General features: G+C 41.3%; 58 protein-coding genes and 1 other annotated feature (2 of these 59 running past the window's edge). Of the genes, 23 read left to right on the top strand and 35 right to left on the bottom strand.

From position 1 onward, the window contains the following. From ytfJ to sppA, 4 genes are all read right to left on the bottom strand, one after another. Positions 1–360: the 5' portion of a GerW family sporulation protein gene (gene ytfJ, locus NSQ17_RS13790; protein ID WP_007501733.1), read on the bottom strand. The gene continues 93 nt to the left of window position 1, outside the view; the window shows 360 of its 453 coding nt (coding positions 1–360); it begins with the start codon at positions 358–360; its stop codon lies beyond the left edge, outside the window. Positions 361–374: 14 nt separating this feature from the next. Next, the gene (locus NSQ17_RS13795; protein WP_034647385.1) at positions 375–1,082 is read right to left on the bottom strand and encodes a DUF2953 domain-containing protein; all 708 of its coding nucleotides are present in this window, start codon (positions 1,080–1,082) and stop codon (positions 375–377) included. Positions 1,083–1,183: 101 nt separating this feature from the next. After that, positions 1,184–1,708 carry an RDD family protein gene (locus NSQ17_RS13800; RefSeq protein ID WP_138278862.1) on the bottom strand — a complete coding sequence of 175 codons (525 nt, stop codon included), beginning with the start codon at positions 1,706–1,708 and terminating at the stop codon, positions 1,184–1,186. Between the two features lie 14 nt (positions 1,709–1,722). Then, entirely contained in the window at positions 1,723–2,724 is a 1,002-nt protein-coding gene (gene sppA / locus NSQ17_RS13805) for a signal peptide peptidase SppA (RefSeq protein ID WP_024718673.1), read from the bottom strand. A gap of 448 nt (positions 2,725–3,172) precedes the next feature. Here sppA and NSQ17_RS13810 point away from each other — a divergent pair, with 448 nt between their 5' ends. The 10 genes from NSQ17_RS13810 to NSQ17_RS13855 all read left to right on the top strand — a co-directional run bounded on the left by NSQ17_RS13810 (position 3,173) and on the right by NSQ17_RS13855 (position 14,485). Further along, on the top strand, positions 3,173–3,976 hold the full coding sequence (locus NSQ17_RS13810) for an NAD kinase (RefSeq protein WP_008343132.1): 804 nt from the start codon (positions 3,173–3,175) through the stop codon (positions 3,974–3,976). A 265-nt stretch (positions 3,977–4,241) separates the two neighbouring features. Continuing rightward, complete coding sequence (locus NSQ17_RS13815; RefSeq protein ID WP_342467526.1) at positions 4,242–5,684, top strand: DEAD/DEAH box helicase; 1,443 nt, start codon at positions 4,242–4,244, stop codon at positions 5,682–5,684. A gap of 189 nt (positions 5,685–5,873) precedes the next feature. Further along, a complete protein-coding gene (locus tag NSQ17_RS13820; RefSeq protein WP_024718675.1) occupies positions 5,874–6,929 on the top strand; it encodes a fatty acid desaturase in 1,056 nt (351 codons plus the stop codon). A gap of 115 nt (positions 6,930–7,044) precedes the next feature. Next, positions 7,045–8,181 (top strand): sensor histidine kinase, encoded by a 1,137-nt coding sequence (locus NSQ17_RS13825; protein ID WP_024718676.1) that lies wholly within the window; start codon positions 7,045–7,047, stop codon positions 8,179–8,181. Further along, entirely contained in the window at positions 8,178–8,777 is a 600-nt protein-coding gene (locus NSQ17_RS13830) for a response regulator transcription factor (protein WP_007501749.1), read from the top strand. The genes NSQ17_RS13825 and NSQ17_RS13830 overlap by 4 nt, the downstream gene beginning before the upstream one ends. Before the next feature lie 190 nt (positions 8,778–8,967). Beyond that, entirely contained in the window at positions 8,968–9,888 is a 921-nt protein-coding gene (locus tag NSQ17_RS13835) for an iron-hydroxamate ABC transporter substrate-binding protein (RefSeq protein ID WP_025207786.1), read from the top strand. Between the two features lie 109 nt (positions 9,889–9,997). Continuing rightward, complete coding sequence (locus tag NSQ17_RS13840; protein ID WP_024718678.1) at positions 9,998–10,687, top strand: response regulator transcription factor; 690 nt, start codon at positions 9,998–10,000, stop codon at positions 10,685–10,687. Further along, positions 10,687–11,691, top strand: coding sequence for a sensor histidine kinase (locus tag NSQ17_RS13845; RefSeq protein ID WP_058337290.1), 1,005 nt, complete (start codon positions 10,687–10,689; stop codon positions 11,689–11,691). The genes NSQ17_RS13840 and NSQ17_RS13845 overlap by 1 nt, the downstream gene beginning before the upstream one ends. 105 nt (positions 11,692–11,796) lie before the next feature. Further along, complete coding sequence (locus NSQ17_RS13850; RefSeq protein ID WP_058337289.1) at positions 11,797–12,558, top strand: ABC transporter ATP-binding protein; 762 nt, start codon at positions 11,797–11,799, stop codon at positions 12,556–12,558. Beyond that, positions 12,548–14,485, top strand: a complete 1,938-nt coding sequence (locus NSQ17_RS13855; RefSeq protein WP_342467527.1) for an ABC transporter permease — start codon at positions 12,548–12,550, stop codon at positions 14,483–14,485. Before NSQ17_RS13850 ends, NSQ17_RS13855 begins: the two co-directional genes overlap by 11 nt. Before the next feature lie 40 nt (positions 14,486–14,525). On the opposite strand, the gene NSQ17_RS13860 is transcribed toward NSQ17_RS13855, so the two are convergent. Further along, the gene (locus NSQ17_RS13860; RefSeq protein ID WP_342467528.1) at positions 14,526–15,875 is read right to left on the bottom strand and encodes an amidohydrolase family protein; all 1,350 of its coding nucleotides are present in this window, start codon (positions 15,873–15,875) and stop codon (positions 14,526–14,528) included. A gap of 105 nt (positions 15,876–15,980) precedes the next feature. Further along, positions 15,981–16,568 carry an NAD(P)H-dependent oxidoreductase gene (locus tag NSQ17_RS13865; protein ID WP_017358293.1) on the bottom strand — a complete coding sequence of 196 codons (588 nt, stop codon included), beginning with the start codon at positions 16,566–16,568 and terminating at the stop codon, positions 15,981–15,983. A gap of 116 nt (positions 16,569–16,684) precedes the next feature. On the opposite strand from NSQ17_RS13865, the gene NSQ17_RS13870 reads away from it, so the two are divergent. Then, a complete protein-coding gene (locus NSQ17_RS13870) occupies positions 16,685–17,119 on the top strand; it encodes a MarR family transcriptional regulator (protein WP_342467529.1) in 435 nt (144 codons plus the stop codon). A gap of 52 nt (positions 17,120–17,171) precedes the next feature. Here the strand turns inward: NSQ17_RS13870 and NSQ17_RS13875 are convergent, their stop codons facing one another. From NSQ17_RS13875 to NSQ17_RS13905, 7 genes are all read right to left on the bottom strand, one after another. Next, positions 17,172–17,348, bottom strand: a complete 177-nt coding sequence (locus NSQ17_RS13875) for a hypothetical protein (protein WP_008356320.1) — start codon at positions 17,346–17,348, stop codon at positions 17,172–17,174. A gap of 15 nt (positions 17,349–17,363) precedes the next feature. Next, a complete protein-coding gene (locus tag NSQ17_RS13880; RefSeq protein WP_342467530.1) occupies positions 17,364–18,116 on the bottom strand; it encodes a hypothetical protein in 753 nt (250 codons plus the stop codon). Positions 18,117–18,402: 286 nt separating this feature from the next. Further along, on the bottom strand, positions 18,403–19,017 hold the full coding sequence (locus NSQ17_RS13885) for a LysE/ArgO family amino acid transporter (protein WP_217967913.1): 615 nt from the start codon (positions 19,015–19,017) through the stop codon (positions 18,403–18,405). Positions 19,018–19,152: 135 nt separating this feature from the next. Next, entirely contained in the window at positions 19,153–20,733 is a 1,581-nt protein-coding gene (locus NSQ17_RS13890) for an acyl--CoA ligase (RefSeq protein WP_330546981.1), read from the bottom strand. Between the two features lie 221 nt (positions 20,734–20,954). Continuing rightward, on the bottom strand, positions 20,955–21,167 hold the full coding sequence (locus NSQ17_RS13895) for an alpha/beta-type small acid-soluble spore protein (RefSeq protein WP_003216385.1): 213 nt from the start codon (positions 21,165–21,167) through the stop codon (positions 20,955–20,957). Between the two features lie 89 nt (positions 21,168–21,256). Continuing rightward, positions 21,257–22,462: a tRNA uracil 4-sulfurtransferase ThiI gene (gene thiI / locus NSQ17_RS13900; RefSeq protein ID WP_342467531.1), complete on the bottom strand. Its 1,206-nt coding sequence runs from the start codon at positions 22,460–22,462 to the stop codon at positions 21,257–21,259. Positions 22,463–22,466: 4 nt separating this feature from the next. Then, entirely contained in the window at positions 22,467–23,609 is a 1,143-nt protein-coding gene (locus tag NSQ17_RS13905; protein ID WP_217967910.1) for a cysteine desulfurase family protein, read from the bottom strand. Between the two features lie 202 nt (positions 23,610–23,811). On the opposite strand from NSQ17_RS13905, the gene brnQ (NSQ17_RS13910) reads away from it, so the two are divergent. Both brnQ (NSQ17_RS13910) and brnQ (NSQ17_RS13915) read left to right on the top strand, forming a co-directional pair. Next, positions 23,812–25,155 (top strand): branched-chain amino acid transport system II carrier protein, encoded by a 1,344-nt coding sequence (gene brnQ / locus NSQ17_RS13910; RefSeq protein ID WP_338704009.1) that lies wholly within the window; start codon positions 23,812–23,814, stop codon positions 25,153–25,155. Positions 25,156–25,369: 214 nt separating this feature from the next. Next, complete coding sequence (gene brnQ, locus NSQ17_RS13915; protein WP_024718689.1) at positions 25,370–26,713, top strand: branched-chain amino acid transport system II carrier protein; 1,344 nt, start codon at positions 25,370–25,372, stop codon at positions 26,711–26,713. 40 nt (positions 26,714–26,753) lie between these two features. Here brnQ (NSQ17_RS13915) and ezrA read toward each other — a convergent pair whose 3' ends face one another. Beyond that, a complete protein-coding gene (ezrA, locus tag NSQ17_RS13920; RefSeq protein WP_342467532.1) occupies positions 26,754–28,457 on the bottom strand; it encodes a septation ring formation regulator EzrA in 1,704 nt (567 codons plus the stop codon). A gap of 336 nt (positions 28,458–28,793) precedes the next feature. On the opposite strand from ezrA, the gene hisJ reads away from it, so the two are divergent. After that, positions 28,794–29,609, top strand: coding sequence for a histidinol-phosphatase HisJ (gene hisJ / locus NSQ17_RS13925; RefSeq protein ID WP_342467533.1), 816 nt, complete (start codon positions 28,794–28,796; stop codon positions 29,607–29,609). Here the strand turns inward: hisJ and refZ are convergent. Further along, the gene (gene refZ / locus NSQ17_RS13930; protein WP_008343081.1) at positions 29,579–30,244 is read right to left on the bottom strand and encodes a forespore capture DNA-binding protein RefZ; all 666 of its coding nucleotides are present in this window, start codon (positions 30,242–30,244) and stop codon (positions 29,579–29,581) included. The genes hisJ and refZ overlap by 31 nt on opposite strands. Positions 30,245–30,370: 126 nt before the next feature. On the opposite strand from refZ, the gene NSQ17_RS13935 reads away from it, so the two are divergent. Continuing rightward, positions 30,371–30,871, top strand: coding sequence for a GAF domain-containing protein (locus NSQ17_RS13935; RefSeq protein ID WP_041092574.1), 501 nt, complete (start codon positions 30,371–30,373; stop codon positions 30,869–30,871). A gap of 310 nt (positions 30,872–31,181) precedes the next feature. Beyond that, the gene (rpsD, locus tag NSQ17_RS13940) at positions 31,182–31,784 is read left to right on the top strand and encodes a 30S ribosomal protein S4 (RefSeq protein WP_007501777.1); all 603 of its coding nucleotides are present in this window, start codon (positions 31,182–31,184) and stop codon (positions 31,782–31,784) included. Positions 31,785–32,086: 302 nt separating this feature from the next. Here the strand turns inward: rpsD and NSQ17_RS13945 are convergent, their stop codons facing one another. Further along, positions 32,087–32,173, bottom strand: coding sequence for a putative holin-like toxin (locus NSQ17_RS13945; RefSeq protein ID WP_017358303.1), 87 nt, complete (start codon positions 32,171–32,173; stop codon positions 32,087–32,089). A 267-nt stretch (positions 32,174–32,440) separates the two neighbouring features. Here NSQ17_RS13945 and NSQ17_RS13950 point away from each other — a divergent pair, with 267 nt between their 5' ends. Further along, a complete protein-coding gene (locus NSQ17_RS13950) occupies positions 32,441–33,004 on the top strand; it encodes a hypothetical protein (RefSeq protein WP_058337279.1) in 564 nt (187 codons plus the stop codon). Positions 33,005–33,012: 8 nt separating this feature from the next. Here NSQ17_RS13950 and NSQ17_RS13955 read toward each other — a convergent pair whose 3' ends face one another. From NSQ17_RS13955 to NSQ17_RS13965, 3 genes are all read right to left on the bottom strand, one after another. Beyond that, the gene (locus NSQ17_RS13955) at positions 33,013–33,612 is read right to left on the bottom strand and encodes a cysteine hydrolase family protein (RefSeq protein ID WP_342467534.1); all 600 of its coding nucleotides are present in this window, start codon (positions 33,610–33,612) and stop codon (positions 33,013–33,015) included. Positions 33,613–33,661: 49 nt separating this feature from the next. Beyond that, on the bottom strand, positions 33,662–33,874 hold the full coding sequence (locus NSQ17_RS13960) for a hypothetical protein (protein ID WP_039170275.1): 213 nt from the start codon (positions 33,872–33,874) through the stop codon (positions 33,662–33,664). A 95-nt stretch (positions 33,875–33,969) separates the two neighbouring features. Next, complete coding sequence (locus tag NSQ17_RS13965) at positions 33,970–34,617, bottom strand: triacylglycerol lipase (RefSeq protein ID WP_072367428.1); 648 nt, start codon at positions 34,615–34,617, stop codon at positions 33,970–33,972. Positions 34,618–34,819: 202 nt separating this feature from the next. Between NSQ17_RS13965 and NSQ17_RS13970 the strand changes: the two genes are divergently transcribed. After that, on the top strand, positions 34,820–35,161 hold the full coding sequence (locus NSQ17_RS13970; protein WP_039170277.1) for an antibiotic biosynthesis monooxygenase: 342 nt from the start codon (positions 34,820–34,822) through the stop codon (positions 35,159–35,161). A gap of 124 nt (positions 35,162–35,285) precedes the next feature. Here NSQ17_RS13970 and tyrS read toward each other — a convergent pair whose 3' ends face one another. Continuing rightward, positions 35,286–36,554 (bottom strand): tyrosine--tRNA ligase, encoded by a 1,269-nt coding sequence (gene tyrS, locus NSQ17_RS13975; protein ID WP_047945278.1) that lies wholly within the window; start codon positions 36,552–36,554, stop codon positions 35,286–35,288. Between the two features lie 53 nt (positions 36,555–36,607). Further along, positions 36,608–36,845 (bottom strand) — a binding site (T-box leader). 59 nt (positions 36,846–36,904) lie between these two features. Beyond that, positions 36,905–38,629, bottom strand: coding sequence for an acetate--CoA ligase (acsA, locus tag NSQ17_RS13980; protein ID WP_058337274.1), 1,725 nt, complete (start codon positions 38,627–38,629; stop codon positions 36,905–36,907). A gap of 155 nt (positions 38,630–38,784) precedes the next feature. On the opposite strand from acsA, the gene NSQ17_RS13985 reads away from it, so the two are divergent. From NSQ17_RS13985 to NSQ17_RS13995, 3 genes are read left to right on the top strand one after another with little or no spacing between them, the layout of a single operon-like run. Next, positions 38,785–39,417 carry a GNAT family N-acetyltransferase gene (locus NSQ17_RS13985; RefSeq protein WP_047945276.1) on the top strand — a complete coding sequence of 211 codons (633 nt, stop codon included), beginning with the start codon at positions 38,785–38,787 and terminating at the stop codon, positions 39,415–39,417. Between the two features lie 38 nt (positions 39,418–39,455). After that, a complete protein-coding gene (locus NSQ17_RS13990) occupies positions 39,456–40,097 on the top strand; it encodes a CBS and ACT domain-containing protein (protein WP_041092583.1) in 642 nt (213 codons plus the stop codon). Then, entirely contained in the window at positions 40,094–41,254 is a 1,161-nt protein-coding gene (locus NSQ17_RS13995; protein ID WP_045034170.1) for an acetoin utilization protein AcuC, read from the top strand. The genes NSQ17_RS13990 and NSQ17_RS13995 overlap by 4 nt, the downstream gene beginning before the upstream one ends. A 43-nt stretch (positions 41,255–41,297) precedes the next feature. Here NSQ17_RS13995 and ccpA read toward each other — a convergent pair whose 3' ends face one another. From ccpA to NSQ17_RS14050, 11 genes are all read right to left on the bottom strand, one after another. Then, on the bottom strand, positions 41,298–42,299 hold the full coding sequence (gene ccpA / locus NSQ17_RS14000) for a catabolite control protein A (RefSeq protein ID WP_035702055.1): 1,002 nt from the start codon (positions 42,297–42,299) through the stop codon (positions 41,298–41,300). 450 nt (positions 42,300–42,749) lie between these two features. Continuing rightward, positions 42,750–43,826: a bifunctional 3-deoxy-7-phosphoheptulonate synthase/chorismate mutase gene (locus tag NSQ17_RS14005; protein ID WP_017358315.1), complete on the bottom strand. Its 1,077-nt coding sequence runs from the start codon at positions 43,824–43,826 to the stop codon at positions 42,750–42,752. A 413-nt stretch (positions 43,827–44,239) separates the two neighbouring features. Then, positions 44,240–44,563, bottom strand: a complete 324-nt coding sequence (gene ytxJ, locus NSQ17_RS14010) for a bacillithiol system redox-active protein YtxJ (RefSeq protein WP_041507651.1) — start codon at positions 44,561–44,563, stop codon at positions 44,240–44,242. Between the two features lie 30 nt (positions 44,564–44,593). Then, the gene (locus tag NSQ17_RS14015; protein ID WP_007501807.1) at positions 44,594–45,064 is read right to left on the bottom strand and encodes a YtxH domain-containing protein; all 471 of its coding nucleotides are present in this window, start codon (positions 45,062–45,064) and stop codon (positions 44,594–44,596) included. 29 nt (positions 45,065–45,093) lie between these two features. After that, positions 45,094–45,510 (bottom strand): DUF948 domain-containing protein, encoded by a 417-nt coding sequence (locus NSQ17_RS14020; protein WP_017367864.1) that lies wholly within the window; start codon positions 45,508–45,510, stop codon positions 45,094–45,096. Positions 45,511–45,733: 223 nt separating this feature from the next. Beyond that, positions 45,734–47,032: a UDP-N-acetylmuramate--L-alanine ligase gene (gene murC, locus NSQ17_RS14025; protein ID WP_008343047.1), complete on the bottom strand. Its 1,299-nt coding sequence runs from the start codon at positions 47,030–47,032 to the stop codon at positions 45,734–45,736. A 302-nt stretch (positions 47,033–47,334) separates the two neighbouring features. Next, positions 47,335–50,085: a DNA translocase FtsK gene (locus NSQ17_RS14030; protein ID WP_342468105.1), complete on the bottom strand. Its 2,751-nt coding sequence runs from the start codon at positions 50,083–50,085 to the stop codon at positions 47,335–47,337. Positions 50,086–50,284: 199 nt separating this feature from the next. Then, positions 50,285–50,890 (bottom strand): YtpR family tRNA-binding protein, encoded by a 606-nt coding sequence (ytpR, locus tag NSQ17_RS14035; protein ID WP_007501813.1) that lies wholly within the window; start codon positions 50,888–50,890, stop codon positions 50,285–50,287. Between the two features lie 16 nt (positions 50,891–50,906). After that, positions 50,907–51,719 (bottom strand): DUF1444 domain-containing protein, encoded by an 813-nt coding sequence (locus NSQ17_RS14040; RefSeq protein WP_096881746.1) that lies wholly within the window; start codon positions 51,717–51,719, stop codon positions 50,907–50,909. A gap of 18 nt (positions 51,720–51,737) precedes the next feature. Beyond that, complete coding sequence (locus tag NSQ17_RS14045; RefSeq protein WP_003217665.1) at positions 51,738–52,058, bottom strand: thioredoxin family protein; 321 nt, start codon at positions 52,056–52,058, stop codon at positions 51,738–51,740. Beyond that, positions 52,045–53,073 (bottom strand): PTS sugar transporter subunit IIC, encoded by a 1,029-nt coding sequence (locus NSQ17_RS14050; RefSeq protein WP_019743715.1) that lies wholly within the window; start codon positions 53,071–53,073, stop codon positions 52,045–52,047. Before NSQ17_RS14050 ends, NSQ17_RS14045 begins: the two co-directional genes overlap by 14 nt. 200 nt (positions 53,074–53,273) lie before the next feature. On the opposite strand from NSQ17_RS14050, the gene NSQ17_RS14055 reads away from it, so the two are divergent. Beyond that, complete coding sequence (locus NSQ17_RS14055; protein WP_007501817.1) at positions 53,274–53,720, top strand: YtoQ family protein; 447 nt, start codon at positions 53,274–53,276, stop codon at positions 53,718–53,720. A 207-nt stretch (positions 53,721–53,927) separates the two neighbouring features. Here NSQ17_RS14055 and NSQ17_RS14060 read toward each other — a convergent pair whose 3' ends face one another. Beyond that, positions 53,928–55,001, bottom strand: a complete 1,074-nt coding sequence (locus NSQ17_RS14060) for a M42 family metallopeptidase (protein WP_017358321.1) — start codon at positions 54,999–55,001, stop codon at positions 53,928–53,930. Positions 55,002–55,200: 199 nt separating this feature from the next. On the opposite strand from NSQ17_RS14060, the gene NSQ17_RS14065 reads away from it, so the two are divergent. Next, a complete protein-coding gene (locus NSQ17_RS14065; protein ID WP_003217759.1) occupies positions 55,201–55,515 on the top strand; it encodes a PepSY domain-containing protein in 315 nt (104 codons plus the stop codon). Positions 55,516–55,555: 40 nt separating this feature from the next. Here NSQ17_RS14065 and NSQ17_RS14070 read toward each other — a convergent pair whose 3' ends face one another. Further along, complete coding sequence (locus NSQ17_RS14070; RefSeq protein WP_008343042.1) at positions 55,556–57,253, bottom strand: NAD-dependent malic enzyme; 1,698 nt, start codon at positions 57,251–57,253, stop codon at positions 55,556–55,558. 73 nt (positions 57,254–57,326) lie between these two features. Then, on the bottom strand, positions 57,327–57,671 hold the 3' portion of the coding sequence (locus tag NSQ17_RS14075) for an MBL fold metallo-hydrolase (RefSeq protein WP_024719284.1). It continues 504 nt past the right edge of the window; the window shows 345 of its 849 coding nt (coding positions 505–849); the start codon falls outside the window, past its right edge; its stop codon occupies positions 57,327–57,329.

Below are 57,671 nucleotides of genomic sequence, written 5' to 3' on the forward strand. Positions count from 1 at the left end.
AGCAGAATCCAATATTTTATCGAGCAGATGTGTGTGTTCATCCAAATGAAGCATTCGTACGCCATTTGTTCCCACAATTAAAAAGGCGATTGGTGTAATCGATACTCCCCCACCGCTTCCGCCTCCAAATGGGAGTCTCGGTTCTTTTCGTTCTTGTTCATCAGACCGTTTTTCTTTCTTTTGGTTACCGTTGAATTCACTGCCGCCGGCTGCAAATCCAAAACCAACCTTTGACACAGTGAGAATGACACTGCCGTCAGGGGTTTCGACTGGATCGCCGATGATCGTGTTCACATCAATCATTTCTTTTAAGTTTTCCATCGCTGTCTTCATCAGACCTTGGATTGGATGATCTGCCATTTTCGGGTTCCTCCTTAAACAGATGATTCATTCTTCGTTGCTTGAAGAGAGGCATTCTTTCTCGCCTTTCTCCCTTTTAACCAATGGACAAGTAATCGAATGGCTGCAAGCATAGCATGTCCAATCCGAAAATAAGCTATACATGCAAAGTGTGTCTGTGATACTTTGTGCTGAAAAGCGGGAATCACTTCATAGACGGGTTTGTGCTTAAAGGTGAGGTGCTCCTGCATAAAGGCAAGAAGTGCTCCTTTGACTGACCACACACCACCGGCTGCTACACCTGTTAAAGCTGCGTCATGAAAACCAATCCATGTGGACCAGTGAAATGAGACGATTTTTATATGAATGAAAAACGTTCGCATGATCCGGTTTAGATCGACAATTTCTTTTGTAATACGCTCCATTTGATGAAGGATTTCCTTTACATCACGTTTTCCCACTTTTTTATGCATGGTTTCTTTTTCTTGATTAGGCGTTTTGGTGCTGGCCATTTTCTTTTCACGAATATCAATCGTTTGATCTTCCGTATTCACTTTCACCATCGGAATGTCTTTCTTCAGTCTGACGATTCCATATAAGGTGATGATCTTCACCGCAATATGGTCATTGTCATTTGCATGTGAATAGTCCAGTGAAATGGTCACTTTCATAAAGATCAATAAGATCACAAGGAACAAAAAAGCTGCGATCCAAACGTACAGCACTGTGCTCACTTCCTCCATAACAAATGATGCTTCCTCTACGATTATGGCTCTCCTTCTGGATTTTATACCCAATCACCAAAAAAAAGAGTTTGACCGGTACCCGGCCAAACTCTCTTTGATTATGCGTTTGCTTCTGTTTTTTCATATAAATGTTCATGAACAACCACCGTATCTGCAAAGTAGTCATGAACCCCTTGCTTTTTCGGCGTGAACCCAACCACAGCATAGAGAACAAAAAGCGTATTAATATATCGCCCCACAATTTCTCTAAAGAAAATGACATCCCATGGCAGCTTCTTCTCCGGCTGAAGTGAGACGACTTTGATTCCAAACACCATCTTTCCAAGTGTTTGTTGGAAAATCTTCGTCATGATCGCAAAATAAAGCAGAAAGACAATTGTGGTTGTGACGGAAAATGGGGAAAACCAGCCTCCACCTTTTGACCAGCCAAAGAGACTAAAGATTGGAGAAACCGTCAAATGGTTAACACCCCATACGACGAGCCAATCTAGGATAAATGCCCAAAATCTAATCCAGAAACCTGCAAAAGCCTGCGCTTCAATTGAAGTGCGCTTCGCAAGAGTCGGCCTTGATTCTCCCTCTTGGCTGCGACTTTCCGTTACTTCATCGAATGTAGAATCCATCTATGATCCCTCCTTTATTTTGAATAGAGATACATCGGTTTAGACCCATTTGAGCCAGCCAGTGTTTCTTTTAAGTTCAGAAAATCAATTTCGCTTTTAAAGAGCTTGCTTGCACTCATATTGAAGAGAGAGTTCCAGCCGAAGCTTTGAGAATAGCTGATCACTGTCGCTCCTTTTAACCCTTTTTCATTTTTCTTCATTGCTTTTAGAGCATCTTCATAGTACCCAAGCTCATCCACTAATCCGTTCGATTTCGCCTGTGTTCCGTCATAGATTCGGCCGTCAGCAATTTTCTTGACGTCCTGCTTAGACATGCCACGTCCTTCTGAGATGACTTTCACAAAGCCTTCATAAGAGTTGTCAACCATGCTTTGCATGATATCTCGCTCATCTTTTGTCATATCACGATTTGGGGACATGATGTCTTTGAATTTTCCACTTTTAATGGTTTCATATTTGATACCTAAATTATCTGCCAGCTTTGCATAATTCAAACTTTGCATGATGACCCCGAGTGACCCTGTTAACGTTTCAGGTGAAGCAAAGATTTTTTTCGCTGGAGTGGATACATAATAACCGCCAGAAGCCGCCATTGAACCCATAGAAACATAAATTGGCTTCTTCGCTTTCTTTACTTCTTCTAATTTTTTATGTATTTCAGCACTTTCATAGACACCGCCGCCAGGAGAGTTGACGCGCAGCAAGACACCTTTCACAGACGCATCGTCTTTTGCTTTATCTAATTCTTTTAAGAACGCACGATGATCATATGCTTCCCCGCCTAGAAGGCTGGATGCACCGCCGTTATCTTGAATCGTGCCATTAATCTCAAGTACAGCAATTTTACTCGCACCGCTGCCATCTTCTAGTACCTTTTCTTCGATTTCGTCCCCGAATTGATAGCTCATCTTATTATCATTGAAGCTTTCATACAAGGCCGTCGTGATACTAATCACAATCGAAAAGCCGAAAACACCAAGTGCAATGATTAAGGCTACCCATCTTTTCGCATTCATTTCTTTCTCCTCCTTTTTGTCTCACTTCGTTCATACGAATACACACATGAAATGTTTCACAGGAACTGTGGTTTTTTTACATTTCATTTCAACATATGATAGCATCGATGTGAAATGACGATCAACTTTACATCTTCTATCATTTGCTCTTCATGACGAAAAATTGGTTATTTTATCCTCTTCCTACATCTAAAAGATCAGATCATCTCCACAACGAAACGCCCAGACCTCTCTATCCTCCAAAATGAGCTATTAAATTATGCTCAAAGTCAGCATTGTCTAATCACTTACAATGACTCATTTCTCAAATGGAAGCCTCTATCATGATGAAGCGTCTTTCTAATATTTTTACTTTCATATGAAAAAAGTGTAAAATGTGAACAAGGGTTTTCTATGTAAGCCCTTTACTACTCGAAATCTATTTTTGACAACAAAGGGGAGAACGTCAATGACAGACAATCGTCGCAATGTATTTTTCTTTTACAAAAAAGATCATGAATTGGATGGACACATTTCTTCTCTGGAGAAGCTCGCTACCGATCAAGGCTTTCACGTCGTAAAGCGTGCAGAAGATGCCCATATCATTGCCTCAATTGGTGGAGATGGTACATTTCTTCAAGCGGTTCGCAAAACGAACTTCCGGGATGACTGCTTGTATGTAGGGGTATCAAAAACAGAGAATTCGCACCTATACTGCGATTTTTCGTTAGAACATTTTGATAAAATGATTGATGCCATGAACACTGAACAGATTGAAGTGAGAAAATATCCGATCATCGATGTAAGCGTTGACAGTACAAACCAGTTCCATTGCTTAAACGAACTGTCGATCCGCTCAAGCATCATTAAAACATTTGTCATCGATGTGTATATAGATGATTTCCATTTTGAAACATTTAGAGGCGACGGGATGATTATTTCCACTCCAACCGGTTCAACGGCCTACAATAAATCTGTCAACGGCGCCGTGGTGGATCCGATGCTTCCGTGTATGCAAGTAACCGAGCTGGCATCGCTGAATAACAACTCATACCGTACACTTGGAGCTCCTTTCATTTTAAGCAGTGACCGCAAGCTGACACTAAAGGTTGTTCAGGACGGTAACGACCATCCGATTATCGGTCTTGATAACGAAGCGCTAGGTACAAAACATGTCAAACAAATTGATATTGGCCTTTCTGGTAAAGTGATCAAAACGGTCAAATTAAAAGATAACTCCTATTGGGAAAAAGTAAAACGCAGATTCCTTTAATCAAAAAGCTCCTTTAAGGGGCTTTTATTTTCTTTTCAGCGTGATAGAAAACCTTTGAAGTCTAGGAAGAGTGAGCACCGGAACGGAGCGAATTTGACATTCGTGAGTACCGGAGCGCAAATCTGACACCGAATGCGAGGGTTTGTCTACACGCTGAAAGCTCCTTTACGGGGCTTTTTTTCATGCCTTTTCATTCAAGGTCATGGTGTCTTTGAAAAGATATGGTATGATGTCACAAGTATACATGTACGAAAAGGAGAACACGATGCCATTACAACATTTTGATCAATATCCATTAAGCGATGAATTGAAACAAGCGCTAGAAGCGCTTCATTTCCATACACCTACACCCGTCCAGCACGAGACATTATCCGTTGCTTTTTCAAAGCAGGACCTCATTGTCAAATCTCAGACAGGCAGTGGCAAAACAGCAGCCTACGGTCTGCCAATTTGTGAAATGGTAGATTGGGCTGAGAATAAACCTCAAGCCCTCATCCTCGTCCCAACAAGAGAACTTGCCATGCAGGTCAAACAGGATCTGACCAGCCTCGGACGATTTAAACGAATTAAAGCGGCCGCCATTTATGGAAAAGCTCCATTTCAAGCACAAAAAATAGAGCTTGCACAAAAGAACCACATTGTGTGCGGAACGCCAGGACGAATATTGGATCACCTTGAAAAAGGGACACTTTCTTTAGACAATCTGTCATTTTTCGTGTTAGATGAAGCAGACGAAATGCTGAACATGGGATTTATTGATCAAGTCTCTTCTATTATTCAGCATCTGCCGCCAAAGCGGATGTCGATGTTATTTTCAGCGACGATGTCTGATGAAATGAAGGATTTGAGTGAGCAGTTTTTACAATCGCCAAAAGTGATAGAGATTGCTCGGGAGGAAACGACGAAGCAGCAAATCACCCACACGTTGATTGAAACCGAGGAAGAAGGCAAGTTTTCATTACTTCAACGAACGATTGTCATTGAAAATCCAGATAGCTGTATCATTTTTTGCAATACGCAGGAGCGAGTGAATGAGCTGACGATGAAGCTAGATGAGTGGGATGTTCCTTGTGATAAGATTCATGGCGGGATGAGGCAGGAAGACCGCTTTGCTGTAATGGATGAATTCAAAAACGGAGAATTCCGTTATTTGATCGCAACAGATATTGCAGCCCGAGGAATTGATGTCAGTGATATGACACATGTCATTCATTACGACTTGCCCTATGAAAAAGAACGCTATATTCATCGGACCGGAAGAACTGGCAGAGCGGGTAAAAGCGGGAAAACGATTGCGTTTATGACAAGGCACGGGCAGCAGCTCATTGAAGAATTAAAAGAGGAAGCTGGCATTCATTTTCAGACTCAGCCTTATCCTACAAAAGAAGACGCAGAACAGCATGTAGAAAGCTTTGAAGAAAAGATTGAAACGCCGATTCAAAAGGAAAATAAACAAGCTGGCGTTGAAAAGGATATTATGAAGCTTTATTTTAACGGCGGGAAGAAAAAGAAACTCCGGGCAGTTGATTTCGTTGGAACGATCGCCAAAATAGACGGTGTTGCGTTTGATGACATTGGGATTATTACCATTCAGGAAACGAAAACATATGTAGATATTTTAAATGGCAAAGGCCCTCTTGTGCTAAAAGCCATGCGCCACACAACCATTAAAGGCAAGCAGTTAAAAGTACATGAAGCACGTGCATAAAAAGTGAAGGCATAGCGCCTTTACTTTTTTTATTTAAAATAAAATAAGCTTACAACCCTTGAACCATCAGCCTTTCCTGCGTCCAACATGACAAATGTCATATTGAATACATGATGGGTGCTACTATGAGCATGACACCTTTCCTTCTATACTTTGAAGTAGAAAGAAACGGAAAGGACTTGAACGTTCATGACGACTTCAACAAACACACAGCAGCAAGCCACTTTAAGAAAACAAGTTGGCCAATTCTCTGGTGCTAATTCGAAAAAAAGTATCATTCAACTCTTTAATACATTCATTCCATTTTTGGGGCTTTGGTTTCTTGCCTATTATAGCCTGAACATCTCCTACCTTTTAACCCTCTTCTTTGCGGTGATTGCAGCTGGTTTTTTAGTACGTGTCTTTATTATTTTTCACGACTGCTGCCATCAATCCTTTTTTAAACAGAAGCCGCTGAATCACCTGTTCGGTTTTGTAACGGGCGTACTCACCCTTTTCCCTTATCTTCAATGGCAAAGAGATCATTCAATTCACCATGCCACAAGCAGTAATCTAGACAAACGAGGTACTGGCGACATTTGGCTCCTGACAGTCAAAGAATATCAAGAAGCATCAGCTTGGACGAAGTTTCGCTACAGATTTTACCGTAATCCTTTTGTGATGTTTATTTTAGGACCGATCTTTGTTTTTCTCTTAAAAAACCGTTTCAACGTCAAAAATGCTCGTAAAAAAGAGCGCTGGAACACGTATTTCACAAACGTGAGCATCATTGCACTAGCAGCTGCAACGTGTCTTCTTTTTGGCTGGCAGGAGTTCCTGCTTGTCCAAGGTCCAATCTTCCTGATCTCAGGATCAATCGGCGTATGGCTGTTTTATGTGCAGCATACATTTGAAGATTCTTACTTTGAAGCAGATGAACATTGGAATTATGTGCAGGCGGCAGTAGAAGGCAGTTCTTTTTACAAATTACCAAAGCTTCTTCAATGGTTAACAGGCAATATCGGCTATCACCATGTTCATCATTTAAGTCCGAGGGTACCGAATTATCACTTGGAGCATGCACATGATCATAGTGAGCCGCTTCAAAATGTTCCAACCATCACTTTAAAAACAAGTATCGAATCAATGAAATTTAGACTTTGGGATGAAGAAACGAAAGCATTCGTTACCTTTAAAGAAGCACGGCAATCTAAGAAGATGCCCGCACCTGTCATTAAAGGAGACATTCTGAAGAAAAATGCATAATTGGTGCAAGCTCTTTCTTACTCTAGAAGGAGCTTGTTGCCATTTACAGGATGCAACCGTAAGTTGAATTTGATAAAGTAAGGAAAAGAACGAAAACGGAAAAGGTGGCACACGGATGAAAAAACAGTTTAAAATTCAAAAATTGCATGGGATTTCCCCCTATATATGGGCCATTTTTTTCATCCTGCCCTTCTATTTTATCTTAAAGACGCCTACGACTTTAGGTATTGTCATTGGCATTATTTTGAACGTGGTTTTTTTCGGAGTGTATCGTTTTGCCTTTGTCGCAAAAGGCTGGTCTTTATATGTCTTCGGTCTTTTATTGATTGCGATTTCTACAGGCTATGTGATGCTCTACAGCTATATTTATTTCGCTTTTTGCATCGCCTATTTCAATGGGCACATTAAAAGAAAAGTCCCTTTTTATATCTTATACTATATTCATCTAGGGAGCGCCGCCGTAGCAGTGAACTTTAGCTTGATTTTAAAAAAGGGATGGTTTCTCACACAAATTCCTTTTGTTGTGATCACACTTATTAGCGCCATTCTCCTCCCTCTCAGCATTCGAAGCCGAAAAGAACGTGAACGCCTTGAAGAGAAATTAGAAAATGCCAATGAACGGATCGCCGATCTTGTCAAACTTGAAGAAAGGCAGCGCATTGCTCGTGACCTGCATGATACACTTGGACAAAAACTCTCTCTTATTGGTTTAAAGAGTGACCTTGCCCGTAAGCTCGTGTATAAAGATCCTGAACAGGCTCGTGCCGAACTAAAGAGTGTTCAGCAGACAGCTAGAACGTCTCTTAATGAAGTGCGAAAAATTGTTTCTTCCATGAAAGGTATTCGGATCAAAGATGAAATATTGAACATCAAGCAAATCCTTGAAGCCGCCGATATTGACATGATTTATGATGAAAAGGAAGCGCCGAAACACATCTCTCTTCTGAACGAAAACATTGTGAGCATGTGCATCAAAGAAGCCGTAACGAATGTTGTCAAACATAGCGACGCCACTGTCTGTCAAATCACCATTCATCAAAAGTCAAAGGAAGTTGTCATTACAGTTGAGGATAACGGCACATTTAAAGGCGGTGATCCATCCTCTCAAACAAAGGGACATGGCCTTTTAGGGATTAGAGAAAGATTGGAATTTGCAAATGGACGCCTGCACATTGAAACAAAAGACGGGACGAAGCTGATCATGAGTATTCCAAATGATTCAGCAGCGAAAGATAAGGAGGAAATAAAATGATTAACATCTTTATCGCAGAGGATCAGCAAATGCTGCTTGGTGCTCTTGGGTCGCTTCTTGATTTAGAAGACGATATGACGGTTGTTGGAAAAGGCACAAACGGCCAGGACGCCATTGATTTTGCTCAAAAACATCCGGTCGACATTTGTTTAATGGATATCGAAATGCCAGGAAAATCTGGGCTAGATGCCGCTGAAGAACTCAAAAAGTCTGATGTGAAGATCATCATTTTAACAACCTTTGCCCGTTCTGGCTATTTTCAAAGAGCGCTGAAAGCTGGCGTTAGCGGCTACATGCTGAAAGACAGCCCAAGCGAGGATTTGGCAAGTGCCATCCGCAGTGTGATGAAAGGGAAAAAGGTGTACGCCCCTGAATTAATGGAAGACTTGTATAGCGACGAAAATCCTTTAACTGAACGAGAAAAGTCGGTTCTAGAACTCGTCGCAGACGGAAAAAACACAAAAGAAATCGCCAAGGAACTCAGCATAAAAAGCGGCACTGTCCGAAACTACATATCCGTTATTTTAGATAAACTAGAAGTCAAAAACCGAATTGAAGCCATCACTCGTTCCAAAGAAAAAGGCTGGTTTAAATAAGAAAAAAGATCAGGTCATACACTGCCTTGATCTTTTTTTCTTTTTATCAGAATTCCTCTATCCACTGCTAAAATATCATTGACAACAAACCTCACTTCTATGGTATGATATCTGAGTGATAATAATTATCATTATCACTCATACAACCAAATACACGGCTGATGTGCCGATTTCAAAGGAGTTTACATTCATGAAGAAAATATTGTTCCCTCTGATGCTCATCTTCGTACTTGCGTTGAGCGCATGTGGCAATAGCAGCAACTCTTCCTCAAATAAAGGAAAGCAATCAACATCATCGGACACGATTACATATCAATCTGAAAATGGACCTGTGAAGCTGCCAGCAAATCCAAAACGTGTTGTTGTTCTCGCCTCTTATACAGGAAATGTCTTGTCACTTGGTGTGAACCTTGTGGGCGTTGACTCTTGGTCAAAAAAGAATCCACGTTTCAAAAAGAAATTAAAAAATGTGGAAGAAGTATCCGATGAAAATGTAGAAAAAATCATGAAGCTAAAGCCTGATGTCATCATCGGTTTAAGCGGTGCAAAAAATGTAGAAAAACTGAAAAAAATCGCCCCTACCGTTTTATTCACGTATAACAAAGTCGATTACCTTCAGCAGCATATTGAAATTGGAAAAGTCTTAAACAAAGAAAAAGAAGCAAAAGCATGGGTCAAGGATTTCAAACAGCGTGCAGCTGAAGCTGGCAAAGAAATCAAAGCAAAAATTGGTGAAGATGCAACCGTATCTGTCTTTGAAAGCGGCACAAAAGATCTTTACGTCTTTGGAGATGCGTGGGGTCGCGGAACAGAAATCCTCTACCAAGCAATGAAACTAAAAATGCCGGAAAAAGTAAAAGAAAAAGCATTAAAAGCTGGCTATTATGCGGTATCACAAGAGGTCATCCCTGAATTTGCCGGAGACTATATGATCATTAGCAAAAACAGCGAGATGGACAATTCCTATCAAAACAGTGAAATCTATAAGTCCATTCCTGCTGTGAAAAAACATCGTGTGTATGAAGCAAATGCGGAAGAGTTTTACTTTAATGACCCACTCACACTTGAATATCAATTATCATTCTTTAAAAAGCACTTTTTAGGTAAATAAACCGAAGCAAGGGATCTCTTCCCTTGCTTTTTTGCTGTCTGCTTCTAGCGGGAGTGCCTGTTTTCCGCTACAATGATGTACAAGTAATTCAAAAAGTGTGGTGCTCGTTTTGTTTAAAATTTTGCTGATTGAGGATGATACAACCCTCTTCCAAGAAATCAAAGAACGTTTAGTCAACTGGTCTTATGATGTGTATGGGATCAACAATTTTCAACAGGTCATGCAGGAGTTCACTTCCATCCAGCCTGATTTAGTCATTATTGATATTCAACTGCCAAAGTACGACGGATTTCATTGGTGCCGGATGATTCGGCATCATTCTAATGTGCCCATCATCTTTCTTTCCTCTCGTGATCATCCTGCTGATATGGTCATGTCGATGCAGCTTGGAGCTGATGATTTTGTACAAAAGCCCTTTCACTTTGACGTTCTCATCGCCAAAGTAAGTGCTGTTCTTCGCCGTGTTCATGATTATAATGCCGAACCTGCCAACTTAAAAGTTTGGTGCGGCGCTACCCTTGACCTCGAAAATAATACAGTGACAAATGAAAAAGGTGAGATTGAATTAACAAAAAATGAGTTTTTTATTCTCAAAGAATTAATTCAGCATAAAAACCATATCGTCAAAAGGGAATCTCTCATCCAAGCTTTATGGGACGATGAACGATTCGTGAGTGACAATACACTCACTGTAAACGTCAACCGCCTTAGAAAAAAACTAGACGAAATCTCCCTTGGCGCCTTCATTGAAACAAAGGTGGGTCAAGGTTATCTTGCAAAAGAAAAGGATGATCAATGATGCTGCAAGCATTTCTAAAAGAACGACGAAGCTGGATCTTGTTCTTTCTTAGTTTGCAGCTTCTCATTCTCTTTGTTGCATATTTGGATACAACGATTCCGCTCGCTTCTCTTTTTTATATCGTGCTTTTGTCTACATTACTCTTCATTGTTTTTCTTTTTTTTCGTTATCGGAAAGAAACTGCTTATTACATGCAACTGAAAGAATGGGATGAAAACATAGACCATCAAATACGTCTCAAACCCTCTTCCCCCTTTGAACAAATTGTACAGGAGGCAACGTCAGAGCAAATCGACCGATACCGCCAGATGACGGCTAAGCAAAAGACTGCGCTGGAAGAAGAAAAAGATGAACTGCTCTCATGGATACACGAGGTGAAAACGCCGCTCACGGCGATGCACTTAATGATTGACCGCATAACAGAACAGCCGCTCAAATCAAATATGACATATGAATGGCTTAGAATACATTTACTCCTTGATGCACAGCTGCATCAAAGCAGGATCCAACATATTGAAAATGATTTATTTATTGAAAAACTGGATCTCCAAAACATGCTAACGAAAGAAATCAAAGCGCTCCAATCGTGGTGTATGCAAAAAGGAATTGGCTTTGACCTTTTATTAGAAGAGCGAGACGTATTAAGTGATACAAAATGGTTATCCTTTATGATCAGACAAGTGCTGACAAACGCCGTCAAGTACAGCCAATCATCTGACATTATCATCGAAAGCAAACAAATGAACGAACAAGTGGTGCTCACCATCACAGATCAAGGCAGAGGAATTGACCCAAGAGACGTGTCCCGTATTTTTGAAAAAGGCTTTACCTCCACAAGACATCACAATGACACGGCCTCCACAGGCATGGGGCTCTATTTAACAAAAAAGGGAGCTGACGCTCTTCATATCACAATCGAGGTCAACTCCACATTAGATCAAGGGACAACTTTCACCTTTATCTTTCCGAAAAAGAATGATTTTGTGCATATTGCGAGCATGTGACAACAATGTCACATGCTCGTCTGTTTTGTTCGCCAAATCGCAGGAAGTCTGATCGGCTTCTTTTTATACTAGAGATATCAATTAAATAAAAAAGGGGTTCGACAGATGAACATTTTAGAAGCTCGCAAGTTATATAAAAGCTATGGAAATAAATTCAATAAACAAGAGGTGCTGAAAGGCATTGATTTGACGATAGAAGCTGGAGAATTTGTCAGCATCATGGGGCCATCAGGCTCGGGGAAAACGACCCTTTTGAACGTATTGTCATCGATTGATCATGTGTCCAGCGGATCGATTCGGATCGCAGATGCAGAAATGACGCAAATGAAAGATCAGCAGCTCGCTGAATTTAGAAAGAAACAGCTTGGCTTTGTTTTTCAGGATTATAACTTACTTGATACACTCACAGTTAAAGAGAACATCCTCTTGCCATTATCCATCTCCAAAACGCCTAAAAAAGAAGCTTTTGAACGCTTTCAACAGCTTGCAGAGGATATGGGGATTTATGAACTAAGAGACAAATATCCAAATGAACTGTCTGGGGGACAAAAGCAACGGACATCTGCGGTACGTGCCTTTATTCACGAACCAAGCCTCATTTTTGCTGATGAACCAACTGGAGCACTTGATTCCAAATCTGCGTCTGACTTACTGAACAAGCTGCAAGAATTCAATCACAAGCGCAAAGCAACCATTGTCATGGTGACGCATGACCCTGTTGCAGCCAGTTATTCAAGACGAGTGATTTTTATCAAAGATGGACAGATCTATACACAATTGAATAAAGGCACATTAGAGAGAAAGATGTTTTTCGAGGATATTATGAAAACGCAAGGTGTTTTAGGCGGTGTGAAGCATGAACATTAATCAGCTCGTCTTCCGCAATCTGAAGAAAAACTTAAAAAATTACTATTTATACGTGTTTGCACTTGTATTTAGTGTGGCGCTCTATTTTTCCTTTGTCACCTTGCAGTATTCACCAGCACTTGATGATGTGAAAGGGTCTATTAAAGGCGGTGCGTCCATTAAAGCCGCTTCTATTCTGCTGATCGCCATCGTCGGCATCTTCCTTTTATATGCAAATAGCATTTTCATCAAACGTAGAGGAAAAGAAATCGGTCTCTTGCAGCTCATTGGAATGACGAAACAAAAAATTGCCAAGCTGCTCAATGCAGAAAATTTTATCCTCTATATGATTTCGATGGCTATTGGAATATTGGCCGGATTTATCGGTTCAAAGCTGATGCTGATGGTTCTATTTAAAGTGACAGGTGTTCATGCAATTGCCAATCTTCATTTTTCTGGCACGGCTCTTTTGCAAACAATCATCGTGTTTCTCTTGATTTATGTTGTCATCATGCTAAGAAATAGACATTTTATTCAGAAGCAAACGATCTTAGCTTTGTTTAGAACAACCTCTTCTACAGAGCAGCGTATTAAAAAAATCTCTGTCTTTGAAATCATCATCGGGGTTCTAGGCATTGCCTTTATCAGCTCAGGCTATTACATTTCTTCTCAGCTTTTTAGTGGCTCATACACATCGATGTTTTCGTTATCTTTAGCCATGATCTATATTTTAGGTTCTGTCATTATTGGTACTTTCCTTTTCTATAAAGGCTCTGTTTCATTCATTGCCAATATCGTACGAAAAAGAAAAAATGGCTACCTTGCCATTCATGAAGTCTTGTCTTTATCGTCGATCATGTTCCGTTTAAAATCAAATGCATTGCTGTTAACGATTATTACTACCGTATCTGCACTTGCCATCGGTTTGTTATCACTCAGCTATATTTCCTACTACTCAGCAGAAAAAACAGCTGAACAGCAAATTCCAGCACATTTTGTCATGGGATCAGAGAAAGATGCTGGCACATTCACTCGCGCACTTTCTGATCAGCATATTGCCTATGAGAAAAAGCAGTTCGAGGTCATTCAAGCCGATTTTGATGCAAATCAAATCATCGATACGAAGTTAAGCAGTGTGAATAAAGCTCCAGGAGTCTTAACACTACCTGTGATCAGCGAGAAAAACGTACCAAATATTCATGTAGAGAACAACGAAGTCATGTTAAGTGGCTACAATGATTTATTGAAAAAATTCATGCCGATTAAAAGCTCTGGTGATGTGAAACTTTTAATAAAAAAACCAATTGATTTAAAAGTAATTGATATGAAAAAGGATCATTTAATCTCTTACCAGTTTACTTTTGGCGGCCTACCTGTTGCTGTCGTCAGTCAAAACGTCTTTGAGCAGCTTGATCAAAACAAAGACCCTAAGCTGCAGCGTGAGAATAACCAATATATTGCGATCAATATAAAAGATGAAGGAAAAGTTGAACAAGCCAATGACGTCTTTATGTCTGTGAAATTGAGTGATGAAAGCATGTCTAGATTTGCTACCACTCAGCAGCAAAAACAAACCATCGGACTGATGATGTTTGTAGTCGGATTTTTAGGCCTCAGCTTCCTTGTGACATCAGGCTGTATTTTATACTTCAAACAGATGAATGAGAGCGAAGAGGAACAAAGCTCATACACGATTCTGCGTAAGCTTGGTTTTACGGAGACAGATCTCTTAAAAGGCATTCGGCTCAAACAGCTTTTCAACTTTGGCATTCCGCTTCTCGTCGGGCTCTTGCACAGCTACTTTGCTGTACAATCTGGCTGGTTTTTATTTGGCAGCGAACTGTGGACACCTATGCTGATTGTCATGGCGATTTATACCGTTTTATACTCCGTCTTCGGATTCCTATCTGTCCAATATTATAAAAAAGTCATTAAAGAATCGTTGTAAAGTATTCCCCATAGGCAGTGGCCTATGGGGATATTGCACGTCATTTTGTTGATTCAAACTGATGCGATAAAATATGATCTCTTGCCGCATAAGCTTTTTGTTTGATCTCTTCTAAGTTCACTCCAACTAGCTTCCCATTTTTTTTCACTGCTTTTCCAGCCACATAGACAGAGTCAACATTTGAAGGGTGTGCCGTTTGCACAACTGCCCCAGCTGGATCTGTCATCGGAAGAAGATTCATGCTTGTCCGATCGATCAAGATAAAATCAGCTTCTTTTCCAGGTGTGAGTGAGCCGATTTTGTCATCAAGCTTCAAGGCACGAGCCCCGTTTATAGTGGCTGCTTCAAGCATTTGCTGTGCAGACAATCCAAGTTCAGGCCCTGGCATCGTCCCTTCCATCAATAAAGATTGATTTTGAATCGCCCGCTCCGCCTGTAGTCCGAATTTCATTTGAGTAAATAAATCTCCGCCTGTCGCTGTCACCACATCTACACCAAGCGTTGGCAGAACGCCATTTTCAATGGCGAGCCCTGTGACAGGATATCCGTGTCCCATCATCATTTCAATCTCAGGTGTAATAGAGATGGAGCTTCCGCTGTCAGCTAACATCTTCATTTGATCTGCATCAATTGCATTGATATGCACCATATTCAAATCAGGCCCGAGCAGCCCTGCTTGATGAAGCCGCTCAATCGATCGATCCGCCGCTCCCCAATTTCCAAAGCCAATGTGCATACTGCATAATGCATCTAGTGATCTCGCTGTTTCAATTTCAAAGACGGTCGTCTCCCATGAAGAAAATTCAGGTCCACGAATGGCAAGTCCCATCGTCAACAGCTGATCCGATGATTGAAAATGTTTTTGTTTCACGCGGGCTGCGTCTTCCATATTCGTGAGCGTACTCTCTCTGTCCCAATACGCTGCATCTCCAGAGGTACCAAAACCAAAGACCGCTCGAATACCCGCATCTTTTAAACCTCCAATGAGTTCTTCTGTATGATCCATAGAATTGATCATCGTCCAGTCGAAAAACGTGGTTACTCCTGCATCTAATGCCTCTAATGCGCCTAAATAATTAGCAATTCGATCATCTGATGGACGTCTCATCGCCCCATAGTTGCCATAATAAATTTTGCTCAAATACGTTTGCAAAGACCAATCTGTTCCGATTCCCCGTATAACAGACTGCCACACATGACGATGGGTATCCACAAGCCCTGGCATGATGACCATGTCAGACGCATCCACAACATCAGCACCGCTTACTTCAATCGAAGGTCCGACTTCTAAAATATGTGCCCCTTCAATTAATAGATCTCCCTTCTCCAGAAAACCTAAAGATGGATCAAGTGTGATAAGAGCCGCATCTTTAAACAATGTTTTCTTCATCCATATCCCCCTTTTCAAATAAAGAGAATGAGTCACTCACTCTCTCTGTCATTTTAAGACATAACAGGTTCAAATTAGAAGAAAAGTGACTCAAGGAATGTGGTTTTATGAGCTGATATTCCGAAAATAGTTGTATATCCGTTTTAATTTCACGTCATGCTTCCCTTTCGGACTTTCCATCATGCCAAATTCAAAGAACTTCACCGGTTTAATCCCGACATATTGTAAAAGAGCTCGTTTCATTAACACCTTGTGGGCATTTTGCAAAAAGAAGAAAGGGTAGTGGGTCGGTCCTTGCATTGTCGATACACATACAGCCCTCTTTCCTTTTAACAAGCCTTCTGGAAGCAGCCCGCCTGTTTGACGGTAAGCAAAATTCGCTGCAAACATGCGATCAATAAAACCAAGCAGCATGGCTGGCGGCCGCCCCCACCAAATCGGATAAACAAACACGATGTTGTCTGCCCATTTGATTTTCTCTTGATATTCTTGAATCTCAGGGTCCTTATGCATATCACGTCTTTTTTTCTCTTCATTAAAAATAAGTACAGGATCAAATTTGTCTTGGTATAAATCTATGATTCTCACTTCTTGAACGTTTGGATTTTCTTCACTGCCCTTTAGGATTTCTTTAAAAAAAGCACCATTTAAACTATTGTGATGGGGGTGAGTATAAATAATGAGTACATTCATGGCTTGTCTCCTTTAGTTATCATTTGATAATAAAAAGCATACACCCCTCTTTTTTAGTTGTCAAATGATAATTGTTTTTTGATAACAAATTTGGTATGGTACGTAGGAGGTGAAAAATGATGAAAAACCCACATTTTTTCAAAGAGTTTGTCACATTTGCTTCTACTTTTTCTGAGCTGAAACATGCTATGATGAGCAAGATCAAACCATCTGATCTAACCACTCTACAATATTTGATTCTAGAGCAGTTAGCCGTCAGTGATCCGCTAACACCTAGTGAAATCGCCGATTGTCAGCACATGTCTCTTCCGAATGTCAGCAGAGAATTGAAAAAGCTTCACGAAAAACAATTCATTGATAGACAAGCAGATAAAGATGACAAGCGAAAACATGTCATTATGCTGTCTAAAAAAGGCCGTGCGTGTATGGACAAAGCATTTCAACAAATTGAATCCATGCTCATGGACAGCCTTTCTTCCTCTGACCAAAATCAAATGGATGATATCGTACAAGCTCTTCGTCTATTAAATCAAACCATCTTCAAAAAATGATCGAATGAAAAAAGCATGAGCGTATCGCTCATGCAAATGATTTTTGAACACATTAGTAAAGAGATGCTAAAAGATACGTGATGAAACCTACTATTGGAATAATCGGGATCATCAGCTTCAATGTTTTATTCGTATTCTTATATAAATTCCACAACAAGACTGGTACACCAAACGTCAATGTATCAAAGACAGCAAGCACTGCCCCTTTACGCTGTTCTTTATGAGCCATTTGAAAACCTCCAATTCACCAAACTTTTTTCACACAATAACCTGCTATCCCAGCCGATATTCCTGCATTAATGACTGTACATGCTATACAACCAACAGGTCCTGTTAAACAAACATAATAACAAGCCCCAAGAACCATTGAACGAAGCGGAAGAGATTCATTCGGGCCACTTTTCTTTTTTAAACAACTCCAAAATTTGTTCCAATTAAAGCTCGTTTGAATTTCCGAATCTTCAGCATTCATAATTTTTCTATTTAATTCCATCATATCTTTTTTCGCATCGTTTTCACCATAGGTAAAAGATCCTTTTAAAAACTCCCCATTTGGATTGATATGAAACTCATTCTTCAACTTTCCATTTTGAATGAAATATGAGTGTAAATTACCTTGCTCATCGTATTCCGCAAGTTGAATATAATGGGACTTTATCTGACTTAGTGAAATTGAAATAAATGATGCTGTGCTTACTAGCTGATTATCTGCTTTCTTCTTTGTTAGATAAAAATAAACAACATTCGCTTTAGCATCATTCAAATGAACTGCTACACTTTCTCCATTTAATTGATACCCTTTTTTGTAGGCTATTTCTTTTGCCTGTAAAAATTGAAAGCTCTTTTTTGTTTTTTTTATGAGCCTTTCAGCCACTTTATTGTTTTGTATCTTTTCAAAAGGCATATCCTCTTCTATGCTAACAGCTTTCCCCACAGGATATTGTCCGCATAGAAGTGAAATGAATAATAAAACAACAAGCATCTTCCTTACTTTCATTATGTAGCCTCCTTTAATAAATCCCATAAAAATTATACCTTTTTATGGAAAATGGCATAAGAGGCTTATTTACCAAAAAAAACCACTATAAATAATGTAGCATATCTCCTACTTGATATCATTTCCTTCAGGTAATTGAATCGTCAGTATGTCTGAGATAAATGAACGGGGTGTAACTGATGCTTGCCCCGAGACAGTAGACAACAAAAAAGCGCCGGATGTTTTCCATCCAACGCTTCTTCAAATGACATGTTCAACATCACGTCTCTTTTGCTCTATGTATCCTTTATCCAATAAGCTGATAGGCGATATATAATGCAACCAGCCAGATCATGACCGCAGAGGCTTTATTGATCCGGTTCATCCACTTGCCGTTTGTATCTAGCTTTCCTAACATTTTCCCGAGAAGGGCAAGACCCATAAACCATAACCACGAGACAATGATACAGGCTGCGGTAAATGCCACCTTTTCCGCCCCATGATATTGAAGAGAGTTCGTTCCTATCACTCCTATTGTATCGAGAATCGCGTGAGGATTTAAAAGTGAAACGGAACAGGCAAATATGATTTGTTTTTTCACAGGCATCAGGTCCATCTTTTCTTGATTACCTGTTGCGGAGCTCGTGTTCCAAACTGACCACCCCATATAAAGTAAAAAGAAAAATCCAATGATAAAAAGACCCATTTGCAAGATAGGAATGGTGAGTACAACAACCGAAACCCCAATGACAGCTAAAGTAATTAAAAGTGTGTCGCAGAGAGCAGCTGTAATGACCACAGGCAGTACGCGATATAATCGCGGCTGAAGGGCTCCTTGCTGAAATACAAATACATTTTGTGCGCCCAAAGGTAAAATAAGGCCAAAGGCAAGCACAATCCCATGAATTATCGCAATCGACATTTTCAGAACATTCTCCTTTTTCAAGTCATCCTTACACATTTTAACATAAAACATCATCAACGAATTTTACATATTTGATTTGTCCAATAAAAAAGCGCTGGATGATTTTCCATCCGACGCTTATTGTTTCTCCTGTTATGATGATTTTCGTGCAAGCTCTCTTTCTCTCAGCTCGACACGTCGAATTTTCGCTGACGGAGTTTTTGGTAGCTCGTCAATGAATTCGATTTCTCTTGGATATTTGTACGGTGCTGTTGTATTTTTCACGTGTGTTTGCAGTTCTTTAATCAGCTCATCGCTTTGTGCAGATGCATCACGCAAGACGACGTATGCTTTCACGATTGATCCTCTGATTTCATCTGGACTTGCCACAACCGCACATTCTTTCACTGCTGGGTGTTTAATCAGTGCATCTTCGACTTCAAATGGACCAATTGTATAACCTGAGCTGACAATGATGTCATCCCTGCGGCTTTCAAACCAAAAATACCCGTCTTCATCTTTTTTCGCACGGTCACCGGTAATAAAATAATCCCCACGGCGCTGCGCCTTTGTACGCTCTGCATCTTTGTAGTATTCCTTGAATAAAGCCGGCGTTTCAAGATGAACGGCAATGTCACCTATTTCTCCTGGAGCACAGATCTGGCCATTCTCATCAATGATCTCTACTTCATTGCCAGGTGTTGGTTTGCCCATGCTGCCTGGCTTGATGTCCATTCCTTTCAGCACCCCGACTAGCAGCGTGCTTTCTGTTTGCCCGTAACCATCTCGTACTTCGATATCGAAATGTTTTTTGAACGTATCGATGACTTCACGGTTGAGCGGCTCTCCCGCAGAAACAGCACTATGCAATGTTGGTAGCTCGTACTGACTGAGGTCATCCACTTTTGCCATAAATCGATATTCTGTTGGTGTACAGCATAGAACATTGATTTCATTTTTTTGAAGCAGCTCTAAGTACGTATTCGGATTAAATTTCCCTCCATAAACAAAACCTTCTGCTCCGCTTCCTAAAACAGATAAGAGAGGACTCCACACCCATTTTTGCCAGCCTGGTCCTGCTGTTGCCCATACTTTATCCCCTTCATTAATGGAGAGCCATGCTTTGGCCGCAGTACGTAAATGTGCATACGCCCAGCCATGTGTATGAACAACCCCTTTTGGGTTACCTGTTGTGCCTGATGTATAAGAGAGAAACGCCATGTCCGTACTTGTTGTGTCTGCCAATTTCAACTCGCTTGACTGCTCTTCCTTTTGCGCAACAATGTTTGTCCAGCCATGATCATTCTCACCAATCGAGAATGTTTTGAAATCTTTTGGCTGGTTGGTTCCTTCAAACGATTGAATAAATGATGCGTAAACAATCGCTCCTTTTGCTTCTGCATGTTCAATTCGGTAATCTATATCTTTAGCGCGAAGCATTTCTGAACAAGGAATCACAACCATTCCTGTTTTTAAAATGGCTAAATAAATGCTGTATGCCTCTAGCATACGAGGCACCATCACAATGATTTTATCGCCTTTTTTAAAGCCTGCATTTAATAGAACATGACCAATTTTATTCGCCTCTTCCACTAATGCTGCATATGTCACATGTGCTTCATGGCCATTTCCGTCCTGCCAGTGCAGGGCGATTTTCTCCTGGTCATGACTGAACGCTTCAATCTCACTGACTAAGTTATATTGTTCTGGTGCAATTAAGTCTTCTCTTTTCATGGTACAGCTCCTTTTAGCCTCTTTCTATGAAACGAATCATGTTTCAATTTACCTATTCTAACACTCATAACTGAAAAATGCTTGAATTAGGACCTACTCCTAGTATTATGCCATAATTTTTTCATTTCGTCTTCTTTTTTAAAAATATTCTAACAATTTATGTACAAAAAAAAGAGCGGGAATGAACCCGCTCATAAGCCATAGCTTTTTAATTGTGTGTCTTAGAAAGATCCGCCACCCATATGTTGTTGAGCGTAAGATACAAGACGCTTAGTGATTTCTCCACCAACTGATCCGTTAGCGCGAGCTGTTGTTTCTGGTCCAAGGTTTACGCCAAATTCTGAAGCGATTTCGTACTTCATTTGGTCGATCGCTTGTGCAGCGCCTGGAACGACTAATTGATTAGAACTGCTTTGTCTGTTTTGTTGAGCCATGTGTTCTCACCTCCTTGTGAATATAGAATGTGTAGAAACACATGACTTCATGCGATTGATTTTATGGTAATTATTATGAAATTTTTTATTTAGAATAAATCAGCGAATTTGTCAGCTGCTTTCTTTTCATTTGTGACAACGATTGTTTCGATCTGCTCCACTGCCTCATCAAGCATTGGCTCGAATTCAGCAAAGCTTTCGTAGCGTTCTACTTTTTCAAGCTTTGGTTTTGTTTTTGGAGATGGCGGCGTAAAGATCGTGCAGCAATCCTCAAATGGCTGAATGCTTGTCTCATATGTGCCAATTCGTCTCGCTTCTTCGATAATGTCATTCTTATCCACGGCAATCAGCGGGCGAATGATCGGTGTGTTTGTGACATGATTAATGGCATACATGCTTTCAAGTGTCTGACTTGCCACTTGACCAAGGCTTTCACCTGTAATAATGGCAAGCGCATCACGCTTGGCTCTTATTTTATCTGCAATTTTGAGCATCATTCTTCTCGTTGAAGTCATCGTATAGTTTTCTGGTACTTGTTTTTGAATGAGCTCTTGGATTTTCGTAAAAGGAACGATGTGAAGCTTGACTTCGCCTCCATAGGCAGCTAAGCATTCTGCTAGATCAATGACCTTTTGCTTGGCACGTTCACTTGTATAAGGTGGGCTAAAGAAATGAACAGCTTCAATTTGAATGCCTCGTTTCATTGCCTGATAGCCGGCCACTGGGCTGTCAAAACCGCCAGAGAGCATCAGCATCGCTCTTCCACTTGAACCAACTGGCAGTCCGCCTGCACCTTTTACATCTTTAAATGTAATGTACGTCGCGTGTTCTCTTATTTCAATTCGCAAGTGAACATCTGGCTGTTTCACATTAACGGTTAAGTTGTCTGTATTCCTTAAAACATGTCCACCAATTTCTCGGTTCATTTCATTTGAATCAAGCTCAAATTGTTTATAAGAGCGTTTCGTTGAGACCTTAAATGTATTTCCTTGTTCATACACTTCCTGAACCGCTGAGAGTGCCGCTTCTTTGATGGCATCAAGATTTGTCTCACATTTTACAGCCAGGCTAAAGCTTTGAATGCCAAATACACCTTTAAGCTGTTCTGAAATCGGTTCAGGGTCTTCTCCGTTTAGCATGATCGTAATGCGGTCTCTGTCAGATGCATACTTTAATGCTTCAAAGTCTTTCAATACAAACCGGATATGCTGTCTTAGTTTTTCGATAAATTTCTTTCTATTTTTCCCTTTTGTTGAAATCTCACCAAAACGGACTAAAATATGGTCATACTTCATGTTGTTATCTCATTCCTTTTAATTTTTTCACACTTTGTGCGATCGATGTGATGATTTGTGGCGCTAGCTCTGGTCCTTGTCCATATGTCAAACTGATTCTCATGCTGCTTTTGGCTGCTTCTTCTGATTTTCCCATCGCCAGCAGGACACGGCTTGGTTCCTTTTTCTTAGCAGAACAAGCAGACGTTGTCGAAACGTAAATGCCTTCTTTTTCGAGCATATGCAGAAGGACTTCGATTTGAATACCTGGCACTGAAAAATTCACAATGTGCGGTGCGCTATGCGTCAGCGGTGTGTTTATGTCGACGCCTTCTATCTTTCCAAGCTGCTGCTCTAGCTCCGTTTTTAAGGCGATCATCTCATCATGATGCTTGTTTAAATATTCAAATGATTGCTTTATGGCTTTTGCTAAACTGACAGCTCCAGCAGGGTTCTCAGTCCCTGAGCGAAGGCCTAGTTCCTGCTCTCCTCCTGTGATAAAAGGGGCAAGCACTACACCTTTCTTTAAAAAGAGCGCTCCTGTGCCTTTTAAGCCATGAATTTTGTGACCAGACATCGTTAAAAGATCAATATCCATCTCTTTAGGCAGCGGAACCTTGCCAATTCCTTGTACGCCGTCGACATGAAAAATCGCCTCTTTGGCATACTTCCGAATGATGCTGGCCGCTTCCTCTATCGGCTGAATCGCGCCTGTTTCATTGTTTACATGCATGAGACTGACAAGCACTGTATCAGGGCGAAGCACTTCTTTTAAATGCGTCATATCTGCACGGCCATGCTCATTTACTTGAATATAGGAAATATCAAAGCCAAATAATGTTTTCAGCTGTTCAAACGATTCGATGACAGATGGATGCTCAATCGCTGTTGTGACAATATGTCTGCCTCGATTCATCTTGGCAAGAGCAGCCCCTTTGATGGCAATGTTATTTGCTTCTGTTGCACCTGAAGTAAAAATAATCTCATATTGTGTAAAACCTGTATAGTGAAGGATTTGTTTTCGCGTTTCACTTAATAGACGACTCGCATCAATTCCAAGTTGATGCAGCGAAGACGGATTCCCAAAAAAACGCTCACTCACTTGCTGATGTACTTGTAAAACCTCTGGATAAGGCTTTGTTGTAGCACTATTATCAAGATAAATCATATCTTAAACTCCTTACAAAAAAACTTAAAAAATAAATGCATTTATATGTTACCATAATGAAGTCAGACAGAGAATTTTCTGAAAATGGCAGTTGACAACTTTTTATTTTCACTATATCATCCATAGTGCAATTGTCATATAAACACCTAAATTGTCAGAATATTTAAATTTGACACAATACACTGATTGAGGAGGGACTATTTTGAATAATAGTTTAAGTATAAAAGAGACATTGGCTATTGGACTAATGCTTTTTGCATTATTCTTTGGTGCAGGAAATATGATTTTCCCGCCTGTTCTTGGACAATATGCTGGTGAAAACGTATGGCTTGCCATCGGCGGATTCCTACTTACAGGCGTAGGTCTTCCACTATTAGGGGTTATTGCTGTCGCCCTTACAGGTACCGGCGCCAAAGGTCTTGCCGATAAAGCACACCCTAAATTCGGGACTATCTTTACCGTTATTCTGTATTTATCCATTGGACCATTTTTCGCCATTCCGCGAACTGGTACGGTTTCGTATGAGATTGGATTAGCTCCATTTCTCTCAGGTGCCCAAGCCACTTCATGGGTACCACTATTCATCTTTACCGTAGTGTTTTTCACTATTTCATACTTGCTTGCGTTAAATCCTTCAAAGCTGGTTGATCGTATTGGTAAAATTTTGACACCGATCTTATTAACTGTTATTGCTATTATTGTCATTAAAGCCATTGCTACGCCAATGGGAATGATCGGTGCTCCAGATAAAACATATGAGGCAAACCCGCTTTTCACTGGATTTTTAGAAGGCTATAAAACAATGGATGCACTGGCTTCTATCGTATTTGGAATCGTCGTGGTGACAGCTGTTAAGGACAGAGGCATCACAGAGCGAAAATCTCTTGCAGCAGCTTGTATTAAGGCAGGACTCGTAGCAGCTGTTGGACTGGCACTCGTGTACATTTCACTTGCTTATGTGGGTGCTTCAAGTCCCGATGCCACGGGAATGGTTGGAGCAAATGATGGCGGCAAACTGCTTTCACTTTCTGCCAACTTTTTATTCGGTTCTGCTGGTAACATTGTTCTTGGCGCAGCCATTTTATTCGCTTGTTTAACGACTAGTGTTGGACTTATTTCATCTTGTGGAGAATACTTTTCAAAGCTCTTCCCAGCACTTTCTTATCGTACTGTCGTTCTAATTGTTTCTTTATTTAGCACATTCGTTGCAAACCTCGGACTGGCACAAATCATTTCTCTGTCGGTGCCTGTACTCGTAGCAATCTATCCATTGGCCATTGTCATTATTTTATTATCGTTCCTTGACCGCTGGATTAACGGCAGAAGAATCATTTATATCACTTCTCTCATCTTTACTGGTTTCTTTGCCATCATTGATGGATTATTAGCTGCCGAAGTGAATCTAGGCGGATTGCCTGGCATCTTGAAATCAATTGTTCCGTTTTACGATTTAGGCATTGGCTGGATCATACCAGCTATTATCGGTGCTTTGATTGGTGTACTTATTTCCATGTTTACCAGCCCACCAAAGCAACTTGCCTCATAATCATCACAAGCCAAAACATCCCCTTCCAAAGAAGAAGGGGATGTTTTTTTATTGTTCTTCATATACTAAAATAGAAAAATTCATGACTTTTGTACGAAAACACATGTTGACATCAGGCGTACATCCTTTATAATTAGTGATTGTTAATGATGAACGGTTACCTAGCAACTAATTAACAGAATATTTCAACATAATAATGGAGGCTTTAAATGCAATGAAGGCAACTTTGTCGACGAAAGATACGGTTATCATAGGTTTTATGCTGTTTGCTCTATTCTTCGGCGCCGGTAATATGATTTATCCACCAGAGCTTGGGCAATATGCAGGGCAAAATGTGTGGAAAGCAATGGGCGGATTTTTATTAACAGGTGTCGGTTTACCTCTTCTAGGGATTATTGCAATCGCTTTGACAGGTCGAGATGCGAAAGGATTAGCTGATAAAGCTCACCCAGCTTTTGGAACAGCGTTTACCGTCATTTTATATTTATCTATTGGGCCACTTTTCGCTATTCCTCGTACAGGAACGGTTTCATATGAAATTGGTGCACTACCCTTTTTAGCTGGTGTACCAGCTTGGCTCTCACTTCTTTTATTTACACTGGCCTTTTTTGGTATTACGTATTATCTTGCACTAAATCCAACGAAAATTGTGGATCGTGTAGGGAAAGTGTTAACACCGATTAAATTTACGATCATTTTGATTATTATCGTCAAAGCCATTTTGACACCGATGGGCGTCATTGGCACACCTGATGTGTCCTATAGCAATGGATCATTTTTCAAAGGGTTTTTAGAAGGCTATAAAACCATGGACGCTCTTGCATCTATTGTGTTTGGGGTTGTTGTCATCAACGCCATTAAAGGACGTGGTGTAACAAGTAAAAAAGCACTCACATCTGCTTGTATCAAAGCTGGCCTAATTGCAGCTTGCGGATTAACATTTGTTTATCTATCACTTGCTTATTTAGGCGCTTCAAGCACACACGCCATTGGTTTTGTTGGAGATGGCAGTAAGATCTTGGCTCAGTCTTCGCAATTTCTTTTTGGCAGTTTAGGTAATATTGTGTTAGGCGCGGCGATTACGGTTGCCTGTTTAACGACAAGTATCGGTCTCGTAACATCGTGCGGAGAGTATTTCTCAAATTTATTACCTAAACTTTCTTATAAAATGGTCGTTACACTCGTCACATTATTCAGTTTTATCATTTCAAATTTTGGACTTGCTCATATTATCGCTTTTTCAGTACCTGTGTTAACTGCGATTTACCCGTTAGCGATTGTGATTATCGTCTTATCACTTGCTGACAAATGGCTTGGTCATAGAAGACCTGTGTATGTCCTTACTTTGATTTTAACTGGCTGCGTCAGTCTGTTTGACGGCTTAGCAGCGGCGAAACTGCCGATTGGTCCTGTGAAAGATCTCTTTCAAACGATCTTGCCGCTATATGACCTTGGCATTGGCTGGATTGTACCTGCCATACTCGGAATCGTAATTGGATTTGTTATCTCTCTATTCACTTCTTCTGCTTCAGAAGAACGCCAAAAGCAAGCTTCATAACATGGAAAAAGCTGAAGTCCTAAAATGGACTTCAGCTTTTTTATTGATGCTGATATTCTTTTTCTTGCTGAGTTAAAAGCTTCTGAACGGCTCCAGGTGATGCTTTTTCGACAGCAGCTGCTGCCACATCAAACGAATCGTTATAATCATAGGCATAAAATCTTCGTTCTGCCTCTTTTAATTGCTCTGAAAGAATATGGTTTTGACTTCTAAACCGGTTGCCGTATTGTATAATCCGTTCAATTTGATCCACTTTACGAAGCATGTCATGTGTTTCATCAACGACATGTCTAACTGTTTCAGAGGCTTCTTTTAATTGCTGGTTCACTGCTAGCATATTCAGCGGCAAATTCTCTAGCTGCTCCTGCACTTGCTGAATCATCTCCTGCGCTTTTTCAGCACGGTCTTTGATGTCAGCAGGCACACCTGGAATGTTGCTTTTGTGCAGCTGGCGCACTGTATCTGTCAGCATGGTTTTAAGTTCAGCCAATGTTTCTCTTGCCTGTAATTCTTCTTTTCGTAACGATTGAAGGTGATCTTTAAACGCTTCATGAAGCGTTTTGGCTTCCTCAATAAATTTCTCAAGCTGATTGATTTCATCCATTAATAATGTGTATGCGACATGGTCACGATCAAGCTTCTCTCGTATTTGCTTCATGAGCTTTTCAATTTCTTCTAATCGTTTTTCGAAGGCTTTCTGCTGATCCAGTTCTCCTGCTGTCAGCTTGTAGCTTTCTTTCACAAGAGCCGTTTCTGCCTTAGTCTTCGTGTGGTCTTGTTCAAGTTTTTCAAATGCCTCGGTCAGCTCAGGCATTTTGCTCTTGATTTCCTGACCTGCTTCTACTTCTGCTTCTAGCTGATCATACAGCGTCTGAATCGCATCATCAATCATTTGCAGAATGCTTGATGCTTCATCTAAATTGAGTTCATCAATCAGCAGTTTCTCCGCCCGGGTCAGCTGTTTATTCAAGTTCTCCAGCTCTTTTGTGATCTGGATGTGCTCTAGCTTGTAGCCTTTGTCTGTCATTTCTTTATAACCGTCTTTCAGCTTCGTTAGCTGACCTGGCACCGTTTGTTTGCAGTCTGCGATGAGCTTCGGTACATCATTGATATATAATTGTAGCTGATCGAGTCTGCGGTCTTGCTCAAGCAAAATTTTCCTTGCTGTCATGTAGTTTCCGTTTTCTGTCTCTTCCTCGTACTGCTTAATCCCTTCCCAGGCCTCGTCCAAGTCCTGCTCCATTTTGTCATAAAGGGTGCCGTATAAATGGCTGTAAGCAAGTAGATTTTTTCGTACCGTTTGATATTGCTCTTTGACCTTCTCGATGTCTTTTCGGTTTTGCTCTTCACTTGTGACAAGGTCTGCAATCTCTTTTAAAATGTCTTCGATGTTTGAATCAGCAGCGGTGAGCAGATCTCCTATATGTGCAAGAACTTGCTTCGCTTTGGAGAATCGATATTTATCAGAATACTCCTCTGCATCATATAATAGCTCCTCTACCTTTGGAAGATGGGCTGTGACGATATCGTCCCACTCTGCACGCCATCTTTCAAAAAACTGCTCTGTTTCTCCGGTCATTTTTAAATGTTTGATTTTTGAAATTTCTTCTACAATTGATCTGTTTAAAATTTCAATTTTCCATGCTTCCAATCGGTCAATCTCTTTATATATATTTTTTCTGAGGAAATAACCGACTGAAAACAAAGCAAGCAAAATGACAATTAAACCGATGATAAACTCCATAATGAGCCCCCTTGTTGTGATCTAAGTGATGTCAGGGTAGTGTCCCGAGTAGACCTGAGAACCCTTTCGTGTCCGCTTTGCATTTGTTTTTTATAAGCAGGATTGTATTTTTCCCAATACGATCCATTCACGGTTTTATGTATGTTTTTTCAAGAAAGTCATTCAGGCTTTCTATCATTTGATCACATGTATTGATGTGACCTGTTTTTATGTATGCGGAAGCTGTCGTTTTCATTGTTATTATGATACCATGTAACCAGCATTTTTGGTCATGATTTTTCATTATTTTCGCTGATAAACATGACGTTTTTCAAAATATCGACAAGAGGTGACGACATGTTGAAACAAGATGCACATTTACATACGCCATTTTGCCCGCACGGTACGCTTGATCCTTTTCATTCTTATATTGAAAAAGCAATGAAAAAGGGATTTGATTCCATCACCTTTACCGAGCATGCCCCGCTGCCTCCTTCGTTTCGAGATCCAACGCCTGAGCAGGATAGCGCCATGAAGCTTCGAGACCTTGAAGCCTATTTGACGAAGCTGGATCAGCTGAAACAGGAATACAAAGGACAGTTAATAGTAAAAACTGGGCTTGAGGTCGACTATATCAAAGAGTATGAAGAGGAAACAAGTGCCTTTTTAGACTGCTACGGCCCTGAACTAGACGATAGCATTTTATCTGTTCACTTTCTTCCTGCTGGCAATGATTATATTTGTCTTGATTTTGATGAGCACGCCTTCAAGCAGCTGATCAGCATCTATGGCAGCACCGAACACGTCTATCAAAGCTACTATGACCAAATTCATTCTTCTATTCTATCACCTTTAGGTCCATATAAGCCAAAGAGAATCGGTCATATCACCCTTGTCCAGAAATTCAAACAACTTTTTCCATACGAAATGTCGCCAGAACTATGTCAAAGGGTCACCCTTTGTCTTGAAGAAACGGCAAAAAAAGGCATGTCCTTAGATTTTAATACATCAGGTCTTCGTAAAACATATGCCAGAAGTATCTATTTAGATCCATGGATGATTGATCTTGCAAAACAGAAAAAAATTCCGCTCATATTCGGGTCTGATGCCCATCAAGCGGAAGATCTCGGGTATGCGTATGATCAATTTGAAGACATCATGAGTTTCAGGTGAGGATCAAGTGCGGGTTCGTTTGGTTCTAACAGATGATGAAGCGACCGGCTCAGTTCCTTATAGTACGTTTGATAAAAGTAAGGCTCATTTGGGTTGATATAAAGCACCTCTGTTAAATATTGCGGCTGTAAATATGGCATCATCAGAAGTGATTTTAGCTGGATCATAAATGATGAGAGTGACAGCTGCTTACAAATCACATGGGTGCTTTTTCCTTTTTCAATGATGAGCTGAAACAAGTATTTTTCCTTTGTTAAATAGGTGGACATGATTTCCCTGATCAGCGTTGAATCAATGGTCACCTCTCGATAAACGAAACGGGTTAATTGACGATTTTCATGCTGATAAGATAAAATATCAAAAACCACATGAAGTAAACATTCTTTTGCATGACGGGTTTCCATGTGCTGGATGTGCGATTCAATCATCTGAATATAGCCTTCATAAAAATCGGATACGAGTTGCTCGAGCAGCCCTCCTTTTCCTTGAAAGTAATAAGATATATGGGCAACGTTGACGTTTGCTTCCTTCGCAATCTCACGGACAGAGGTTCCAGAAAATCCTTTTTGGTTAAAAAGTCTGATGGCAGCTTCAATAATACGGTCTTTTGTTTGCACGGTTGTTGATGTTTTCATCCGCTCACCCCTCTTCATGTGTACATACTTCAAGGTGAAGGCGGAAGTTCCTTTAATCATTGCTCGACAAATCCCACATGCGAAGCGCAAGTTATGTATTTTTGAGATAGAAAGTAGGAGATTTTCATGTTTCATGTCGAAAAACAGTCTGGTGATCCATCGAAAGACTATCAATTACTCATCAAGCAAGTAGAAGCGATTACGGATGGTGAACCTGATCTCATTGCCAACCTAGCCAATGCTGCGGCGCTGCTTTATCACTCGCTTCCTGAAGTCAATTGGGCAGGATTTTATTTAGCAAAAGGCGGAGAGCTTGTGCTTGGTCCATTCAACGGACTGCCCGCATGTGTACGCATTCCTTCTGGAAAAGGGGTTTGCGGTACAGCTTTTGCGACAGGTGATGTACAGCGTATCGCTGATGTCCATGCATTCCCTGGTCATATTGCATGTGATGCAGCATCGCAATCTGAAATTGTGATCCCACTTAAAGTAAATGGACAAATCATTGGGGTACTCGATATTGACAGTCCAGTGAAAGATCGTTTCAATGAAGTGGATGAAACGTACTTAGTTCAATTTACAGAGGTTCTCCAAAATGCGTTATCAGCCTCTACTGATGCGTCATGATGCGTGAAAAGCAGACAATGTGTCTGCTTTTTTATTTTGTTTTCTTTCTCGGTAAAAGCCGGCCGTGTTTGACATTCTCCTCTTTAAATAGATTGACTTCTCCTATCTGGCGTCATATAATAGAGTTTGTGTGAAATATGGCAGCCTTTTTGTTCGGCTTTTTTGTATCATTTTGTTCCTTCTATATGGAGGTGCATCTTGTAACTCCCTGCTGCTGGAGCGAGGATGCATGAAAACATAATGACGGAAAAGACAAAGAACAGACGGTTTTTATTTTTCACAAATAAAAACAATAAGGAGGAGTCACATTATGGCTCGCTATACAGGTCCAAGTTGGAAGATTTCCCGCCGTTTAGGCATTTCATTAAGCGGAACAGGTAAGGAACTTGAAAAACGCCCTTACGCTCCAGGCCCACATGGTCCAGGACAACGCAAAAAACTATCTGAATACGGTTTACAATTACAAGAGAAGCAAAAGCTTCGTCACATGTACGGTGTCAACGAACGTCAATTCCGTACACTATTTGACAGAGCTGCTAAACTTCCTGGTAAACAAGGTGAAAACTTCATGATCCTTCTTGAAACTCGCCTTGACAACCTAGTATACCGTCTTGGCCTTGCTCGTACGCGCCGCCAAGCTCGTCAGCTAGTAAACCATGGTCACATCCTTGTTGATGGAAGCCGTGTAGACATCCCATCTTTCTCTGTGAAACCAGGTCAAACGATTGCTCTTCGTGAGAAATCTCAAAACCTTGCAGTTGTGAAAGAATCAGTTGAAGTGAACAACTTCGTACCTGAATACCTTACTTTCGATGCTGAAAAGCTTGAAGGAACTTTCACTCGTCTTCCAGAGCGTTCTGAATTAGCGCCTGAAATCAGCGAACAACTAATCGTTGAGTTCTACTCTCGTTAATTTCATGACTCTCTCAGAGAGTGATCAAACAAACCCTAGAGACCTTGATTGTTCAAGGATTTCTAGGGTTTTTTGTTTGTATTCTATCATGTTCTAACACCTAACTAGATGAGAGTGGATGTATGACAGTGTTTAACAAAATCCTTTTTATGTTATAATACAAATAGATGTAGCGTAAATTAAAAGAAGCCAGGATGCTGTCACATCCCGGCAATGCACAAATGCTTGGCTCAAAGTGAGCTGGCTAGAAGGTACACAATAAATGGACCTACCCTACAAGTTGTCTAGGCTCAAAGGGTGGTCTATTTCTTTTTGTCTATATACGTCAACAAAGCAAGAATAAACATCCCAAATAAAAACATAAGGGACAACGCTTGAAAAGTTGACATAGGCTGCACCCCCTTTCAAGGGGATTTAGCCAAGACCACCTTTGAGTACGCCGTACATTTGTACGCTCTCTATTATACATGAAAACATTGGAAGTTACCTTCCATATTTAAAAACCTTTCTTTGCAGCATAACCACCTTCACGCTTCATTACGTGATTGTCATTCCCACATGCAACTATAGGAAAAAAATATCATTTAGCTGCCGTTTGTCTATTGGTACAATGATGATAGAGATTTTTTTCTAACGCACTAAGCTGGAGGAATTCCATGTTTTTTACCATAGTCATGATTTTCGTTCTCTTTTTCTTGTCTATTTTCGCCTATTCTCTTTTAAGAAAAAAGCAGGTCATAGATGCACCACCAAACCTACTGGCTACGATATCGTTCATATTACTGCTTTATTTTTCTCTCTGCCTCGTGATCGCTGTTCCAAGTGTCATGCTGTGCATCGTCGCTTTAGGGATAAACTATCTTTTTGGAGATTACATCACATATGATTCATTTTTTTCTTTCATCTCTTTCTCTTTATTGGTGAGTGGAATCGTGGTTTTTTGGTCACCTTTTCTTCTTTTCATAGGCAAAGGGCTGGCTTATTTACTCAAATTCCCTTCATGGCTGACTTTTGCTTTGGAGTGGATCAGTTCTTGGATCGTTTTACACCTCTCGATTAAGTATGTCCTTTACATAAAACTAGTAAATATCTCAATTTGGGAGCACGGCACACTCATTTTATCTTTCTTTGTCAGCTTCTTATTTATTGGAATTGATCTCATCTACTCAAGTATTGAACAACGAAAACAGCCGCTGGATGAACAAGCAAAAAGCTCCTAGAGATGATTCTAGGAGCTTTTGCTTGCCCAATTTGTGATCAGCTGCTCTGTTGTCAAGACAGTCGCAAATTCGTCATGCAGTGTTGCAAGTGAAAGGCGATGGATCGTTTCTGGGTCATAGTATGTACCGGTTTGATCTGTTAAACCAAAGGCGGCTGTTGCATCTGACATGAGGTATGTATCAAAGCCTAGGTTTCCACTCATTCTTGTTGTTGTAGATACGCAGTGCGGTGTTGTGAGTCCAGCAATCACAACAGTGTCGATCTCGTTTAATCTTAGTTGTTCCTCTAAGTTTGTGCCTATAAAGCTGCTGTTGACTTTCTTTTGTATGACCGTTTCTTCATCTAGCGGTTTAGCGATCTCTTTGAAGGAGTGCCCTTCATTTGCTGGATGAAATAAGGAGTGCGGCTGATCCGATGTATGCTGAATATGAATGACTGTCCATCCTTTTTCTCTCCAAAACGTCAATAGACGACTGATGTTCTTCTCTGCATCTAGGTTATTCCGTTCTCCCCATTTTTCGTGCTCGAATGCTTTCTGTACATCGACCATAATCAAAGCCTTTTGATGATGTTGCACAAATACCCACCTCCGAAGATTCTCGTTCATTATATGTAGTGTAAGGAATGGCGGTTGATTTGTACATGTTTTTATTTGGCTATGTACGATGTTTTGTCTGTTTTTGCAGTAAAAAGACAAACCACACACTGGCTATTAAGTAATAGATACCAATGATGGATGTACAATTAGATATGACTTCTGCCCATTGCACTGATTTGACGATTGCCATCCAGATCATATAGATGATCAGAAATGAACATGGGAAATAGAGAAAGTAGCCCAAGAAAGCATATTTGAGTTTTTGCGTCATCTTTTATCCTCCTAAAAATCTTCTTCAACACCTAGCAGCACCCATATAACCATGACATCAAAAAAGACAGCACAAATCGCTGTCTTTTTGATTTTTTAATTCGTATTCTGTCCTCCGCCATTCAATCCTTCTTTCACATAGCCTTTGACTTGGCTTGAGGTTAATAGACCGATATGTCCAACGCCGTGGATGAGGACGTTTCTTGCGCCAATTAAGCGAGAGAGGCTGTTGACGACGATGAGATCGGCTGAGCTATAGACGGATGTGTAAAGAATTTTTTGATTTGGATCGGTGCCTGGTAATGCTCTGAGTGAAACGAGTCCGTTCGCTCCACCAAGTGTGACGACGTTTTCAATTTTATCTCCGCCGTCTAGGTTTTTAATATAGTATAACGTGTTCGCACCGCCCATACTATGAGCCACAATATCTACTTTTTTGGCACCCGTTTTGGCTAGTACATCTTTGACGAATCTAGAGAGCCTCGGGCCATTGTTCAGGTTATTGCCTGTTTTGTCTATGAAATCGATTGCAAAAAGTTGGTTTTGATCCCATCCCTGTGACACTAAGTATCGTTTGATCGAAGCAAAGTTATAAGACGCACCACCCATGCCGTGTACCATTACAACCGGATTATGCTCGGCCGCTTTGGCTTCTTTCGGCTGGATGATGGCTATTGAACCTAGCACTAAGGCAAGGGCAACAAGAATTTGCAAACTCTTTTTCTTAAATCGAATCACTTTCATTCCCCCTTATTCATCTTATTCGACTCTATTTTATACAAGAAAAATATGTCAGAAAAGTGAACAAGGTAATGTTTATAAGATGATTTTACAGAAATATAAATAATCATAAAGCACCTTGGACTTTTTTAAATTAAAACAAAAAGACTACGAGCCCCTCTATCTTTCATATATAATGTGAATAGACAAAAGGAGGTTCTGCTAGATGCTGTTTACTCAAACACCTGCACTACCCTATTATGCGGTGATTTTCACATCAAAACGAACAAATGTCGAGCAGAAAGAATACGCCGTGGCTGCTCAAAAAATGGAAGAATTAGCGAAAGAACTAGACGGGTTTCTTGGAATAGAAAGTGTACGAGATGAACATGGTGTTGGAATCACTGTCTCTTACTGGGATTCATTAGCAGCCATCAAAGAATGGAAAGCACATACAGCACATCAGCGTGTTCAAAAAAAAGGAAAAAAAGATTGGTATGAATCCTATACAACCCGAATTTGTAAGGTAGAACATGCTTATACAAACGAAGATTCACTCCTTGAATAAGAAACAGACAAATGAGAGAAAACCGCTCTGTAAAAGCTTAATTCCTACTTCTGAATAAAAAAAGCACCTCAATGTATATGAACATTTGAGGTGCTTTTCATGATACTTACTGTTTCATAAGGATTTATTTATACGTCACAAGGAAATATTTCTTTTTCCCTCTTCTTAAGACGGTAAATTGTTTTTCAATTCTATCTTCAGCTGAAAGGACGTAGTCTTTGTCGGTTTGTCTCTCTCCGTTGATGGAAACTGCGCCATTCGTGATATCTTCACGTGCTTGGCGTTTTGATGGAGATAGTTTTGATTCGACAAGAACATCAACAAGTGTTAATTCTTCTGCACTGTCTTTCTCCATTGATGGCACATCTTTAAAGCCTACTTTCACTTCTTCTGCTGTAAGAGATTTAATCTCACCTTTAAATAGCGCATTTGAGATGTTGACAGCCTGTTCTAGTGATTCACGGCCATGCACAAGTGTTGTGACTTCTTCTGCCAAACGGCGCTGTGCTTCACGTTTTTCAGGGGCTGTTTGCACTTTTTCTTCATACGATGCGATCTCTTCTTTTGATAGGAACGTAAAGTATTTTAAGTATTTCACGACATCACGGTCATCTGTGTTGATCCAGAATTGGTAGAATTCATATGGTGATGTTTTTTCTTTATCTAACCAGATGGCGCCGCCTTCTGTTTTCCCAAACTTCGTGCCGTCTGCTTTTGTCACAAGCGGCATTGTGAGACCGAATGCTTTTGCACCTTCTGCTTCAGACTTACGGATCAACTCAAGGCCAGATGTGATATTTCCCCACTGGTCGCTTCCGCCAATTTGCAGTTTACAGTTTTCATTTCTGTAAAGGTTTAAAAAGTCTAAAGATTGCAGGATAACGTAGCTGAATTCTGTGTACGAAATCCCTGTTTCAATACGGGAGCTGACGATATCTTTTGCGAGCATGAAGTTCACACCGAAGTTCTTTCCAATATCACGAAGGAACGTGATCACATTCATTTGGCTGATCCAGTCGTAGTTATTCACGATAACGGCTGGATTCTCGCCTGCTTCAAAATCAAGGAATTGAGAGAGCTGGCCTTTGATTTTCTCTGACCACTGTTCGACGATTTCTGCTGGGTTTAGTGAACGTTCTGCTTTTTTGAAACTTGGGTCACCAATCAGTCCAGTTGCGCCGCCAACAAGTGCAATCGGATGATGGCCTGCTTCTTGGAATCTGCGCAATGTTAAAATTGGCAGTAAGTGACCAATGTGCAAGCTGTCAGCTGTTGGATCAAAGCCGGAGTATAGCTTGATTTTTTCTTCTGCTAATAATTTTGTTAAACCTTCTTCATCTGTTTGCTGCTGAATTAATCCTCTGAACGATAATTCTTCCATCAATTGACTCATATCCAAATCTCCTTTTTTTACAATTCAACATAAAAAACGCCCCTTCGAATGAACGAAGGGACGATATATATCGCGGTACCACCCTGCTTAAAAGACAAAACAACACGTCTTTTCACTTACACTGATAACGGACAGATCCGTTCTTTCACTAATCAGGCAACATGCATGCTCCTTTTCGTAAAAGCGGTTCGTGAGGGTAATTCGAATATCTCTTTGTACTGACTCGCACCAGCCGTCAGCTCTCTTGGACAGGGAAAGATGATTCTACTGAATCTCAGTCAAAACCTTTTCATATTCAACTAAAGTCATTTTTAACATACTTTTGATATCAAGTCAACTGACGGAAGCGATTAATCTTCCATTGTCGAGAGATCGCCAGCAGGTAAATTCAGTTCCCACGCTTTTAGCACACGTCTCATAATTTTACCGCTGCGTGTTTTTGGCAGTTTGTCTTTAAACTCAATTTCTCTCGGTGCTGCATGTGCAGCGAGTCCTTTTTTCACAAACGTGCGAATCTCTTCTTTCAGCTCATCTGTCGGTTCGTATCCGCTTCTAAGCGCTATAAATGCTTTAATAATTTCACCGCGCACAGGATCTGGTTTTCCGATGACACCAGCCTCTGCAATGGCCGGATGTTCCACCAGTTTACTTTCTACCTCAAATGGACCGACCCGCTCTCCTGACGTCATGATGACATCGTCGACACGTCCCTGGAACCAGAAGTATCCATCTTCATCCATATAAGCTGAATCTCCTGAAACATACCAATCTCCCGGCATAAAGTAAGATTCATATTTTTCAGGATTGTTCCAGATCGTATGCATCATAGATGGCCAGCCCTTTTTGATGGCAAGGTTCCCCATCCGGTATGGCGGAAGTTCATTTCCGGCATTATCTACAATCGCAGCTTCAACGCCTGGAATTGGTTTCCCCATCGAACCTGGTTTGATATCCATGCATGGATAGTTACAAATCAGTTGTGCACCGGTTTCCGTCATCCACCAAGTGTCATGAATTCGTTTGCCAAATACAGCGTCTCCCCAGCGAATGACTTCTGGATTAAGAGGCTCACCTACACTTAACACATGACGAAGCGAGCTGAGATCATATTTTTGAATGAGATCGTCTCCTGCTCCCATCAGCATTCTAAAGGCTGTCGGTGCACTGTACCAAACGGTCACACCAAGCGATTCGATGGTTTCGTACCACGTATCAGGATTGAACCTGCCGCCTAAAATGACATTCGTCGCTCCATTCAACCACGGAGAAAAAATACCGTACACCGTCCCTGTTACCCAGCCTGGATCAGCTGTGCACCAGTAGACATCTTCTTCTTTCAAATCGAGTACCCATTTACCCGTCTGGCCTTGCTGCACCATTGCCCCATGAACATGGAGCACACCTTTTGGCGTACCAGTGGACCCTGACGTGTAATGAAGCAGGTATCCATCTTTTTCATCCATCCACTCGATTTCAAGCTCCTTTGCTGCCTGTTCAAATGCTTCTTCAAAGTGAATCGTCCGCACACCAACTGCATCCTCTTTTTCACCACCGACAATGATGACGGATTCAAGCTTTGGAAGTTCTGCAAATGGAATACGCTCAAGCAGATCAGGCGTTGTCACAATCACTTTTGCCTCACTATTTTCTAAACGATCTTTGACGGCACCTTCCATAAATGCCTCAAATAACGGACCGACGATCGCACCAATTTTGACAGCACCAAGCAGTAGAAAATAGAGCTCAGGTGATCTTGGCATAAAGATAAACACGCGATCCCCTTTTTGCACATGTGCCTGTTCTCTTAATAGATTTCCTGCTTTGTTTGTCTTGATTTTCATATCCCTGAACGTATACTTTTCATCCCGCTCTGAATCTTTGTAGTGAAGCGCCACCTTGTTTTTACGAAACGAGTCCGCATGTCTGTCAATCGCTTCATAAGCTGCATTTACTTTTCCTGTTTCATACCAAGAGAAATTTTTTCTCGCTTCCTCCCATGAAAATTCTTTGTATGCTTGCTCATAATCATTTAAATGATAGTCCCCTTTTACTGATGGTAGCGTTTCCACTTTCATCAAACAGTCCCCCTTTGCATACGTTTACAATGACCATTATAGTATAGATGACTTTTTTTCTCAATTTTTAAAAAACTTCTGATGAAACCGTTTTAATTATTGTCAGATTTAAGATAAAATAGAGACGACTCACTAGAATTTGAGGCGGTGGATACGTGGAGCATCCTAAAACTTATTATTCAAAAACCATTGAGCGAGAAACAGGTTCCATCCTGATTGAAGGACCGGTACCTGCATCAGAGCTTGCGAACTATATGTTTCATGAAGGACTAACGGCATTTCGCACGCCTGAGGAACAGAAACAAGCACTTGTTGAAATAGCAGATCTTCCTGAAGGACGTATTATCATTGCTAGGGTGGATGAGCTTGTCGTAGGCTATGTCACGTATTTGTACCCTGATCCGCTTGAACGCTGGTCAGAAGGCAACATGGACAATTTAATTGAGCTCGGTGCCATTGAAGTCGCTCCTCCATTCAGAGGCTGCTCACTTGGCAAGCATTTACTGGATGTGAGCATGATGGATGAGCAAATGGAGAATTACATTATCATTACAACTGAATATTACTGGCATTGGGATTTAAAGGGGACAAAGAAAAACGTGTGGGAGTACCGCAAAATGATGGAGAAAATGATGAACGCCGGCGGTCTTGTCTGGTTTGCAACAGACGAGCCAGAGATTAGCTCACATCCAGCCAATTGTTTAATGGCCAGAATTGGAAAACATGTGAGTCCTGATTCGATCGAGCGTTTCGATCGTCTTCGCTTCCATCAGCGCTTTATGTATTAACGTTCAATTCGTTTTTTTGGCAAAGGGGATTGGTAAACATGATGATTGAACAAATTATGGAGCGTGATGTGATCACGCTGCGAAAAACCGATACGATTGAAGAGGCCATTCAAAAAATGAGTGCACATCACATTCGGCATATTCCCATCGTATCTGAGCAGGGATCTGTCATTGGGATGGTGACAGATCGGGATATTAAAAATGCCAGTCCAAGTATTTTTGAAACAGAGAAAAGGCAGCTTTTTATTCAGCGGCCGGTTGAAGACATCATGGTGCTAGAGACGATTACCGCTCATCCGCTTGATTTCGTTGAGGAGATTTCAAGTGTCTTTTTTGAACACGGAATTGGCTGTCTTCCCGTTGTGAGACGCGGCAAGCTTGTAGGGATCATCACAAAAACAGATTTACTTCGTACGTTTGTAAGACTAACAGGTGCAGATCAGCCTGGATCACATTTAGAGGTTGAAGTAGCGCAAGTGACAGAGGGTCTTGCAGACATTACGGCCATTTTAAAAGAACAGCATATTCAAATGCTGAGTGTACTCGTGTACCCACATGCCAATGAAGCCTCTAAAGTGCTCGTCTTCCGCCTTCAAACGATGCATGCAGATCATGTGATGAAGCTGATTCGTGCAAAAGGCTATAAAGTGCTCTGGCCTATGGAGCAGACGATCAAATGAAGGAAGCGACCTTTGTTTTTTCACCATCTTTTCAAACGTACCAGTTTCACCAAGATCATCCCTTCAATCAGCTTCGCGTCTACTTAACTTATGATCTTCTTCAAAAAATGAAGGCATTAACGGATGATGAGATTGTCGCACCTCGTATGGCGACGCTGGAGGAATTAAAGCTTGTCCATACAACAGACTACATTCAAGCAGTACAGCGGGCAAGTGAAGGAAAACTGTCCACCGCAGAGGGGGAACGTTATGGTCTTGGCACTGAGGATACCCCGATGTTTGCAGGGATGCATGAGGCAGCTTCTCTCCTAGTTGGCGGGACATTAACAGCGGTTGATCAAGTGATGCTTGGACATTCGCAGCATGCGCTCAATCTTGGCGGCGGGCTTCACCATGGATTTAAAGGGCGTGCTTCTGGCTTTTGTATTTATAATGACAGCTCTGTGGCCATTCAGTATATTCAAAAGACATATGGCGCTAGAATTTTATATATTGATACAGATGCTCATCATGGCGATGGTGTACAGTTTAGCTTCTATGATGATCCAGAGGTATGTACTGTTTCCATTCATGAAACAGGGCGCTATTTGTTCCCTGGAACTGGACAAGTACAGGAAAGGGGTCATGATAAAGGCTATGGCTATGCATATAATATCCCGCTTGACGCATTTACAGAAGACGAATCATTTTTAGAAGCCTATCGAACAGCAGTGACAGAGATTGCTGCTTTTTTTAAACCAGATGTCATTTTGACGCAAAATGGAGCAGATGCCCACTATTATGACCCTTTGACGCATTTATCTGCTACCATGAAAATATATGAGGAAATTCCCAGAATTGCCCATGAGCTGGCGCATCAATATTGTGATGGAAAATGGATCGCTGTGGGCGGAGGCGGCTATGATATTTGGCGTGTCGTCCCAAGAGCATGGAGCCGCATTTGGCTTGAGATGAAAGGCATTACACCACCAGATGCACTTCCTCAGGAATGGATTCGGGCATGGGAAAAACAATCGCCTGTTCCGCTTCCATCCACATGGCTAGATCCTGACGATTTATATCCACCGATTCCAAGAAGAGCAGAAATTACAGAAAAAAATGCACAAACGGTAGAAAAAGCACTCATGCCTGTTCGACGAGAAAAGAAAAAGGCATAAAAAAAAGCAGGCGTCCACTGATCAAGTGAGCCTGCTTTCTTTTTTATTTCGTCGATTGTCTTTCTTCGATTCTATGTGGCAATTCAACAATTTGATCTTCTACTTGTTCTTTGTTCATGAGCTTTGTCAAAAGTCTCATCGCAACAGCGCCAATATCGTAAGTCGGCTGAACAACTGTTGTCAATTGAGGGCGAACCATGAGGGATAGTCTTGTGTTATCAAAACCAATCACTTCTAAATCTTCAGGAATTGATACGCCTCTGTCCTGCGCTCCATGAATGACACCTAGCGCCATTTCGTCAGTAGCTGCAATCACAGCCGTCGGCTTGTCAGATTGATCAAGCAGATTAGCGAGCGCTTCAATACCAGAGTCATATGAGTAGTCTCCTTCAGCAACAAGCGCTTCGTCAAACACGATACCAGCTTCTTCAAGCGCACGCTTATAACCAGCAAGCTTTCTCATAGAGTTAATTGGTTCTGACATTGGTCCAGATACAAACGCAATTCGTTTATGTCCTTTTTCAACCAATAGTTGAACTGAATCATAAATGGCTTGTTCATAGTTAATGTTGACTGATGGTGTTTGTGCCTGCTCTTCAACAGATGCTGCAAGTACAATGGGTACAGGAGAGCGCTTAAATTCTTCCACATGCACATCTGTAATGTTTCCGCCCATAAAAACGATTCCATCTACTTGTTTGCCAAGCATTGTGTTTAACAAATGCAGTTCTTTATCAGTATTTTGGTCTGAGTTGCTCAAAATAATGTTGTACTTGTACATCGTCGCAATATCTTCAATTCCTCGTGCAAGCTCTGAATAGAAGATACTTGAAATATCAGGGATGATGACCCCAACTGTTGTGGTCTTTTTACTTGCAAGGCCTCGTGCGACTGCGTTTGGACGGTAGCCGAGACGATCAATTGCTTCAAGCACCTTTTTTCTTGTTGTTGGTTTTACGTTTGGATTACCATTAACAACGCGTGATACCGTTGCCATACTTACGTTTGCTTCTCTTGCTACATCATATATTGTAACATTATTCACATAAATCACTCCTTCAAATACACTTCATATCTATAGCATTCACCAATTGGATAGAGACATGTCAGATACGAGGAAAATAATATCCTATTTGTCATTAAAACGATGAAAAGAGACACATAATTTTTCAATCTACATCAAAATGACATTCTTTTATGAAATTATACACGTTTTTTCTTCATATGAAAACGTTCCCTTTCTTTTTATAACTAAATTAAACAAACTTTAATGAGCTTGTTACCTGTAAATTGAATCATATTTCACCAAAAATCGTCGTGAACGTCAGCTATGACAATGATCTTAGCAGATTCTATCGAATTTTAAAAATGAAAACATTGTGAACAAGCGTATTTTTAGCTTGCAATGTGCTCTCTTCCTTTCATTGCCAATCTTGATCGTATTTTTTCATGAAAAAACCGCCGGGCTGTCATCCGGCGGCTTTTCTATTTATGATTACGCATGAATGTTGACAAGTGGTCTTAATGCATCTAACCATTTTTCGAATTGTGGAATGTCCATTTGCTGCGCTGAATCAGATAGGGCAACAGATGGATCTGGATGCACTTCTGCCATCACACCGTCTGCTCCAATCGCAAGAGCTGCTTTAGCTGTTGGAAGAAGTAGATCTCTGCGTCCTGTTGAGTGTGTCACGTCAACAAAGACTGGTAAATGTGTCTCTTGTTTCAAGATTGGCACAGCCGAGATATCTAGTGTATTTCTTGTGGCTGTTTCGTATGTGCGGATGCCTCGCTCGCAAAGGATGATTTGGTCATTTCCTTGTGCGATGATGTATTCAGCTGCATTGATGAATTCTGAAATTGTTGCTGCTAGACCGCGTTTTAAAAGAACTGGTTTGTTCACTGATCCAGCTTCTTTTAAAAGCTCGAAGTTTTGCATGTTACGTGCTCCAATTTGGATGACATCGATATGCTCAATCGCTTCTTCAATATGAGCAGGATTCACGATTTCACTAATAACTGCAAGACCGTATTCATCTGCTACACGTTTTAGAATTTTTAGACCGTCTACGCCAAGTCCTTGGAAGTCGTATGGACTTGTGCGAGGCTTAAATGCACCGCCACGAAGAAGTTTTAGTCCCTGCTGTTTCGCTGCTGCCGCTACTTCTGCAACTTGCTCGTAGCTTTCAACGGCACATGGCCCAACGATGAAACGTTGTTTTCCGTCACCGATCGCTTCTCCATTGATATTTACAATTGTATTTTCAGGTTTTTTCTTACGAGAAACAAGAAGTGCTTTGCTGTGGTCATCTTCTTGAAGCTCTAAACCTGCTTTGAAAATTTCTTTGAAAATATGTTGAATCGTTGAATTTTCAAATGGGCCATCATTTTCTTCAAGAATTTGATTAAGCATTGTGCGCTCTCTGACAGGGTCATAACGGTTGACACCTTGCGCTTCTTTTGCCTTTCCAATTTCTTTTACAATGTTTCCTCTTTCATTGATCAGTTTTAAGATTTGAAGATTTAGTTCATCTGCTTGCTGTCTCAATTGTTCCAATTCATTGTTGCTCATTTTTGTCATCCTTTCCTCTGCCCGCTCTCGCTTTTTATTTTTGATCTCTTATAATAGGGTTTATTATAAACAAAGATTTCGGAATTGTCACGAAAAAATTCTTTATTACCCAAACGCTTTTAAGCGATAAAGTATTATGTGTAAGATTATAGCATACTTTTGATGCAAGTAAACCTTTTTTATAAAAAAAACGTCAGCAATCGCTGACGTTTCAGCGGGTAGACAAACCCTCGCACTCTTTGTCAGTCCTGCGCGCTGGTACTCACGAATGACAAATTCGCTCCGTGCCAGTGCTCGTCCTTCCTAGACTGCAAAGGTTTTCTATCACGCTGAAAAGAAGACAAAGGGCTAAAATAAAGTTCATTTTAGCCCTTTGTCAACAATCTTGAACGTCAGCAATCGCTGACGTTTTTCTACATGTTATGTTCAAGCGCTTCTTTTGTAATGCTTGAGTGAGAAGCATGCCACTTTACTTTGCCATCGCTAAAGATGAGTGCCTGCGGGCTTTCGTGCTTGATCCCTGACTTTTCAGTCACATAGGATGAAAGCTCTCTTGTGTTTTGAATTTGCAAGAAATAAGCAGGAACATCCTCATGTTCTGACGCAAACGCTTCAAACTCTTGAAAAGCAGCTTGGCTGATTGGACATGTCAAACTGTGCTTAAAAAAGACAAAGGTTCCGTCTTGATTCGTTAATTGATCAAACTGTTCTTCTGTTTCTATGAGTTGTTTAGACATGATGTGCTCCTTCCTAACTTAAGCAGCGAGTTAGCCTTTCGTAGATTGTTCTACTTTTTCTTTGACATCTTTGATGCCGTCTTCAATGTCTGCTTTTGCTTCTTGTGCTCTTACTTTTGCTTCATCTGCTACATCTGAAGCTTCATTTGCAATATTTGCTGCAGCATCTTCTGCTTCGCTTTTTACTTGTTTAGCTTTTCCAGCTGTACGATCTTTTATGTCTTTTACTTTGTCTAAAATCTGGTTTGACTGCTCTGCTACGAGCTGAGACAATTCAGATGTTTTGTCTTTCGCAATCGTCACATATTCAGTGCCTTTTTCCTTTGCATCTGTTGTAAGACGATCTGTTTTTTCTTTTAGGGCATTCGCTTGGGTGTTCAAATCATCGCGAAGCTCTTTCCCTGACTTTGGTGCTAAAAATAATGCCGTTGTTGCACCGATAATGCCACCGATAAGTGTTCCGATCAAAAAGTCTTTGCTATTGATTCCGTCTTTGCTCATGATTATTCCTCCTATGCGAAAATGGTTGTTTATTGTTGTTTACGCTGTTTCCATTTTTTATAGATTTCAAGTGCTGCGTTACTCCAGCTTACCACATCCGTGACTTTCTCTTGATTTCGTTCAACGGATGAAGAAACCGCACCAGCTGCCTGCTTTATGCTTGTATTAAATTGGTTGATCGAGCCACCAATTCCCTGCACCGCATCCACAACTGTGTTAAGTTTTGCCGATTTGTCTTGAATATCTTCAGCAAGCTGATTGGTCTTATGTAGCAACTGTGCTGTCTCTGTGGTGATGCCTTGCATCTGTCCTTCAAGACCTTCTAAAGTTGATGCGACATTCTTTAATGTCAGCTGTAAGGATTTCAATGTTTTGGACAAGTAGATGACAAGAATGAGGAAAGCGATTGCGATGAGTGCAACGCTTAAATAGAGAATAATAATCATCTGATACCTCCTTTGCTGCGGGCATATTCAATTCAATACCCTCTCGTTGTATCATTCAAACATCGCCTAGAATGACCGATTGAATAATAATTCTACACTTATTCGCCAATTCCTGTCCACAGCGAACGAAAAAAAGCGGCACATCTTGTCACATTTAGCCCCTTTGTCACATTTTATTCAAAATAAAAAAGCGCCGATTGAATCGGCACTTTTTGACAGACAATTATACTGCGACTTTCTCATAAGCACGAAGATACTTTTGAATATCTCCTGCTCCCATAAAGACCAAGATCGCATTTTCATGTGCTTTCAGCACAGATGTTTCTTCTTCTTCAATCAATTGGGCTTGCGGAATTTTTTCCCGCAAATCTTCAATGCTTAGTTTCCCAATGTTTTCACGAGCTGAGCCGAAAATATCACAGAGGTATACATAGTCTGCTTTTTTCAGACTGTCCGCAAATTCACTTAAAAATTGCTGTGTACGAGTGAAAGTGTGCGGCTGGAAGACTGCCACAATATCACGGTCTGGATACTTTTGGCGAGCTGCTTCGATCGTGACTTCAATTTCAGTCGGATGGTGCGCATAGTCGTCAATTAAGACTTGTTCACCGACTACTTTTTCATTAAAGCGTCGTTTCACACCGCCAAATGTCGTTAAAGCACCTTTGATGAGCTCTACATCAATGGCTTCATAGTGGCATAATGCAATGACCGCTAATGAGTTAAGGACATTGTGGTTTCCGTAAGCAGGAATGTAGAAGGTATCATAAAACGTATTACGTACAAATACATCAAATGTGGTGCCTTCTGTGTTTTTCACAACATTTCGTGCTTGGAAATCATTTTCTTCATTGAATCCGTAGTACACAACAGGTACTTTTGCTTGGATCTTGAGCAGATGCTCGTCATCACCGCAGGCGATAATGGCTTTTTTCACTTGAAGTGCCATGTTTTGAAACGCATCGAACACGTCATCAATATCCGTGAAATAATCAGGGTGATCAAAATCAATATTGGTCATGATCGCATAGTCTGGATGGTAGCTGAGGAAATGTCTGCGGTATTCGCACGCTTCAAATACAAAATACTCGCTGTTTTCTTTCCCCATTCCAGATCCATCACCGATTAAGTAGGAAGTTGGTTTTGCCGCTTGCATCACATGTGCAAGCAGACCTGTTGTCGATGTTTTACCATGAGCACCCGTAATTGCAACGTTTGTGAATGAATCCATGTATTCTCCAAGAAATTTATGATAACGAATGACAGGAATCCCTTCAGAAAGAGCACGCTCAATCTCAGGGTGTGTATCTGGGAATGCATTTCCTGCAATCACCGTCATCCCTGGCTGAATATTATCTGGGTCAAATGGAAGAATTTTAATATTTCGTTCTTCTAATGCTTTCTGTGTAAAGATATGTTTTTCGATATCCGATCCTTGGACAGTATACCCAGTATCATGAAGAATTTGGGCCAGTGGACTCATACCTGTCCCTTTTATTCCAACAAAATGATAAACAGTCATAATTGTACCTCCAACAAACGTCTATCTGACTTACAGTATATGACGCTCATTTCAATTTGCAACTTGTGATTTTTGTCTCTAGCTGATCACAAATCGCAGCTCCAAATAAAGATTTTTTTCCGATCTTCCTATTCTAATCAATATTAACTATGATTAGTATCCGACAACTTTCCCATTTCTAACACCTGCTTTCGCTCATTTTCGTTAAAAAGCGTTCAAACAGGCATGCGAAAAGCGTCCAATTCAAAAATTGCACCTATGTGCTATCATACCATGTTTATCAAAAAAATGAAGTGGTTTATTTAGATCAATTGTTCTAAGTCACTCAGTGTCATGAGGACCTCTCTTGGCTTACTGCCTTTTGCCCCAGAGATCATCCCTTCACGTTCCATCATATCAATCAATCTCGCTGCTCGATTGTAGCCAATTCTAAATCTTCTTTGCAAACTGGATGTACTTGCACTATTTTGCTCGATGGCGAATCGGCATGCGTCCATAAACAATTCATCTTCGTCTGTAATGGCAGACCCTTGGAGCATCAATTCTTCCTGTTCAAAAAGGAACACAGGTTTGCGCTGTTTTCTCACATGCGCTACCACTTCATCAATCTCTCGATCTGATACAAAGTTCCCTTGCAGCCTTGTCGGTTTGCCAGAGCCATTTTCTAAGAACAGCATGTCTCCTTTTCCGAGAAGCTTTTCAGCACCTGCCATATCAATAATGGTTCTTGAATCCACTTGGCTTGAAACAGAGAAAGCAATTCTTGTTGGGATGTTTGCTTTAATGAGGCCTGTAATGACATCAACAGAAGGTCTTTGCGTCGCAATGAGTAAGTGAATCCCGCATGCTCTTGCTTTTTGGGCAATTCGGCAAATGCTTTCTTCGACTTCATTTGGTGCGACCATCATTAAATCAGCCAGCTCATCAATGACAACGACGAGATATGGTAGTTTTTCACCCATTTGTTTTTCTTTCACCAGTTCGTTAAATCGTTTGATTTCTCTCACACCAGAGTGTGCAAACAGTTCATAGCGTCTTTCCATTTCATCTACTACCCATTTCAGGGCAGCTGTTGCTGTCTTGGCATCAGTAATAACTGGGCTCACAAGATGCGGAATGTGATTATACGGCGCCAGTTCGACCATTTTAGGGTCGATTAACAGCATTTTCACTTCATCAGGTGAGGCTTTAAACATTAGGCTCACGAGAATGGTATTAATACAGACACTTTTCCCTGAACCTGTTGCTCCGGCAATTAAGCCGTGCGGCATTTTTTGCAAATCAACCACAACGGGCTGACCGGAAATATCCAATCCGAGCGCTGCCGTTAATGGAGATGGGTTGTCTCTAAAGGCACTGCTTCTGATCATTTCTCTCAAGAAAACCATTTTACTGTGAAGGTTCGGCACTTCGATTCCAATCGTGTTCTTCCCAGGAATCGGCGCTTCGATTCGAATATCTTTTGCAGACAAACTGAGTTTGATATCATCTGACAGGTTTGTAATTTTGTTCACTTTCACGCCTGGTTCAGGATGCACTTCAAATCTTGTAACAGAAGGACCTTGCGTCACATGAACAACACTTGCTCTGACATTGAAATTTTTCAGTGTGGCATTGAGCAGTTCTGCCCGTTCTTTCACCCATGTTCCGTCCTCTTCTTTTTGTGCTGGCGGAACGTCTAGAAGGGCTAAACTCGGAAATGCATATCCTTGTGCATCTGCCGTTTTCTTCTGTCCTTGCACGCGCTGATCACTTTTTAACATCATGACGTTAAAAGGAACGGTGGAGGTTTGACCGCTTGAGCGCTTTGGCTGTGGAGAAGACGGTTTTGGTTCTTCACGTTTTATTTCAGGCGTTTCTTCAGGTGTTTCCTCAAGCTCTTCTGCCATATCCCCGGCGATCTCTACTTGTCCAGAGTCAGCAAATTCATCTGATGCTTCTTCAACTGGCATGACTTCATCATCTGTTAATTTTTCTTCCGGCAGAGAATCATCATCTTGCGAATCTTGTATGATCACCGGTTCTTCTTGTTCAAATGCTGCCACTGACACGTCTGCTTGACTTTCTTCTATCCATGCAGCCTCTGTTATTTCCTCCGCAGCCTCTACTTCATTCTCTTCCAGCATCGCAGTTTCTTCTACCGGGCTTTCTATCTCCATGTCGAGTGCTGGTGATGCGCTTAAAGCTGTTTCAAATGTAAAGCTCTCTTTTTTCTCAGTATCATCTTCAAGCGGAATCATCGGCTCTTCTTGTTCAACGGTGACTGCCTGTTCTTGCTCCATCTCTAGAGGCTCGTTAGATGCTTCAGCTTGCTCCATATGTAAGGATGCTTCTCGATCGTCTTTGGTCTGTGACAAAGCTTGATCTTGATCCTCTGTCTCACTGAAAGGCTCGTCATATAAACGTTCCATCGTTGATTGAACGTGATCTTGATAAGCGAGTTCCTCTTGCAAAGTAAGCGGCGTCGTGACAGGTTGCTTCTCTGCTTGTTCTTCTGTTTGGGCTGACATCATGTCTTCCATACGTTGTTCTTTTCGTATAGACGGGATGTTCATTTGCTGTCTTACATTCCGTTCACGCTCTGCTTCTTCTGATAACAGTGTGACACGCTGTGACGTTTCTTCTGACGATTTCATTTTGACAGAAGATGTGTCTTCTTTGGCTGCTGCATGTTTAGGACGCATATCCTGGTGGTAGCCATAGATGGGTGAAGGAATTTGCTCTGGTTTAAAAGGCTTTTTATTGAGATCAGGCTGCACTGTTTGTTTTGGCTGATAGGTCGTCTGCTTTGCCTTTGGCTGACTTGGCCGCGTGCGCCTTCTTTCTTGTTGCTTTGCTGCCTCACGTGCAGGTTCATCTGGAACGAGAGGAAAGCGGAAATTGCCTTTTGGATATTCATAATACACTTTCGTATCTTCAACTTTTTTATATTCTTTATGTTGTTCAACAGCTGGCTGCTTTGGTGCAATCGGACCTGTTTCAGGCCTCTCAGCTTTTTCTTCTTTTTTTTCTTCTCCTAAAAATACACTAAAAAATTTATCTAACCAACTCATCATTTATCACTCACTTTAACTCCCCTTACGTTTTCTTGGGCGATTTTTAGTATACCATTGCTTTTTCATGCAGAAAAGCGAGAAAAGTGCTACGCTTTGCTGTTCATGCTGTCTGTAGATGAAAAAAAGTCACTAAGTACGTACTTAGTGACTTTTGGTATAACACATTCTTCGCTCATTTGTACCCGTTTATGGGAGGTTACGCTTCAAATGGTTCGCCAGCTTGGCGGCTTCCTTCTAGAACAAGGATTCCTTTTTCAGCAGGCGCATTCGGAAGATCTAATTCTTTTGCAGAACAAATCATTCCGCTTGAAGGAACACCTCTTAGTTCAGCATCTTTGATCACCAAACCGCTCGGCATCACAGCACCGACCTTTGCAACCACAACATATTGACCTTGATCAACGTTTGGTGCACCGCACACGATTTGTAAGGTTTCATCGCCAACATCTACTTGGCAAATGTTCAGTTTATCTGCATTCGGATGTTTTTCTTTTTCCTTCACATAACCGACCACAAACTTAGGTGATAGATCCACTGTTAATGTTTCACTGACACCGTTGCGGTTTAAAATTTCATTGATATCTTGAACAAGCGTTTCAGAAAGCGGTACAGATCCGTTTTCTTCAATTTTCATGTAAGTAGATGCATTGAAAATATTAAAACCTGTTGTTTCTTTTGTGTCTTGATTGAAGATTCTTACGACATCTCCAAACGTTTCATGACCTACTTCTTCTCTTGTTACATCTTTCAATGAAATAAGGAGTGTGTCGCCGACACCTTCTGCATTATAAAAAACGTTCATTCTTCAAAATTCCCTTCTACTGCTGTTTTGGTCTGCTTTTTGCAAGAATAAAGATCGGTTCAAGCTTGCCTTCGTCATATAAAAATGACAAGGCCGTAATCGGAACCGTGCCGCTAGCGAAGAAGCTCATCGACATTTGCCCTAAAATATCATAGCCTGATTCATTGCGTACATCTGCAATGATGAACACATCTTGATGGGGAACGGAAATGGCCATTTGCCCCTCTACTTTTTGCGCGTATTCTTGTAAAATCGATTCATTTAAAATTCTGCTTGCATCGTACCCGTCGTTTGCACGGAAGAAATAAAAACGGTTGCCCGCCACTTCATCCATTTTCACGACAGTCTTTAGTGAACGGACGTTAAAACTTGCGGTTTCTCTGATTCGTTCTTTTGTCCAGTTTTCCTTTTGCAGCATCTTCTCGTCAATTAATCTGTAGGTGCTTCCAAGGTCAAGTGCATAGTAGATTCTTGTCTCTGCTGTATGCTCATCAAAAACGAGCGGAATCTCATCACTTGATGTTTCTGGAAAGGACGTTGAACGAATGACCGGATAAATGTGCTTTTCTTTACCTGAGATGTGCTGCGCTTCACCTTTCATAGCGCTGAGCGCCTCTTTCACATAATAAACAATCTCATCCAGTGTTTCATCAGGCTTTACTTCCCACTTTGCAATAATCGGCGGGAGCTCAAGCGTGATGCCCTTTCCTGTATGTTTATCTTCCACACGAAGCGTATCTTTTTCCCTGTCGAACTGGTGTATCCAGTTGTCGTTCGTCAGACGGCTTTTCAATTGATTGGCAAGCTGTCTTGATGTCATTTTCGCCATGATAAGACTCTCCTTTCGTTATTTAGAAAGAGAATCTGTTAAAAATGCTTCAATCTCTTCCTTTGTCTTACGATCTTTGCTGACAAAACGGTTGATCTCTTGTCCGTTTTTAAAGACTAAAAAGCTTGGAATTCCGTAAATTTCCCACTCTGCACAAGTGTCGATGAACTGATCTCTATCCACATAGAAGTATTCAAATTCTGGATAGTTTGCTTCAAGCTCTGGCAAAAACGGCTCAATAAATGTGCAGTCCGGGCACCAGTCAGCTGAAAATAGTAATACGGTTAAGTCTTCTTGAATCACTTTTTGTAATTCTTCGTTTGATTCAATTTTTTTCATGTTTGATTCCTCCAGTTTGTATACTTAAATCTCCGAATTGTATATAGCCTTTCTTTCTCATCCATTCTGATACTACCAAACTAATCACTGCCGGGCCAACGATATGCAAGAGAGCAATAGCGAGGAAAACGGAAGGATGAAATCCCATGACTGTGAGTGTCATGAGCTGGCCGACAAGTCCGCTCGTTCCCATACCCGCTCCTGCCGCATTATTGACCATCCCAAAGCCAATGATACCAATTGGTGCAAGAATCAGTCCTGCTATCGTCGGCGGAATGAGAATGAGCGGATTTTTCACAATGTTCGGCAGCTGTAGTTTTGATGTTCCAATGCCTACCGCAGCAAGACCGCCAAAACGATTTTCCCTAAATCCTGCAGCAGCAAAGCCGACCATCTGCGCGCAGCAGCCAATCGTCGCCGCACCAGCAGCAAGACCGCTTAAATCAAGCATCAGCGCAAGCGCAGCACTTGAAATCGGTGAGCTAAGAGCAAGTCCAACAATGGTTGCAACCAGCATGCCCATGATGAGTGGACTTTGGTCAGTCCCCCATACGATCAGCCTGCCGAGCCCTGTCATCACCGCCTGAATCCCAGGGCCGATGAAAGCAGCGGTGAGAAAACCTGTGATAATGGTCACAAGCGGCGTTAAAATAATATCAATTCTTGTCTCACCACTGATGAGTTTGCCTAATTCCACACCAATAAGAGCAGCCACGAAGCTTCCAGCAGGTCCCCCAAGCTCTGCTCCGGCGGCACCTGAAACAACACTTGCGAAAATAATTAAAGGAGAAGCGTTTAAGCGATAAGCAACCGCTACGCCAATTGCTGGTCCCATCAGCCCCATTGCGAGCGTTCCCATTTCCACGATGAGAGGAAATGATAACAGGCCGCCTGCTGTTTTTAAAATCAGCCCTACCACTAATGTAGCAAATAGACCTAAAGCCATATAAGAGAGTGCATCAATAAAATAGACCTTTGGCGAAAGGGAAATACCCTTTCTTTTTAAATAAGTCATCAACGTCGTCTTCCTGCTTTCTCATAGGAAAGACGAAGAGGCCTGTCCTTCCCATTATATGTAGTCTTCTTACGATGAAAAATAGTCTCTACCATGAATATCATAATCATATTTTTTTTGCTTTATCAAGCACTTCTTGTGTAACATGAAAAGAAACAGGGCAAACCTTTACTAAGTTTGTGCACAAGGAGGAGATTGTTATGCAATTAACGGTTTATTTAGCTGGAGAAATTCATAGCCAGTGGCGCGATGAAATTAAGGAAAAAAGCCAGTCTTTGAAACTACCAGTGACGTTTGTTGGCCCAATGGAGAATCATGACCGATCAGATAACATCGGAGAAGATATTTTAGGCGGGCAGCCAAATGCCATCTTGAAAGACGATGCGGCTTCTGATTTGAACAATTTCCGCACCGAACTATTATTAAATAAGGCAGACGTTGTCATCGCCCGCTTTGGTGAGAAATATAAACAGTGGAACACGGCAATGGATGCTTCTTCTGCCATCGCCAAAGGAAAACCCCTTATTTTGATTCGTCCTAAAGAATTACATCATCCACTAAAGGAACTATCAAACAAAGCAAATATCACTGTCGAAACAGTGAATCAAGCAATTAAGGCGTTGTCATACGTGTTTGAACAAGAATAAGAAAAAGGGCTAAAATGAACTTGATTTTAGCCCTTTTTCTTCTTTTCAGCGTGATAGAAAACCTTTGCAGCCCTAGGAAGGACGAGTACTGGCGCGGAGCGAATTTCACATTCGTGAGCACCAGCACGCAGGACTGACAACGAATGCGAGGGTTTGGCTACACGCTGAAGGCTGTGCTCTTAAAAGAGGCAGCCTTTTTCTTATCGTTTACACTTGTTGATAAATCGAATCCACCGTGCTTTGATCACAATTTTTCACAAGACGAACAATTAATTCTTTTGCCGCTGCATAATCATCCACATGCAAGACAGAGTGACTTGTATGAATGTAACGCGCACATACACCAATAACAGCAGACGGTACACCTTGATTTGAGATATGGACACGTCCAGCATCCGTACCGCCTGGCGATACGAAATATTGATATGGAATATTGTTTGTTTCGGCTGTATCGAGGACAAATTCTCTCATGCCTCGGTGCGTAATCATCGTGCGATCATAAATACGAAGAAGTGCACCTTTTCCAAGCTGGCCAAATTGTGATTTGTCTCCCGTCACATCATTTGCGGGACTCGCATCTAGAGCAAAGAACAGATCAGGCTGAATCATATTTGCAGCTACCTCAGCCCCTCTGAGCCCTACTTCCTCTTGGACGGTTGCGCCTGAATATAGCTGACATGAAAGAGCTTCGTCTTTTAATTCTTTCAATAATTCAATGGCAAGTCCGCACCCATAGCGGTTATCCCAAGCTTTGGCTAAAATCTTTTTTGGATTGGCCATTGGGGTAAAGACCGTTGCAGGAACGATTTGCTGCCCTGGGCGAACGCCAAGCTCTTTCGCTTCTTCTTCACTGTCTGCACCAATATCAATCAGCATATCTGACGGTTTTACTGGTTTGCTTTTTTGTTCTGGTGTCAGAAGGTGAGGAGGTGTGCTAGATACAACGCCCGGAATTGGCCCGTGATCCGTATGAACATCCACACGCTGCGCAAGCATCACTTGACTCCACCAGCCGCCAAGTGTTTGAAAACGAATCATTCCGTTTTTCGTAATGGATGACACCATAAAGCCGACTTCATCCATATGACCAGCCACCATAATCTTCGGTGCGTTCTCTGGGCCTTTGCGGACACCAAACACTCCGCCAAGACGATCCTGTATGAGTTCATCGGAATATTTCTCAAGTTCCTTTTTCATAAAAGCACGCACATGGTGCTCATTACCTGGAGTCCCTTGTAGTTCTGTTAAATTTCGGAAAAGCGACATTGTTTCTTCGTTCATTTGACAGTTACCCTCATTTCTATGTAATGACCATATAAATTCCTATAAAAATAACACTCACTTTATACTATAAGAATTCTTTCGGTTTTCCAAGTATCTCTCCAGAAATTTTGAATATGCTTTCAAGTATTCGGATTTCTTAACATCGCTGGACAAGTTTTGTATAATGGAAAAAACAGCAATACGGAGGTGCAGCACGTTGAAGTTAAAACATGTTCTGATTGGTGCGAGTATTGGCGTAGCCGCTGCAATTGTTGCAAAGAAAGTCTTTTTCCCGACGTATATCTCGTCTGAAAAAGCGTTAAAAATTGTGAAATCCGCTTTTAAACAGCGCGGCCCGATTGATGGCTCTTGGATTTATACTGTACCAGAACCGTATACCGTAAATGGTGAAACGATTGATGTGTACAAATCTGGCATTACACGCTCCGCCTTTGGCGAGCTGGAACAGTATGAAGTCATGATTGATGCAAAAACAGGCATGATCGTTGATGTCATTGATTCTGTTGCTTAATAAGAAAGCTTCGCAAAGACAAGTCCTTGCGAAGCTTTTTTTAGATGGCTTTGATTTTTTTGTATACAGGGTGCCACATGGCGTCTTGCACAGCCTGAATGAGGTCATCAGGGGTTTCTTCCGCAATTCCTTCGTCAATCGCTGCTTGTGCCACACGGACAGCCACTGTCGCTGAAACCGTTCTGAGCTGATCAACACTTGGAAGCATCGCAGCACCCGGTTTTCCGACATTGACCATGCTCGCAATCGCTTCAGCACTCGCAACAAACATGCTGTCTGTCATGAGACGGGCTTTACACACAATCGTTCCAAGACCAAGCCCTGGAAACACAAGGGCATTATTTGCCTGCCCAATTTCATATGTCACACCGCCATATTCAACTGGATCAAACGGGCTTCCCGTTGTGACAAGCGCACGTCCTTCTGTCCACTCAATGAGATCTTCCGGCTTTGCCTCTGAAAGAGGTGTCGGGTTTGACATCGGTAAAATCGCTGGCCGCTCTACATGTGACGCCATTTCTTTCACTATTTCCTCTGTAAATGCCCCACCTACAGTTGAGGTACCAATTAAGATCGTAGGTTTCGCCTGCTTCACGACCTCTAACAAATCAATTGAATGCTTTGGACCATTACGTGCATAATCCTTCACTTCATCAGAACGTCTTGCATACGGCTTTTGGAATGGCTGAATGTCGGGTGAATCATCTGTGAGCAATCCCGTTTTATCAATACACCAGAAATGATCATATGATTCCTCTTCTTTGACACCATCTCTCACGATGGCATCACGAATTTGCTCGGCTATACCAATCCCTGCTGTACCTGCTCCAAAGATCACGATTCGGTGATCTTTCAGCGGAACCTTCGATGCTTTTGCACAAGCCAGAACCGCAGCAAGTGAAACGGCTCCAGTTCCTTGAATATCATCATTAAACGTACAAATACGGTCCTTATATTTTTCCAAAATGGCGCGCGCATTTTTTGTACCGAAGTCTTCCCAGTGAAGAAGTGCATTTGGAAAAGTCGCACGGGCAAGCTCAACATATTGATCAATAAACTGATCATAGCGCTCTCCTCGAACGCGGGAGTGCTGATTTCCCACATAAAGCGGATCATTTAAAAGGCTTTCTTGGTTGGTTCCAGCATCAAGCACCACTGCCAGTACACGGCTAGGATCAATACCTGCTGCGGCTGTATAAACAGCCAGTTTTCCGACTGAAATCGCGATTCCACCAACACCCCAGTCACCGATGCCTAAAATTCCTTCTGCATCTGTTGCGACAATGAGATCAATTGATTCATCCACTCCGTAAGATGCAAAAATTTCTTCCATTCCTTCTAGGTCATCAATGGATAAATAAATTCCTCTTGGCTTTCTATACTCGTGGCTGTAACGCTGAATCGCTGTTCCTACGGTCGGTGTGTAAACAATCGGCAGCATTTCTGCCAAATGCTCATTTAATAATTTATAAAAGAGCACTTCATTTCTGTCATGAAGCGCAGTTAAATAGACATTTTTCCCAAGTGCGTCCGGCTGTGCTTTGAACTGTTCATATGCACGCTTTGCTTGATCTTCTAGTGTTAACACCTTCGGCGGCAGAAATCCCTTTAACCCAAGCTCTTCCCGCTCTTCCTTTGTAAATGCGACCCCTTTGTTTAAATACGGGACAGACATGACTTCCATCCCTCTTAACGGTGTCTCGATGACATCACCATGTACACGATAAAATTGATTCACCTGCACTCTTCCTTTCACAAGTTCATTTTGTCGTTATTTTGTGTGAAAGGCGAAAAAACATACAGATGATCTTTTATCTTCCGGTTTCTCTTTTGACCTCATGGGTCATTGCCCCGTCTTCATCCCACTTTACAGCACGGTAGATGGCATCATGATAAAACAAGTACCATGCATTGTTTTCTTCGGCAAATGCCTGCCATTTTTGCTTCGCCGGGATCGAGGTCATTGGATAATCATCGTATGCCAAGACCCAAAGCGGGTTTTTATGAGCGTGTGTCGGCATGATATCCGCTAAATGAATAGCTGTTTCTCCCTGACTTGTGAGCGTTAAGATGCTATGCCCATTGCTATGTCCACCTGTATGATGCAGGCGAATGCCTTCTGTTACTTCGATGCTATCTTCAAATGTCATGACTTG

Source organism: Bacillus sp. FSL W8-0629 (assembly GCF_038593225.1).
GTDB classification, from domain to species: domain Bacteria; phylum Bacillota; class Bacilli; order Bacillales; family Bacillaceae; genus Bacillus; species Bacillus altitudinis.

What these genes read in the sequence shown, in the direction of transcription:
- NSQ17_RS13950 (WP_058337279.1), top strand. Translation starts at nt 32,441, where the DNA reads ATGTTTTTTACCATAGTCATGATTTTCGTTCTCTTTTTCTTGTCTATT.
- NSQ17_RS13860 (WP_342467528.1), bottom strand. Translation starts at nt 15,875, where the DNA reads ATGAAGAAAACATTGTTTAAAGATGCGGCTCTTATCACACTTGATCCA.
- NSQ17_RS14045 (WP_003217665.1), bottom strand. Translation starts at nt 52,058, where the DNA reads ATGAAAAAAATTGAATCAAACGAAGAATTACAAAAAGTGATTCAAGAA.
- rpsD (WP_007501777.1), top strand. Translation starts at nt 31,182, where the DNA reads ATGGCTCGCTATACAGGTCCAAGTTGGAAGATTTCCCGCCGTTTAGGC.
- NSQ17_RS13960 (WP_039170275.1), bottom strand. Translation starts at nt 33,874, where the DNA reads ATGACGCAAAAACTCAAATATGCTTTCTTGGGCTACTTTCTCTATTTC.
- ytxJ (WP_041507651.1), bottom strand. Translation starts at nt 44,563, where the DNA reads ATGTCTAAACAACTCATAGAAACAGAAGAACAGTTTGATCAATTAACG.
- NSQ17_RS14060 (WP_017358321.1), bottom strand. Translation starts at nt 55,001, where the DNA reads ATGAACGAAGAAACAATGTCGCTTTTCCGAAATTTAACAGAACTACAA.
- NSQ17_RS13935 (WP_041092574.1), top strand. Translation starts at nt 30,371, where the DNA reads ATGTTTCATGTCGAAAAACAGTCTGGTGATCCATCGAAAGACTATCAA.
- acsA (WP_058337274.1), bottom strand. Translation starts at nt 38,629, where the DNA reads ATGAAAGTGGAAACGCTACCATCAGTAAAAGGGGACTATCATTTAAAT.
- NSQ17_RS13865 (WP_017358293.1), bottom strand. Translation starts at nt 16,568, where the DNA reads ATGAATGTACTCATTATTTATACTCACCCCCATCACAATAGTTTAAAT.
- NSQ17_RS13995 (WP_045034170.1), top strand. Translation starts at nt 40,094, where the DNA reads ATGAAGGAAGCGACCTTTGTTTTTTCACCATCTTTTCAAACGTACCAG.
- tyrS (WP_047945278.1), bottom strand. Translation starts at nt 36,554, where the DNA reads ATGAGTCAATTGATGGAAGAATTATCGTTCAGAGGATTAATTCAGCAG.
- NSQ17_RS13835 (WP_025207786.1), top strand. Translation starts at nt 8,968, where the DNA reads ATGAAGAAAATATTGTTCCCTCTGATGCTCATCTTCGTACTTGCGTTG.
- NSQ17_RS13795 (WP_034647385.1), bottom strand. Translation starts at nt 1,082, where the DNA reads ATGGAGGAAGTGAGCACAGTGCTGTACGTTTGGATCGCAGCTTTTTTG.
- NSQ17_RS13890 (WP_330546981.1), bottom strand. Translation starts at nt 20,733, where the DNA reads ATGAAAAGAGAAGACTTAATTGCACCAGAACAATATAACTTAGTCAGT.
- NSQ17_RS14050 (WP_019743715.1), bottom strand. Translation starts at nt 53,073, where the DNA reads ATGACTTATTTAAAAAGAAAGGGTATTTCCCTTTCGCCAAAGGTCTAT.
- ezrA (WP_342467532.1), bottom strand. Translation starts at nt 28,457, where the DNA reads ATGGAGTTTATCATCGGTTTAATTGTCATTTTGCTTGCTTTGTTTTCA.
- NSQ17_RS14030 (WP_342468105.1), bottom strand. Translation starts at nt 50,085, where the DNA reads ATGAGTTGGTTAGATAAATTTTTTAGTGTATTTTTAGGAGAAGAAAAA.
- NSQ17_RS13990 (WP_041092583.1), top strand. Translation starts at nt 39,456, where the DNA reads ATGATGATTGAACAAATTATGGAGCGTGATGTGATCACGCTGCGAAAA.
- NSQ17_RS13965 (WP_072367428.1), bottom strand. Translation starts at nt 34,617, where the DNA reads ATGAAAGTGATTCGATTTAAGAAAAAGAGTTTGCAAATTCTTGTTGCC.
- thiI (WP_342467531.1), bottom strand. Translation starts at nt 22,462, where the DNA reads ATGAAGTATGACCATATTTTAGTCCGTTTTGGTGAGATTTCAACAAAA.
- brnQ (WP_024718689.1), top strand. Translation starts at nt 25,370, where the DNA reads ATGAAGGCAACTTTGTCGACGAAAGATACGGTTATCATAGGTTTTATG.
- NSQ17_RS13970 (WP_039170277.1), top strand. Translation starts at nt 34,820, where the DNA reads ATGCTGTTTACTCAAACACCTGCACTACCCTATTATGCGGTGATTTTC.
- sppA (WP_024718673.1), bottom strand. Translation starts at nt 2,724, where the DNA reads ATGAATGCGAAAAGATGGGTAGCCTTAATCATTGCACTTGGTGTTTTC.
- NSQ17_RS14015 (WP_007501807.1), bottom strand. Translation starts at nt 45,064, where the DNA reads ATGAGCAAAGACGGAATCAATAGCAAAGACTTTTTGATCGGAACACTT.
- NSQ17_RS13855 (WP_342467527.1), top strand. Translation starts at nt 12,548, where the DNA reads ATGAACATTAATCAGCTCGTCTTCCGCAATCTGAAGAAAAACTTAAAA.
- NSQ17_RS13825 (WP_024718676.1), top strand. Translation starts at nt 7,045, where the DNA reads ATGAAAAAACAGTTTAAAATTCAAAAATTGCATGGGATTTCCCCCTAT.
- NSQ17_RS14055 (WP_007501817.1), top strand. Translation starts at nt 53,274, where the DNA reads ATGCAATTAACGGTTTATTTAGCTGGAGAAATTCATAGCCAGTGGCGC.
- NSQ17_RS13815 (WP_342467526.1), top strand. Translation starts at nt 4,242, where the DNA reads ATGCCATTACAACATTTTGATCAATATCCATTAAGCGATGAATTGAAA.
- NSQ17_RS13945 (WP_017358303.1), bottom strand. Translation starts at nt 32,173, where the DNA reads ATGTCAACTTTTCAAGCGTTGTCCCTTATGTTTTTATTTGGGATGTTT.
- NSQ17_RS13830 (WP_007501749.1), top strand. Translation starts at nt 8,178, where the DNA reads ATGATTAACATCTTTATCGCAGAGGATCAGCAAATGCTGCTTGGTGCT.
- refZ (WP_008343081.1), bottom strand. Translation starts at nt 30,244, where the DNA reads ATGAAAACATCAACAACCGTGCAAACAAAAGACCGTATTATTGAAGCT.
- NSQ17_RS13845 (WP_058337290.1), top strand. Translation starts at nt 10,687, where the DNA reads ATGCTGCAAGCATTTCTAAAAGAACGACGAAGCTGGATCTTGTTCTTT.
- NSQ17_RS13800 (WP_138278862.1), bottom strand. Translation starts at nt 1,708, where the DNA reads ATGGATTCTACATTCGATGAAGTAACGGAAAGTCGCAGCCAAGAGGGA.
- ytpR (WP_007501813.1), bottom strand. Translation starts at nt 50,890, where the DNA reads ATGAACGTTTTTTATAATGCAGAAGGTGTCGGCGACACACTCCTTATT.
- murC (WP_008343047.1), bottom strand. Translation starts at nt 47,032, where the DNA reads ATGACTGTTTATCATTTTGTTGGAATAAAAGGGACAGGTATGAGTCCA.
- NSQ17_RS14020 (WP_017367864.1), bottom strand. Translation starts at nt 45,510, where the DNA reads ATGATTATTATTCTCTATTTAAGCGTTGCACTCATCGCAATCGCTTTC.
- NSQ17_RS13885 (WP_217967913.1), bottom strand. Translation starts at nt 19,017, where the DNA reads ATGTCGATTGCGATAATTCATGGGATTGTGCTTGCCTTTGGCCTTATT.
- NSQ17_RS13870 (WP_342467529.1), top strand. Translation starts at nt 16,685, where the DNA reads ATGATGAAAAACCCACATTTTTTCAAAGAGTTTGTCACATTTGCTTCT.
- NSQ17_RS13955 (WP_342467534.1), bottom strand. Translation starts at nt 33,612, where the DNA reads ATGAACGAGAATCTTCGGAGGTGGGTATTTGTGCAACATCATCAAAAG.
- NSQ17_RS13875 (WP_008356320.1), bottom strand. Translation starts at nt 17,348, where the DNA reads ATGGCTCATAAAGAACAGCGTAAAGGGGCAGTGCTTGCTGTCTTTGAT.
- NSQ17_RS14005 (WP_017358315.1), bottom strand. Translation starts at nt 43,826, where the DNA reads ATGAGCAACAATGAATTGGAACAATTGAGACAGCAAGCAGATGAACTA.
- NSQ17_RS13820 (WP_024718675.1), top strand. Translation starts at nt 5,874, where the DNA reads ATGACGACTTCAACAAACACACAGCAGCAAGCCACTTTAAGAAAACAA.
- NSQ17_RS13905 (WP_217967910.1), bottom strand. Translation starts at nt 23,609, where the DNA reads ATGATTTATCTTGATAATAGTGCTACAACAAAGCCTTATCCAGAGGTT.
- NSQ17_RS14040 (WP_096881746.1), bottom strand. Translation starts at nt 51,719, where the DNA reads ATGGCGAAAATGACATCAAGACAGCTTGCCAATCAATTGAAAAGCCGT.
- NSQ17_RS13895 (WP_003216385.1), bottom strand. Translation starts at nt 21,167, where the DNA reads ATGGCTCAACAAAACAGACAAAGCAGTTCTAATCAATTAGTCGTTCCA.
- NSQ17_RS13810 (WP_008343132.1), top strand. Translation starts at nt 3,173, where the DNA reads ATGACAGACAATCGTCGCAATGTATTTTTCTTTTACAAAAAAGATCAT.
- NSQ17_RS13850 (WP_058337289.1), top strand. Translation starts at nt 11,797, where the DNA reads ATGAACATTTTAGAAGCTCGCAAGTTATATAAAAGCTATGGAAATAAA.
- NSQ17_RS13880 (WP_342467530.1), bottom strand. Translation starts at nt 18,116, where the DNA reads ATGAAAGTAAGGAAGATGCTTGTTGTTTTATTATTCATTTCACTTCTA.
- hisJ (WP_342467533.1), top strand. Translation starts at nt 28,794, where the DNA reads ATGTTGAAACAAGATGCACATTTACATACGCCATTTTGCCCGCACGGT.